Below are 55,052 nucleotides of genomic sequence, written 5' to 3'. Positions count from 1 at the left end.
ACCACATCACCAACCTGCGCCATATCTTCTCGATCGAGCCGCTGGTCATCTCGGAACAGCTTTACCAGTCGATGACGCCCGAACAGCAGCAGGCCGTGACCGCCGCGGGCGCGGACGCCACCCAGTTCTCGGCGCAGTTCCTGCGGGACGAGGAAGCGAAAATCCGTGAGGATCTCGTCGCCCGCGGGATGGAAATCTCGGATCCGGCCGATGGCGAGAAGGAGTTCATGGACCTGGCCATGACCACCGTCTGGCCCAAGTTCTACGACAGCGTCGGCGGCAAGGAACAGGTCGACCAGGCGCTGACCGCCCTGGGCCGCGAACCGGCCCCGTAAGGCCCCCGCAGCGGCGGGCGCCCGCGGGCGCCCGTCTTTTCCCCGGTTTCAACCCGCACCCTTTCGGAGGCAGGATCATGGCGGCCATCTGGCGTCACCTGGACGTGCTCGAAAGCTATATCTGCCGCACCCTGCTGGCGGTTTTCGTGACGCTGCTGTTCGCGCAGATCGTGGCCCGGCAGGTGTTCGGCACCTCGATCACCTGGATCGAGGAGTTCTCGGTCATCCTGTTCGTCTGGTTCGCCTATTTCGGGGCCAGCTATGCCGCGCGAATGGGCGCGCACAACCGGGTGACGTTCCACATCAAGATGATGCCGCGCCAGACCGGCCGGATCGTCGAGGCGTTGGGCGACCTGTTCTGGGTCATCTTCAACGTCATCTTCATCTATTACGCGATCAAATATGTCGGCTCGCTCAAGCCCTTCGTGAAGGCGCAGACGCTGGGCTGGCAGATGAAATGGGTCATGGCGCCGCTGCCGATCGCATTCGCGCTGATGACCTTCCGCATCCTGCAGGTGAACTACATGAAGCTCGTGCTGGGCGTCGATCCGCGTGACCCCGACGAAGTCGACATCGAGTTGGAACTGGCCGAGCAGCAAGCGCCGAACGCGGGGAAACGCTGATGGAAAACGTGCTTATTCCCGTCCTGTTCGGCTCGCTGGCCGGGCTGCTGGCGATCGGGGCGCCGATCTCGGTGGCGCTTGGCGTCTCGGCCTTGGCCGCGATGTGGTATCTGGGCGACAACCCGATCAAGATGGTCCAGATCGCCTGGTCCTCGGTCGGCTCGTTCCCGCTGATGGCGCTGCCCAGCTTCATCCTGGCCGGCGCGCTGATGGAGGCCGCGGGGATTTCGCGCCGCCTCATCAACGTCGCGGAAAGCCTGGCCGGCCCCTTCACCGGCGGCATCTCGGCCGCCACGATCCTGGCCTGCGTGTTCTTCGGCGCGATCTCGGGGTCCGGCCCCGCGACCACCGCCGCCGTCGGCATGCTGATGATCCCGGCGATGGCGCGGGCGGGCTATGACCGGTCCTATGCCGCCGCCGTCACCGCGTCGGCGGGGGGCTTGGGCATCGTCATCCCGCCGTCGATCCCGATGGTCATCTTCGGGATCTCGGCGATGGGGCTTGCCGCCCCCCCCGAGGCGATCGAGCAGTTCGGCCAGTTCCAGACCGTCTCGATCTCCAAGCTGTTCATCGCGGGTTTCGTGCCGGGCTTTCTGATGGCCGGGTCGCTGCTGGTCGCGAACTATATCCGCGCCAAGCGCCTGGGCTATCACGGCGGGGCCGAGCCGCTGTCGCTGTCCAAGATCGGCACCGCGCTCTACCGCGGCTTCTGGTCGATCCTGGCGCCGCTGGTCATCCTGGGCGGCATCTACGGCGGGTTCTTCACCCCGACCGAGGCCGCGATCGTGGCGATCTTCTATACGCTGCTGATCGGCATCGTGGTCTATCGCGAGATCAACCTGAAGGAAATCGTCGTGGCGCTGGAGGCGACGACCTGGCTGACCGGCCGCGTCCTTCTGGTGCTGTTCACCGCGACGCTGTTCGGCCGCATCCTGGTTGAAAACCAGATCCCCGCGCAGCTGGCCGACGGGATGCTGTCCTTTACCCAGAACAAGGCCGCGATCTGGGCGATCATGATCGGGTTCCTGCTGATCGTCGGCATGTTCATGGAAACGCTGGCCGCGATCATGATCCTGGTGCCGGTGATGCTGCCCGTCGCCTACAGCGTGGGCATCGATCCGATCCACTTCGGGATCGTCATGATCTGCTCGCTGTCGGTGGGCTTCGTGACGCCGCCGTTGGGCGAGAACCTGTTCATCTCGTCGGGGATCTCGAAGATCGACATCGAGAAGATCGCCTATCGCGCGCTGCCCTTCATTGTCGCGCTGGTCGCAGCCATCGCCGTGATCGCCGCCGTCCCCGAGCTGTCGCTGTGGCTGCCACGCGCGATGGGCTATTGACCGGAGGTTTCGATGATCGAGATCAGACCCATCAAGACGCTGCTTTATGCGACCGACCTGTCCGAAGGAGCGATCTACGCCCTGCGCTATGCCGTGCGGATGGCCGAAGCCTTGGACGCCAGGGTGCATGTGCTGCACGCCCTGCGCCCGCTGTCCGAGGACGCGCGCATCACGCTGCGGGCCTATGTCACCGACGCGGGCATGCTGGAGGACGCGGTGGGCAGCCGGCTGAAGGCCGCGCGCGACGTGATGGCGGAACGCCAGCGCGCCTTCTGGGAGGAGGCCGACCCGGCCAAGGCCGCCCGCCGCGAGCGCATCGCCGGCGTCGAGATCATCGAGGGCCAGCCGGCCGACGTGATCCTGCAGCGCTCGGTCAGCCTGGGCGCCGACATGATCCTGATGGGCAGCCACGAGCATGGCTTCTCGCACACCTTCCTGGGGACCGTGGCCAAGCGCGTGATGCGCCGCTCGCGCATCCCGACCCTCATCATTCCCTATCCCGAAGCTTCCGAAAGGCCCGCCCGATGACCAAGACGCTGACCGCCGACGACCTCAAGGCCACCTTCGACGCCTTCAACCGCCACGACATCGACGGCGTGATGACCCATTTCGCCGATGACTGCGTGTTCTACACCGTCGCCGGCGACAACGAGTTCGGCAACAAGGTCGAGGGCCGCGACGCCATCGCCCGCGCCTTCACCGGCGTCTGGACCGCGATGCCCGACGTGCAATGGGCCGACCACGAGCATTTCATGTCCCAGGACGGCAGCCGCGGCGTCAGCCAGTGGACCTTCCGCGCCACCAACCCCGACGGCACCCGGACCGAGGTGCAGGGCGTCGACCTGTTCCGCATCAAGGACGGCCGCATCGTCGAAAAGCAGGCCATCCGCAAGCAGCGTCCGCCCGTCGCCGCCGCCCCCGCCGCCGCCGCGGCCGACGCCAGCTGAAGGGGCCGGGACCATGCTGCAGACACCCAGGCGCGGCACCAGCGGATATGATCCGCTGTATGACCCGATGACCGCAAAGACCCTGGGCCGGGGCAGCGACTATGCCCCGACCTACTGGATCGGCACGGCCGGCGCGCCGCCCGCCGACGACGGCCCCGTGACCGGCGATTTCGACGTGGAATGCGCGGTGATCGGCTCGGGCTATACCGGGCTGAACTGCGCCATGGCGCTGACCCGCGACCTTGGCGTCGAAACCGTCGTGCTGGAAGCGCACGGCACCGCCTATGGCTGTTCCACCCGCAACGGCGGGCAGGCGCAGTTTTCCGCCGGCCGGCTCAAGCGCAGCCAGTGGATCGAGCGCTGGGGCCTGGACGTGGCCCGCGGCCTGCACGGCGAGATGCTGGAGGGCTTCGACTATTGGCGCGCCCAGATCCGCGACCACGCCATCGACTGCGACCCCCAGGACGGCGGCCATTACTATATCGCGCACAAGGCCTCGGTCGTGCCGGGGCTGGAGACCGAGGCGGCGCTGTTGCGCGACAAGTTCGGCTATGGCGCCCGGATGATGAGCCGGGCCGAGGTGCACGAGCAGGTCGTCCGCGACCAGGAGGCCCAGGGCGCGATGTATGAGCCCGACGGCGTCGGCGTCCACGCGGCCAAGCTGGCCTTCGGCTATGCCCGCGTGGCGCGCGAGAATGGCGCCCGCATCCATGTCGACAGCCCAGTGGACGGCTGGGAATACCGCGGCGGCGTGCATCACCTGCGCACGCCCGGCGGCACGGTGCGGGCGAAAAAGGTCGCCGTGGCGACCGCCGGCTATGCGCCGCGCGGCCTGCACGCGCGGCTGCGCGACCGGCTGATGCCGATCATGTCGAACAGCATCGTGACGCGGGTTCTGACCGGGCCCGAGCTGGCCGAGGTCGGGGCCAAGGCCCTGTCGCCGCTGACCGACACGCGCACGCTGCGGCATTATTACCGCATGCTGCCCGACAACCGCCTGCAGATCGGCTCGCGCGCCGCCATCACCGGCCGCGACGCCGCCAACCCGCGCCACCTGGCCGGCCTGCGCGAAGGGCTGGCGCGCAAGTTCCCCGCCCTGCGCGGGATCGACCTTGATTATTCCTGGTGGGGCTGGGTCGATGTCAGCCACGACATGATGCCGCGCATCACCGGGCTGAAGGATCTGCCGGGCGCCTTCTATGTCCTTGGATACGGCGGCAACGGCGTCATGTATTCCGCGATGGCGGGCCGCCGCATGGCCCAGCTGGTCGCCGGGGAAAAGGTTCCGGACCTGCCGATCTTCGGCACCGAACTCAAGCACGAGGGCTGGAAGACGCCGTTCCGGCGGCTGGGCCAATGGGGCCTTTACCAGCTTTACCACTATCGCGACGAGCGCCAGTAAGGAGACAGCGCCATGAGAATGACGACCGAAGAGGCCTTCGTCAAAGTCCTGCAGATGCACGGGATCGAACATGCGTTCGGGATCATCGGCAGCGCCATGATGCCGGTCAGCGACCTGTTCCCCAAGGCGGGGATCACCTTCTGGGACTGCGCGCATGAAACCAACGCCGGGCTGATGGCGGACGGGTTCACGCGCTCGACCGGCAAGATGTCGATGGCCATCGCCCAGAACGGGCCCGGCGTGACCGGCTTCGTCACGCCGATCAAGACCGCCTACTGGAACCACACGCCGCTGCTGCTGGTGACGCCGCAGGCGGCCAACCGCACCATCGGCCAGGGCGGCTTCCAGGAAATGGAGCAGATGCGCCTGTTCGCCGACAGCGTGTCGTATCAGGAGGAGGTGCGCGACCCCTCGCGCATCCCCGAGGTGCTGAACCGGGTCATCATGCAGGCCTGGCGCAACTCGGCGCCCGCGCAGATCAACATCCCGCGCGATTTCTGGACCCAGGTCATCGACGTGGACCTGCCGCAGGTGGTCCGCTTCGAGCGCCCCGCGGGCGGCGAGGAGGCGGTGAAGGAAGCCGCCAAGCTGCTGTCGGAGGCGAAGAACCCGGTCATCCTGTCGGGCGCGGGCGTGGTGCTGGCGGGGGCGATCCCCGATCTGGCCAAGCTGGCCGAGCGGCTGGATGCGCCGGTCGCCTCGAACTATCAGCACAACGACAGCTTCCCCGGCTCGCACCCGCTGGCCGTCGGGCCGCTGGGCTATAACGGGTCCAAGGCCGCGATGGAGCTGATCCGCGACGCCGATGTGGTGCTGGCGCTGGGGACGCGCCTCAACCCGTTCTCGACCCTGCCGGGTTACGGCATCGACTATTGGCCGAAAGACGCCAAGATCATCCAGGTCGATATCAACCCCGACCGCATCGGCCTGACCAAAAGGGTCACGGTGGGGATCGAGGGCGACGCCGGCAAGGTCGCGCGCGGCATCCTTGCGCAGCTTGCCCCCGGCGCGGGCGACGAGGGGCGGCAGGCGCGCCGCGACCGCATCGCCCAGACCAAGTCCCGCTGGGCGCAGGAACTGTCGAGCCTGGACCACGAGCAGGACGACCCCGGCACCGAATGGAACGCCGAGGCGCGGACCCGCGACGCCGAGTTGATGTCGCCCCGCCAGGCCTGGCGCGCGATCATGCAGGCGGTGCCGCAGGACGCCATCGTCAGTTCCGACATCGGCAACAACTGCGCCATCGGCAACGCCTATCCGACCTTCGAGGCGGGGCGGAAATACCTGGCGCCGGGGCTGTTCGGGCCGTGCGGCTATGGCTTCCCGGCGATCCTGGGCGCCAAGATCGGCAACCCCGACACCCCGGTGATCGGCTTTGCGGGCGACGGCGCGTTCGGGATTTCCATGAACGAGATGACCGCCTGCGGCCGCGACGACTGGCCGGCGATCACGATGGTGATCTTCCGCAACTATCAGTGGGGGGCGGAAAAGCGGAACACGACGCTGTGGTATGACAACAACTTCGTCGGCACCGAACTTGACCGCGACACCAGCTATGCGGGCATCGCCAGGGCCTGCGGGGTCGAGGGCGTGGTGGTGCGCGGCGCGGCCGAGCTGACCGACGCGCTGCACGAGGCCGTCGAGCGGCAGATGAAGGAGGGCAAGACGACCTTCATCGAGGTGCTGCTGAACCAGGAGCTGGGCGAGCCCTTCCGCCGCGACGCGATGAAGAAACCGGTCCCGGTCGCGGGCATCGACCCGGCCGACATGCGCCCGCAACAGGGCGCAGTGGCGGGCGCCGGGGCCTGACCCCGACGCCTGACAGGGCCTGACGGCGCCTGACGGCGCCGGCGGGGCCTGACCGGCCGCCGGGCGCGGGGCCCTCTCCTCCCCCCTCCGCGCCCGGCCTTTTCCTTCCGGCCCCCGCCGGCGGGCCGCGCTTTTCCGGCGCGGCCCGGACGGCGGGGCCTTTTCCAAGGTGTCCCCGATGGCGCTTGCAGCCCTGCTTCCCGGCCGTCCGGCCGATCTCTTTCCCGGCTTTGCCGTCTCGGTCCTGATCGCGGCGACGGCGCAGTTCCTGTCCGAACACTATGGCGCGCCCGCGATGCTGCTGGCGCTGCTGCTGGGTCTGGCGCTGAACTTTCTGGCCGAGGACGGGACCAGGACCGCGCCCGGCATCGCCGTGACCGCGCGCACCGTGCTGCGGCTGGGGGTGGCGCTTCTGGGGGCGCGGATCTCGGTCGACATGCTGGCCATTCTGGGCTGGCCGCTGATCCTGCTGGTGATCGGGGGCGTCATCGCCACGATCCTGTTCGCGCTGGCGGCCACCAGGGTCGTCGGCCGCAGCTGGCGCTTTGCGCTGCTGACCGGGGGGTCGGTGGCGATCTGCGGCGCCTCGGCCGCGATGGCGATCGCGGCGGTGCTGCCGAAACACGACCGGTCCGAACGCGACCTGGTGTTCACGGTGCTGGCGGTGACGGTGCTGTCCACGGTGGCGATGGTCATCTATCCGATGCTGGCGGCGCCCCTGGGGTTCGACGACCGCACCGCCGGGGTGTTTCTGGGCGGCACCATCCATGACGTGGCCCAGGTGGTGGGCGCGGGCTTTTCCATCAGCCCCGAGGCGGGCGAGACGGCGACGCTGGTCAAGCTGATCCGGGTGTCGATGCTGGCCCCGGTGGTGCTGGCCTTTTCGCTGATCATCCGCGCCCGCGGGCTGGCCGACACCGCCGGCGGGGCCAGCCCGCCGCTGCTGCCCGGCTTTGTCGTGGGCTTTCTGGCGCTGGCGGCGCTGAACTCGCTGGGGGTCATCCCCGCGCCCTTGGCCGAGGCGGCGGGCGCAGTCTCGCGCTGGTGCCTTCTGATCTCGATCGCGGCGGTGGGGGTCAAGACCTCGCTGAAGAAGATGCTCGAGGTCGGGGCGGCCGCGATCGCCCTGCTGGTCATCGAAACCGTGTTCCTGGGGGGATGGATCCTCGCGGGGCTGCATCTGCTGGGGTAAGACATGACGCCGCTTGACCGCATCCACCAGGCCGCCCGCGACCGGCAGGCCCATATCATCCTGTCCGAAGGCCGCGACCCCCGCGTGCGCGAGGCCGCCGCCCGGATCGTGGCCGCGGGCCTTGCCCGGATCACCCTGATGGACGGCGAGGCGCCGGGCGCGGCCAGCATCGACAGCGCCGCCGCGCCCGACCTGCGCCCGCTGGCCGAGGCGTGGCACGACCTGCGCAAGGGCCGCGGGCTGACCCCCGAGGCCGCGCTGGAAGAGATGCGCGACCCGATCCGGCAGGCGGCGATGCGGGTGCGGCTGGGGCTGGCCGACGGCACCGTCGGCGGCGCGGTCGCGACCACCGCCGACACGGTGCGCGCGGCGCTGCAGGTGATCGGCCGGGCGCCCGGCGTGCGGACCGTGTCGAGCTTTTTCCTGATGCTGCCCGCCCCGGCGGGTTCGCCGGGCGGGGGTTCGCCGGACGGGCGCGCGCCGGACGGGGACGCTTCGGATGATGGCGGCATGATCTTCAGCGATTGCGGGCTGGTGATCGCCCCCGACGCGGCGGAACTCGCCGACATCGCCATCGCCGCCGCCGGATCCTGCCAGCGCCTGCTGGGCCGGACCCCTCGGGTGGCGCTGCTGTCATTCTCGACCGCCGGATCGGCCGAGCATTCCAGCCTTGCCCGCATCCGCGAGGCGCTTTCCATCGTGCGCGACCGCGCGCCCGGCCTTGAGATCGACGGCGAGATGCAGTTCGACGCCGCCCTCGACCCCGCCATCCGCGCCCGGAAGGCGCCGCAAAGCCCGCTGACCGGGCCGGCCAACGTCTTTGTCTTCCCCGACCTCGCCTCGGGCAATATCGGCTACAAGATCGCCCAGAGGCTTGGCGGCCTGACCGCCATCGGGCCGATCCTCCAAGGCCTCGCCAAACCGGCCAACGACCTTTCCCGGGGCTGCAGCGTCGACGACATCATCGCCGCAACGGCCGTGACCGCCGTCCAGGCGAAAGGCTGAGGATGCACGACGCCCTGGACGCGCAGCCGGCCGATCCGACCGGACGTTCCCCGGGCTGACGGGCGGGCAATAGGCAGGCGCTGTCCGGGGCCGGTCCTGCCGCCCGGTCTGGCAGCGGGTCACGGCACAACCGGATGCCGAGGCCACCATCATCGGGGCACTGGCCTGCCGAAGGCCGGGGGCAGAACCATCAGCTGTTGATGCCAGCGCCGTTTTCTGAATGAATGACCCCCATTCAACTTGCGGGCGAGCAGAGATTAGAGACATGGCAATCTATACAATCAACGCGAACGGCTTTAATTCCTATTATCAGTTCGTTGGCCAGAACGGCGAGGACGATACCGTCATTGTCAACATCGGCACGGGGTTCAGCGGAACCATCACCGTGGACTCTCTTCCGGGGGACGGAGAGATCGACAGCGCGAGCGTCAATCTTCCTCCGGGCTGGTCGCTTCAGGTGGCCAATTTCGTCGAGGACGACGGTGAGGATCCCTCCTTCAAGGACGGATCCTATGAAGTCCTGAACGCGGACGGCCTGTCCGTGGGGACATTGAGCATCCGCGGCAACGACATTCAGGGCGCCCCCTGTTTCGCACAGGGAACCGTCATAGAGACCGCGCGGGGGTTGGTGCCGGTCGAGGATCTTCGGGTTGGCGATCTGGTGGCCACGCGCGACAACGGTTTCCAGCCTGTCCGCTGGATCGGCGAGCGCCATCTTGGCATGCCCGCCCTTCTCTCGCAGCCGCAGTTGAGGCCGATCCGCATTGCCGCCGGCGCCCTGGGCGCGGATGCGCCCGTGTCCGATCTGGTCGTCTCGCCACAGCACCGCATCCTGGTGCGCTCGAAAATAGCGCAGCGTCTGTTCGGTGCGGCCGAGGTGCTGGTCGCGGCCAAGCATCTGCTGGGACTGAAGGGCATCGAAATCGCTGAAGACATGGCCGAGGTCAGATATTTCCACATTCTTTTCGACAGGCACGAAGTCGTTTTTTCAAACGGAGCGGAGACCGAATCCCTTTACACCGGCGCCGAAGCCCTCAAGGCCCTGGGGGAAAGCGTGCGCGCCGAGATCTTCGCCCTGTTTCCCGAACTGGAAGAACAGGACAATTCCCGCGCTGGCGCCCGGCTTCTGCTGAGCGGCCGCCAGGGCCGCAACCTTGCAAGCCGGCACCTGCAGAACGACAGGCTTCTGAGCGCCTGATCCTTCGGAGCCGGGAAACCGATCCATCGCGTGGCGAGGACCGGTGTCCCGGCCTGCTGCCGAAAGGCTGGCATCACCGATGCCAAGGCGGCGGCCTGACCGCCCCGATGATCCGGGGGATGGATCGGCCGGTCGTCACGGGCGCCTTTTTCGCCACGGCCGCCAGCCGAAGACTGGCGCGGCGGCGGGCCGTTGGTCGTCTGCTGCTGCCAGCGGTCCCGGCCTTCCTTCAGGTCGGCCGATATTTCACGCTGCGGCTCAGCACGGCCCCGGTGCGTTGACGCGGACGGGTTCGTCCGGTTCCGCATCGCATCTTTCCCAATGCCCGGGGAACTCCCGTGCCGAACACCCGCGATGGTTCGCCTGGATCAAACGGACAGCCTCCATCATCGTGCCGGTTTGCGCCGATTGCCCCGGTCTGGTGGCCCGGTTGATGGCGGGCTTGCGCTTGCCGCCAGCGTCGCGGGCCGCGAACGGCCCCCGGGCATCGCACGTTGACATAAGGTGATTCAGGGTCTTTGCTTGTCTCCGGGCTTCCCGCCGATCTTCACATGGAAAGGATGTCGCGATGACACAGCCGGCCGATCTTGGGCAGACCGCCCCCCCGCCGTCCGCGTCCGAACGCGAAGTGGATTCCGACCGGCCGTCTACGGACCGGCGCGCGTTTCTCAGGACGACCGGGCTGTCCGCCCTGGGCGCGATGATCGGCATGGCCATCCCGTTCGAACGGAACCTGCAGGCGGGCCTGATCCCCGTGGCGCTGGCGCAGGATTCGGGCGAGGAACTGATGGCGGGCAAGTCCGGCCTGACGCTGCTTGGCGACAGGCCGCTGAACGTCGAGACGCCCGCCCATCTTCTGGACGACGACGTGACCCCGTATGAGCGGATGTTCATCCGCATGAACGGGCTGGTTCCGCAGACGGCGCTGGACATGAACGCCGAGGGCTGGAAGGTCGTCATCGACGGCGAGGTCGAGAGCCCGCTGGAGCTGACCATCGACGAGCTGAAGTCGCGGTTCGAGAACGTCACACGGCGGCTGGTGGTCGAATGCGGCGGCAATGGCCGCGCCTATTTCCAGCCCGGCACCTCGGGCAACCAGTGGACGACGGGGGCGGTCGGCTGCCCCGAATGGACGGGCGTGCGCCTGGCTGACGTGCTGAAGGCCGCGGGGGTGAAAAGCACCGCCGTCTATACCGGCCATTACGGCAACGACGTCCATCTGTCAGGCGACCCCGAGCAGGAGGTGATCTCGCGCGGGGTGCCCATCGAAAAGGCACTGGAGGAGGACGGGATCATCGCCTGGGCGATGAACGGCCAGCCCATCCCCGCGCTGCACGGGTTCCCGCTGCGGGTGGTGATCCCCGGCTATCCCGGCTCGGTCTCGCAGAAGTACCTGACGCGGATCTGGGTGCGCGACCAGGTCCATGACGGCGCCAAGATGACCGGCGATTCCTATCGCCTGCCGGCCTATCCGGTGGCGCCTGGCACCGAGGTGCCCGACAGCGACATGGTCATCATGACGGTGATGCCGGTCAAATCGCTGGTCACCTTCCCGCAGACCGGGGCCTCGGTCCCGGCGGGACAGGAAACCGAGGTGCGCGGCCATGCCTGGGCGGGCGACGGCGACGTGAAATCCGTCCATGTCTCGACCGACTTCGGCCAGACCTGGACCGAGGCCGCGCTTGACCCGGCGCCGAACCGCTTTGCCTGGCAGCGCTGGCGCGCCGGCGTCACCCTGCCCCAAAAGGGCTATTACGAGGTCTGGGCGCGGGCGACCGACATGAACGGCGTCAGCCAGCCGCCGGTCTCGCCGGGGTGGAATCCGCGCGGCTATGGCAACAACATCCAGCACCGCATCGCCCTGATCGCGACCTGACCCCATCCCTGCCCCGGCCGTCCGCGCGGACCGGGGCCGCCCTATTTCCGACGGAGCCTGCCATGCGACGCCTTGCAGCCCTTACTGGCGGTCTGGCCGCCGCAGCCCTGCTGACCGCGACGGCCGCGCCCGCCCAGCAGCCCGCCCCCGATCCGATGGCGGCGCTGCGCGAGGCGCGCCCCTATGACGTGCTGCCCCGGCCCGCCGCCGAGGCCGAGGCCGCCCCCGCGGCCGCAGCGGTGCCCGCCGCCGTGGTTGACCCGATGGCCGCGGCCGCCGCTGACCCGATGGCCGCCGCGATCCACGACCCGATGGCCGCGGCCGCGGGCGCGCAGGGGCCTGCCGCAGGCCCTGCGGCCGTGGCCGGGGGCGGCGCGCCCGACCCCGAACTGGGCAACCTGCCGGCCGGCCACGGCGCCGAAGAGACCTATTACCAGTGCGTCGCCTGCCATTCGACCGCGATCATCCGCCAGCAACGGATCACCGACGCGCGCTGGGACTATCTCTGGCACTGGATGATCGACAAGCAGGGCATGGTCGAACCCGACGCCGAGACCAAAGATCTGATCCTGGGCTATCTCAAGCGGAATTTTTCATCCGAACGCTGACCGGCGCGGGCGGCCGCAAGGCTGTGCCCGACAACCTCCCGCAGACGCGGGTCTCGACCCAGAGCGTCCCGGTTTTCGGCGGGTCGGTGGCGCAATGAGGCGTAGGAAGGGGCTGCGGGCCGCCAGCTTTCGGCGGCGCCCCGCAGGCGCGCGCTGCGGCCGAGATCAGCAGTGGCCAGGCGGAAAGCAGCGCCAGGTTGCCTTTGTCGTCGAAAGGTCGAGCGGTGGCAGGCACCGACAAAGCGCGTATACCCATCCCTGCTACGGAAAAGCGCGAGAGTGAGGAGTGTGTCATGGATGTCGTCGATTTTCGCGAAGCGCCGCAGGCAGTTTCGCGGCGCCGCCTTGCAGATCAGCCGGACCGGGTCGTGGCCGGAGATCCCCAGCATCAGACCGAACTGATGTTCACCAGCCCTGACGGCACGCTGATGGCAGGTAGCTGGACCTCGACACCGGGAAAGTGGCGGGCATTCACCGACAAGGATGAATACTGCCATATCGTTTCCGGCAGATGCGCCCTGATTTCAGAGGACGGAAAACGGTGGGAATTCGGTCCCGGAGCGTCCTTCATGATCCCGGACGGGTTCCGCGGTTACTGGGAAGTCATTGAAACGACGACCAAACATTTTGTCATTCGCCAGCATCAGGCTGACAGTGGCGACCAAGTAGAGTAAGCCGCGTCGCATCGGGGATGGAGGTCACGCCGGCGCGCCAGACCTGATGATCGCGTCCGTCAAGCCGGTGTAACTTGCGCAATGGCCCTTTGACGTCATCGATCAGGTGGCTTGGGTGGTAATCTCGGCTTCCGAAGGACCGATCTTGAGGCCGATGATCTCGCGGACCGTCTGTGTTCACCACCACGACGGTCATGGCCGCGACCGAGATGATGCGGCCTCCCTGGCGGACCTTCAGGCAGGTGGCATCGAGATAGAGCAGCACAAATTTCCGCCGCCTGCGAACCGGGGCCGCGGGCGGGGTGTTGGGTGCTTCGACGGGTTGCGCTGATGAAAGGGTCCGATCAGGTGAAAAGCTTTGTGATCAACCGGCCTGTCTTCATCGGATCCGTCGCGATCATCGGCATCTTCGTTGCGGTCGGGGTCTTTCTTCCCGGCCGGGCCGAGGCGATCTTCGGGGCGGTGCAGGGCTGGATGCTGGCGTGGTTCGGCTGGCTTTTCCTGCTGACGGTGGCGATCTTCCTGGCCTCGGTCGTGTTCTTCGCGGCCAGCCGGTTCGGCAACCTCAAGCTTGGCCCCGACGATTCGACGCCCGATTTCCCGTATCTTTCCTGGTGCGCGATGCTGTTTGCGGCGGGCATGGGCATCGGGCTGATGTATTTCGGCGTGGGCGAGCCGCTGACCCATTACGGTGCCCCGCCCGATGCCCCGCCGCTGACCATCGCCGCGCAGCGGCAGGCGATGACCGTGACCTTCTTTCACTATGGCGTGCATGCCTGGGCGATCTATGCCGTGGTCGGGCTGTCGCTGGCCTATTTCGGCCATCGCTACAACCTGCCGCTGACGATCCGGTCGGGGTTGTATCCGCTGCTCAAGGAACGGATCAACGGCCCCGTCGGCCATGCGGTGGACATCTTCGCCATCTGCGGGACGATGTTCGGGGTGGCGACGTCGATGGGCTTTGGCGTGCTGCAGATCAATGCCGGGCTGACCCATCTGATCGGCATTCCGAACACGCCGGTCGTGCAGCTGACGCTGATCGCCCTGGTCACGGCGGCCGCGACGATTTCGGTCGTGACCGGCGTCGAACGGGGCGTCCGCATCCTCAGCGAGTTGAACCTTGTGCTGGCGATCCTGCTGATGCTGTTCGTGCTGGCGGTCGGGCCGACGGCGCTGCTGCTGCGCGACTTCGTGCAGAACTTCGGCTTTTACCTCGACGGCTTTCTGCTGCGGACCTTCAACATCTATGCCTATGAACCGCGGCCCTGGATCGACGCATGGACGCTGTTCTACTGGTCGTGGTGGATTTCCTGGTCGCCCTTCGTCGGCATGTTCATCGCCCGCATCTCGCGCGGGCGCACGGTGCGCGAGTTCGTGATCGCGGTGCTGTGCGTGCCGGTCGGGTTCACCTTCCTGTGGATGACCGTGTTCGGGAATACGGCGCTGTTTCTGGATACGACGGTGGCGGACGGCGCATTGTCGGCCGCGGTGGCCGCCGACATGTCGGTGGCGCTGTTCCAGTTCCTGGAATACCTGCCGTGGCCCGCGGTCACCTCGACGGTGGCGGTGGTGCTGATCGCGGTGTTCTTCGTGACCTCGGCCGATTCCGGGTCGCTGGTGGTGGACACCATCGCGGCGGGGGGGCGCACCGACACGACCACGGCGCAGCGGGTGTTCTGGTGCTCGCTCGAAGGGGTGGTGGCGGGGGTTCTGCTGGTCGCGGGCGGGCTGGGCGCGCTGCAATCGGCCACAATCGCCACGGCCCTGCCGTTCTCGCTGATCATGCTGGTGCTGATCTGGGCGCTGGCCAAGGGCATGCGGGCCGATGTGGCGCAGCGCGAGGCGGGGATCGTGGCCCGCCACGCCCACCCCGCCGCCGGACCGTCGCTGCAGCGGCGGCTGGCGCTGCTGCTGAACGCGCCGGACGAGGCCGATGCGCGCGCCCATATCGCCGACACCGTCATCCCGGCGCTGCGGGACGTGGCCGCCGCGCTGGAACGGCGCGGCGTCGCGGCTGGCGTCGACAGCGACGCGGAATCCTCGGCATCCCTCAAGATCCCGTCGGCCGCGACGCGCGATTTCATCTATGGCGTGCGGCCCGCGCCCCGGCCGCTGGCGGTCTTCTCCCCGATAGAGGCGGCGGCGCCCGAGATGAGGTTCGAGGCCCGGACGTTCTTCAGCGACGGCAGTCAGGGATATGACGTGATGGCGATGACGCAGGACCAGATCGCCGCCGACGTCCTGGTGCAGTTCGAACGCTATCTCAAGCTGGTGCAGGCCCCCGAGACGTCACTGTTTGTCGCCGCGCCCGAACACGCGCCGGGGCCGTGAGGGTCGGGATCGCGGGCCTGCGGGCAATGCCCGCCGGCGCTCGCACGGCATCGGCACAGGCCCGGTTCGTCGCCCCCGACGAACCGTTCGGCTTGCGGGCGCGTTGCATCGAGCACATGCCCTGAACAGGAAACCCGCCATGAAGATGACATCGGCCCTTGGCCCGGCCTTGCTGCTGCTCGCGGGATGCGCGGGAACCGTGCCGGGGGCGCCCGGCGGCGGCAGGCCGATGGATGAGGTGCCCCGCCAACAGCGCCTGCCGAACGGCGACCGGCAGTATGGCTTTCAGAATGGCTGCATCATCGTTCTGGAACCGCAGCGCGCCGTGGTCAGATCCGAGGGGGCGGCTTGCGCCCTGCACCACCGCGACATCGCGCTGCTTTATGCCTCGGCGGATTGAAGGCCAGCTTCAGGAGGCGGCCTCGATCACGGGCCAGGGTGTGGCGCAAACATGATTGCGCGCACACGGGCGGACACCTCCGACTTGGCCATCGGCTGCTGCGTTGCCGTTCTGGAAACGCCTGAACCGGGAAAGTGCCGGGTTCCGCACCGGCAGGGCAGACCGGTTCTTGCCGGCATGTTCTGCAAACCCCCCCCGGTGCCCCGGAGAGGGGCGCCGGTCATGTCCCCCCTTTCACGGCGACAAGCACGATGCCTGCCGTGGAAAATGCGGCACCTGCCCAGACGAGGGGGCGGGGAATGGGTTCGGTCCTGAAAACCCGGCTGGCCAGCATGATGCTGATCAATGTCTCGGCCGAACCCAACACGGCAACGGTTGCCACGCTGGTGCGCGACAAGGCCAGGAACTGGCCGATCTGGCCCATCGCGATGGCGCTGGCCGCGACGAATTGCCAAGGGCCGGTGTGGCGCAGGACGCCTGTGACAGCCCCGCGCATCTGGCGGCTTGCCGGCGCGGCAAGGACATACCAGGCAAGGCCGGTCAGCGCCCCGATCAGCGCACCCGGGATCGCGGCGGGCATCTGCGCCAGCGCCATTTTCCGCAGGACATAGGAAAAGCCGTAGGCCGCGGCCGAACCGATGCCCCAAGTGGCCCAGCCCGGTCGCGTCACCTGCGGGCCGCCCGGCCCGCCCAGCATCGCCGTTCCGCCCAGGATCAGCGCCATCCCGGTCAGGCCGCCCCAGCCCGGCACCTCGCTCAGCAGCAGGGCCGCGCCGACGGCGGCAAAGACCGGGGTCAGGCGGCGCAACATGCTGGCGCGCACGGCGCCTCCGCGCGCGACCGCGCGGAACATGGCGATGCGCCCCAGCACGGTCGAGAACACGCCCGCCGCCACGAACAGGGCGACGCCCCGCCAGACCGATCCGCCGGGCGCCGCCGTCACCGCGGGCGCGCCGGCCGCCAGCCAGAGGCCCAGCGACAGGACCGCGGTCAGGATGACGGACAGGAACGCGCCATTGTCGCCGCCGCGGCCCTCGGCCGCGCCGCGCGCAATGGCAACACCGCCAAGCGCGTAAAGCGCAGCCGAGGCCAAGGCGATCAACTCGCCCGTCACCGCGCGTCAGACGACCAGGCCAGCGGTGCGGTTCTCGATCAGCCGCACCAGGTTCAGCGCCGTCATCGCCGAGGATTTCGGGTTCTCGGGCAGGGGGCTGTTGGCGATCCTCACCTCCAGCAAGCCAAAGTCGCCGCTGGCGGTTATCTCGTGCCGGTTCAGCGTCGCCGCCGGATCGGCGATCAGCGTGACCCGCGTGCGGTCCGGGCCGATGCCTGCCAATGCGGTGGTCAGCGCGACATTGGCGTTCTGGGGAAAGCGGGTGGCGGCCTCGGCAGCGGTGCCGCTGAAGAACGCGGTCGGTCCGTCCAGGGCGTCAAGCCTGCACATCCGCTCGGCGTCGGTCCCGGCCCAGGCGCGGGCGGGCTTGACGATCCGGTGCTCGACCTCGGCCAGTCCCATGCGCCGGGATGCGGCCAGCGCGTCGATGCCCCCCAGCGCGCCGGGATGAACGATCAGCCGGGCGCCGCTCGACCGGGCAAGCGCGCGCAGTTCGGCCAGCAGCCCCGCGTCGGCAAGCGCCGAGGCTGACGACACGACAAAGTCCAGTCCGGCCGACAGCGCGGCGCGGGCCCACGGACCCACGCTGTCCCGGCCCGCCGCCTCGACGATCAGGTCGGCGTCGCCGGGCACCAGCTCGGACGGGTCCGACATCAGCCGCGCGCCTTCGGGCAGGCCGCCGCGCGCGCGGGCCTTGGCCTTGTCGCGCACGGCCACGGCCACGATCCGGGCATCCGAGCCGCCCTCGGCCAGCAGGCGCGCGACGGCGGTGCCGATCGCGCCCCAGCCGATCAGGACGACCCGCACCCGCGCGCGCGACCCTGCGTTCAAAGCTGCACCCAGCCCTCGGGTGGCGTCTTGCCGGGATGCAGCTCGCCGCATTCGGGGCATTTGCGCGCCTCGATGTTGTCATAGAACGCGGCATAGATGGGCGGCAGGTCGTCGACGATGCTTTCAAGGTCGATCTCGGCCCGGTGGACCAGCGCCTTGCAGCCAAAGCAATACCATTCGATCGCGTCCAGCGCGCCCTCGGGCCGCTCGGGTTCGATCACCAGCCCGATCGAGCCTTCCTGCGGGCGCTGGGGCGAGTGGCGCACATGCGGCGGCAGCAGGAAGATCTCTCCCTCGCGGATCGGGATGTCATAATGCTCGCCGTTGTCCACGACCTTCAGCATCATGTCACCCTTGAGCTGATAGAAGAACTCCTCGACCGGGTCGTCGTGAAAGTCGGCGCGCTGGTTCGGCCCGCCGACGACGGTGACCATCAGCCCGGCCTCTTTCCAGATCTGCTGGTTGCCCACCGGCGGCTTCAACAGATGCTTGTTCTCGTCGATCCACTTCTGGAAGTTGAATGCCCTCAGGCGTCCTTCCTTGATCATGAGACCCTCCTCAGTCCTTGATCGGTTTCGTCCGGGGCCGGGACGCGGCCCGCCGCATGGTCACAGTTGCAGGCCGCAGTCCTGGAACGCGGCGCGCGTCGCCGCCTTCTCGTCCTCGGTCAGTTCCAGCAGCGGCGCGCGCACCCGGCCGCCGGTCTGGCCCAGCAGATCCTGCCAGTATTTCTGATGGGAATGGGGCTTCTCGGCCGGCCGCGTGCCGCGCAGCGCCTGTCGCACAGGCTCCAGGCTGTCGCGCACCCGCCGCGCCTCGTCGGCGTTTCCGGCAAAGGCCAGCTGCGTATAGTCGTGCATGCGCCGGTCCCTGGCCGTCTGGATCAGATAGGGCGGGGACGAACACAGGTAAAGCTGCCAGTCCAGTTCCAGGATGTTGTCCAGCCATTCCTCTTCCGAGGCGGTGCTGACGAGGATGCGGTCGCCCGCCAGCCGGGTCAGTTCCGCATACATCGGGCGCGGCACCGAATACTTGATCGCGACCACCGTTTCCAGGTCGGCCAGTTCGTTGCACAGCTGCGGCGACATCAGATAGCCGCTGTCAGGATGGCTCCACAGCGCCACGCCGATGTCCACCGCGTCGGTGACGATCTTGTAATAGTTCTTCAGCGTCTCGTCCTGCGCCTTGTGGAAATGCAGGACCGGCGCGTGGACCACCACATAGTCGGCGCCGCAGTCCTGCGCGTGGCGCGCCAGTTCGATCACGTTGTCCATGTTCTGGTCGGACACCGACATGATCGTCTGCGCCCGGCCCTTCGCGGCCTTGACCGCCAGCTCGAACGACCGCTTCCGCTCGTCCATCGACATCGAGAAGAACTCGCCCTGCTTGCCCGAGACGAAGAAGCCCGCGATCCCCAGATCGTCGATCCAGTGGTCCATGTTGCCCGCAAAGGCGTCCTCGTCCATGCGGCCCTTGTGGTCAAAGGGCATCAGCGCCGCGGCCCAGATCCCCTTCATGGTCTGCCGGGAATACGCCTTGGCGTCCTTGCGCGAGTATTTCATTCTTCGGTTCCCTTGTTGGCCGGATCGATCCGCATGAAGTGCGAAACGGTCTTGACCGTCATGTAATGGTGCAGCCCCTCGGTCCCGCCTTCGCGGCCATAGCCCGACGACTTGACGCCCCCGAACGGGGTTTCGGGAAGCGACGCTTCCAGCGTGTTGATCGACAGATTGCCGCATTCGACGCCCGCGACCATGCGGTCCACATTGGCCGCGTTGTGGGTAAAGCCATACGCCGCCAGCCCATAGGGGACCGCGTTGGCGCAGGCGATCGCCTCGTCCAGCGATCCGACGGGATTGATGATGGCAAGCGGGCCGAACGGTTCTTCCTGCATCACGCGGGCGTTGTCGGGGACGTTGGCCAGAACCGTCGGCTGGAAGAAATAGCCGCTGTTGCCGATCCGCTCGCCGCCCGTCAGCAGGCGCGCGCCCTTGCCGGTCGCGTCCGCGACCAGTTCGGCCAGCGCCTCGATCCGGCGGCCGTTGGCCAGAGGACCCATCTCGACGCCCTTGTCCATCCCGTTGCCGACCCGGATCTTGCGGGCGTGGTCAGCGAATGTCTGCGCGAACGCGTCGAAGATGCTGTCCTTGACGAAAAAGCGGGTGGGCGAGGTGCAGACCTGGCCCGCGTTGCGCATCTTGCGGTTGGCCGACATGACGGCCGCATCGGTGACGTTGACGTCGTCGCAGACGATGACCGGCGCGTGCCCGCCCAGCTCCATCAGGACCGGCGTCATGTGCTGGGACGCCAGCGTCGTCAGGTGGCGCCCGACCGCGGTCGATCCGGTGAACGCGACCAGCCGCACCTGGTCCTGCGGGATCAGATAGCCGGAAATGTCGGCGGGGTTGCCGAAGACAAGGTTCAGCACGCCCCGCGGCAGGCCCGCGTCATGGAAGGCGCGGGCGATGTGCAGGGCGCCCGCCGGCGTCTCCTCGGCCGCCTTGAGGATGATCGAGCAGCCCGAGGCGATGGCGCCGCCGATCTTGCGGGCCGGCTGGCTCATCGGAAAGTTCCAGGGCGAGAACGCGGCGACCGTCCCGACCGGCTGGTGGATGACGCTGTAGCGGGTGCCCTGCGCGCTGGGGATCACCCGGCCATAGGTCCGCACGGCCTCGCCGGCGTCCCATTCAAAGAACTCGGCGCCGCGGATGACCTCCAGCCGCGCCTCCGGCAACGGCTTGCCGTGTTCCAGCGTGATCGCGGCCGCGATCTCGTCGATGCGTTCGCGCATCAGCCGGGCGGCCGCGATCATCACGTCGGCGCGGTCGCGGGGCGCGGTCCGGCTCCAGACGCGGAAGCCTTCGTCGGCGGCGGCCAGAGCATCGTCCAGATCAGCCCTGGACGCGCAGGGCAGCCGGCCGATTTCCCTTTCGTCGGCAGGACTGAGAACGGCCATGTCGTCGGCCGCCTTGCGCCACTCGCCCGCGATGTAGAGATGAAGATCGGGGTAATGCATCATTCGTTCTCAGTCCTCTTGCTGGTGCGATCCGTCGGCACGGACCTTGGGCCCTGCGGCGTTCCGTCGATGCACCGGTTGACCCAAGTCTTGCCTGTCCGGGGTATTCGTGAAAGTGAATTGTCGGAATTGGGTATTGAACAAACGTCATACCTGCGGCGGACGGCTGACCCCATGCATCATCCCGAAGCGCGGCTTTCCCTGCGCCATCTGCGCCTGATCGATGCCGTCGAACGGGACGGCAGCCTTGCGGCGGCGGCTGTCAGCCTGAACATGACGCAATCCGCGGTGACAAAGGCGCTGCAGGACGCCGAGGCTGCCGCAGGCGTGCCGCTGTTCGCCCGCACCGGCCGGGGCGCGGTTCCCACGCCCTATGGCGCGCTGCTCGTCCGGCATGCGCGTGACGTGATCGCCCGGATGCGCCGCGCCGGGCGCGAGCTGGCGGACCTTAAAAGCGGCACCGGCGGCACGGTCGCGGTCGGCACGCTGCCGTCGGCGGCGGGCGGGCTGGTGCCCGACGCGATCGCGCGCCTGCTGGCGGAGCGGCCGGGGCTGCGCGTGACGATCACCGAAGGGCAGCACGAACGGCTGACCGGCCTGCTGCGCCGGGGCGATCTCGATCTGGTCGTCGGACGGCTTCCGCCCCGGCGTCGGCCCGCCGATCTGGCCGAAACCGTGCTGGCCGCGGACCAGGCGCAACTGGTGGTGCGGGCCGATCATCCGCTGGCCGGGGCGGGCGGCGGCGCGGCGGCGCTGACGCTTGGCGCCTTGCGCGACCGACAATGGATCCTGCCGCCCCCGGACACCACCATGCGCCGACAGATCGACGCAGCCTTCCACGACGCGGGGCTGGACCCGCCCGTGCCCCGCGTCGAATCGCTGTCCTTCCTGTCCAACCGCGCATTGCTGCTGGCCGGGGACTATATCACGGCCTGGCCGCAGCAACTGGCGGCGATCGAGGCGCGGCGCGGGCAGGTCGCCCTGCTGCCCGTCGCATTGCCCGCGACCCAGCGGCCCCTGGGTCTGTGGTGGCGCGCCGATGCGCCCCTGTCCCCGGCGGCGCAGGCGCTGGCGGATGCGCTGCGCAAGGGGGCGCTCAGCCACGACCCGGGCCCACCAGGCTGAGCAGAAGCCGCGCCATCTCGCTTTCCGCATCGGCAAGATCCAGGATCACGTCGAAATGGTTGCGGCCCTCGATGACACGGACCGTCTGGCCCAGGGCGGCGGCGAAGGCATCGGACTGGCGCACAAAGCCCGCCGGCTCGAACCCCGCGCGCACGACGATGGTCTTTGGCGGGCGCGCGGGCAGGTTGGCCAGCGGGCTGAGCGCCGCGACGTCGCCTTGCGACAGCGACAGCCAGTCCTGCGGAAAGCACCGGGAGAGCGGCCCGAGGTCATAAAGCCCGCTGATCGGCATGGCGCCCGCGATGGCATCCCTTGGCAGGCCGGCCTGCGTCCGCCAGCCATCCGCCATCAGCATGCCCACCAGATGCCCGCCGGCCGAGTTGCCGGTGACGACGATCCGTTTGCGATCGATGTTCAGCCGCGGCGCGTTGGTCCACAGCCAGGCAAAGCTGGCCCGGACCTGACGCACGATCTCGGCCAGGGTCACGGCCGGGGACAGGGAATAGTCCGGCACCACGGTCGCGATGCCGCGTTCCGCCAGCATCGGCGCCATGAAGCCCGAATCCCCGCGCGCCAGCATCCGCCAATAGCCGCCGTGGATGAACATCACGGCCGGGCGGGGGGCGCCCTCGGGGTCCGCGCCCCACAGGTCCAGCCGCTCGCCGCTTTGGGGGTCATGGACGTGTTCGGCAGGCGCCAGCCGCGCCAGCGCCGCATCGGTCGCGGCGCGATAATCGGCCATGATGGCGGCAAAGCGCGCCGGCCCGACGGTCGCCTGCGCGCCATAGTCGGCGTCCAGCGCGGCGCGGCCCAGATCCGCGTCAAAGGCCGACATAACGCTGCACCTGCCCGGCGTCGCGGTCCAGGTCCGCCGAGTTGCCCTGCCACACGGTCCGCCCCTTCTCGATGATGACATGCCGGTCGGCCAGCCGCTTCAGCTCGCGGATGTTCTTGTCCACGATCAGGATCGACTGCCGTTCCGACTTGAGCAGGTTCAGGCAGGCCCAGATCTCGGTTCGGATCACCGGCGCCAGCCCCTCGGTCGCCTCGTCCAGGATCAAAAGCCGCGGATTGGTCATCAGCGCGCGGCCGATCGCCAGCATCTGCTGTTCGCCCCCCGACAGCGTCCCCGCCATCTGCCCGTGCCGTTCGCCCAGGCGCGGGAACAGCTCGGTCACGCGCGACAACGTCCAGGGCCGGGGCGCGCCAAGCCGGTTCGCGGCGGTCGCGATGAGGTTCTCGCGCACGGTAAGCGTCGGGAAGATGCGGCGTCCCTCGGGGACCAGCCCCACCCCCCGGCGCGCGACCTGCTCGGGCGCGCAGGCGGTGATGTCGCTGCCGGCAAAGGTCGTCCGGCCGGCGCGCGCGCGAAGCTGTCCCATGACGGTGCGGATGGTCGTCGTCTTGCCCATCCCGTTGCGGCCCATCAGCGTCACCACCTGCCCCTCCTCAAGGGCAAGGTTGATGTCGAACAGCACCGGGGTCGTGCCATAGCCCGCCTGCAGTCGCTCGATCCTCAGCATCAGATGTCCTCCTCGCCCAGATAGGCGCGGCGCACCTCGGGGTTGTCGCGGATTTCCGCGACGGTGCCGGTCGCGATCACGCGGCCATAGACCAGCACGCTGATCCGGTCGGCCAGGTTGAACACGGCGTCCATGTCGTGTTCGACCAGCAGCATCGGAACCTCGGCCCGCAGCGCCGACAGGGTGCGGATCATCTCGGTGCTTTCCGCCTGGCCCAGACCCGCCATCGGTTCGTCCAGCAACAGGACGGCCGGCTTCATGGCGCGCGCGATGACCAGTTCCAGCTGCTTGCGATAGCCGTGCGACAGGTCCGCGACCCGTGCCTTGGCGATGCCGTCCAGCCTGGCGGCGGCCAGCCGCTCGGCCGCCTCGCGCGACAGGTCCGCGCGCGATCCCGGCCCGTCGAATATCTGCCAGATGCGCCCATTGCGGACATGCAGCGCGACCAGCAGGTTCTGCGTCACGGTCGCGTCGTCGATCAGCCGCACGATCTGGAACGTGCGCCCGATCCCCCGCGCCGCGCGCGCCGCCGCATCCATCGCGTCGATGGATTCGCCGCGCAGCCGCACGGACCCGGCGTCAGGTCGCAGCGTGCCGCAAATCTGGGCGATCAGCGTCGATTTTCCTGCGCCGTTCGGGCCGATCAGAGCGTGGATCTCGCCCGCGCGCAGGTCCAGGTCAACGTTGTCGGTGGCCAGCAAGCCCGCGAAACGCTTGACCAGCCCGCGCACGGTCAGGATTGCATCGCCCGCCATCACAGCCGCCCCCCCGTCAGGCGGCGGATCAGCGCGACCAGCCCGCCATGCGTGTTCAGGACCACCAGCAGCAGCACGATGCCCAGAACCAGCGGCCAGTTCTCGGTCCAGGCGCCGAACACGTCTTCCAGCACCAGGATCACCAGCGCACCCAGGAACGGCCCCCACAGCGTGCCGACGCCGCCCAGGATCAGCATGATCATCAGCAGGCCCGACGTGTTCCAGTTCAGCGTATCGGGGCTGGCAAAGCGCAGCAGATTGGCCAGAAGCCCGCCTGCAAGCCCCGTTCCGATCCCCGACAGGATGAACGCCACAAGCCGGTGGCGCGTCGGGGCAAGCCCCAGCGCCGCCATGCGGTCCGGGCTTTGGCGCACCCCGTCCAGCACCGCCGCGAAGGACGAGCGCATGAACATCCAGTAAAGCCAGAACCCCGCGACCGAGATCGTCAGGCAGAGATAGTAGAAATTGGTCCGGTTGCGCAGGTTCAGGCCAAAGAACGCGTTGGCGCCCGACATCATCAGCCCGTCGTCGCCGCCATAGGCCGAAAGCGAGGTGAAGAAGAAATAGACCATCTGCCCGAAGGCCAGGGTGATCATGATGAACTGGATGCCCCCGGTGCGCAGCGACAGCGCCCCGATGATGGCCGCCGCAACGCCCGCGGACAGCATCGCCGCCAGCAGGCACAGGATCAGGCTGTTGGTGCCGGGGATGAACCCCAGGAACGGGGTGCCCCAGTCGGCGTGGTTCGACAGCATCGCCACGACATAGGCGCCGATGCCGAAAAAGGCGGCGTGGCCAAAGCTGACAAGGCCGCCGAACCCCAGCGCGATATTCAGGCTGGCGACCGCGATCGCATAGATGAGGACGCGCGAACCAAGGCTGATCAGCGAGTTCATCCCGACCGCGTCGGCCGCGAAGGGCAGGGCGATCAGCCCCGCCAGCAGAACCGCGCCGAACACGACCGTCGGCAGCCGCAGGCCCTGGCGGGCCTCGTCCGCGGGCGAGGGATGGGCAAGATCGGTCATTTCCTATCCTTTCGCCGGGAAGAAACCCTGCGGGCGCGCCATCAGGACCAGCGCCATCATCAGGTAGATCCCCATCGAGGCGAGGCCGGCACCCAGCGTGTCGGCGGCCGAGGATTCCATGATCCCGCGCAGCATCCCCGGCGCATAGGCGCGCAGCAGCGTGTCAAGCACGCCCAGCACCAGCGCGGCGACGAACGCGCCCCGGATCGAGCCGACGCCGCCGACCACCACCACCACGAAGGTGGGCAGGATGATGCGGTCGCCCATGCCGGCCTGAACCGAATAGATCGGTCCGGCAAGATAGCCCGCCAGTCCCGCCAGCACGGCCCCCAGCCCGAAGACAAGCGTATAGATCAGCTTGATGCGGATGCCCAAGGCGCGCACCATTTCGCGGTCAGCTTCCCCCGCGCGGATCAGCATCCCGATCCGGCTGCGGTTGATCAGCAGGTAAAGGCCGGCCGCGACAGCAATCCCCACGCCGATGATCGCCAAGCGATAGACGGGATAGATCAGCCCGGGCAGCAGCTCGACCGACGCGGAAAGCAGCTGGGGCGGCGCGGCCATCAGGGGCTGGCGGCCAAAGACGATCGTGGCCAGCTGGTTGAAGATCAGCACCAGCGCGAATGTGGCAAGCACCTGTTCCAGGTGGTCGCGGGCATACAGCCGCCGGATGACCAGGAACTCGACCAGCAGGCCGATCACGGCGCTTCCCGCCAGCCCGGCCGGAAGGCCGATCCAGAACGAGCCGGTGACGCCCGCGACCCACGTCCCGATGAACGCGCCCGCCATATAGAACGCGCCGTGCGCCAGGTTGATGATGCCCATGATCCCGAAGATCAGGGTCAGGCCGGCGGCCAGCAGGAACAGCATGAAGCCATACTGGACGCCGTTCAGCATCTGCTCGAAGAGCAGGGTCATCGGGTGGTCCTTTCGATGCCGGATGGGCCAGCGCGGCGCATCCGGCCGGTTGTGATCACATGCTGCACTCGGCGGCGTGGACGTCCCCGCGGGCCTCAGCAATCTTGTCGCCTGCCGCAACGACCGGCACGCCGTCCGCGCCCTTGACGACCTCGGCGGCATACCAGTCCTGAACCGGGTGCTGGTTCGGACCCCAGGCAAAGTTGCCCGAGGGGCTTTCGATCCTGGCGTTGCGGATGCCTTCGCGCAGGGCATCGATGTCGGACACATCGCCGCCCGTCGCCTTCAGGCCTTCGGCCATGATCAGCGCCGTCTGATAGCCCTGCACGGCGTAAGAGGTCAGCGGGCGTTCGGGATATTTCTCTTTCCAGGCGGCGACCATCGCCTTGTTGGCGGGGTTGTCGAGGTTCTCGGCCCAGTGCAGCGCGACCTTGGTGCCGACCGCCTGATCGCCCAGCGCCTTCAGGATGACCGCGTCGGACGCGGGTTCGGGCAGGACCATCGGGATGCTGGTCAGCCCGGCCTGGTTGTATTGCTTGATAAAGGCGATGCCCGCCTCGCCGGGATGGAACTGATAGACGACCTCGGGGTTCGCCGCGCGGATTTGCGCGATCACGGCCGAGAAATCCGTTTGGCCGAGGGGCGTGTAGACCTCGCCCAGGATCTCGCCCTTGAACTCGCGCTTGAAGCCGGTCAGCCCGTCCTTGCCGGCCTGATAGTTGTTGGCCGCGAGGAATGCGGTCTTGTAGCCTTGGTTCTGCGCCAGCAGGCCCGGCATCTCGTGCAGGGTGTCGTTCTGCCAGCTGGCGACGAAATAGTTCTCGCTGCAGCCCTTGCCGGCAAGCGTCGAGGGGCCGGCGTTGGCGCTGATATAGATCGCGTCCGAGCCGGTGATTTCCGGCACGACCGCGCCCGCGACGTTCGAGAACACGATGCCGGTCAGCAGCTTGATTTCTTCGTCGTTCAGCATGCGGTCGGCGATCTGGCGGCCCTGGCCCGGGTCCAGCTTGTCGTCCTGGACCTCCAGTTCGACGGGAATCCCGCCCAGCGTGCCGTCCTTCATCGCCAGCTCGAAGCCGTCGCGGATGTCGGCGCCCAGATAGCCCGCCGGACCGCTGAGCGTGGTGATCATGCCGATCTTGACGTCGGCCGCCGAGGCCGCGCCCGCGGGAATGGCAAGGGCCAGCGCCATCGCCGTGGTGTTGAACAGACGCATCGTTCCGAACCTCCTGTTGCGGCGCCGCCTTGGCGATGGCGCCTGTTCTTGAATCGCGCCAACGCTGCCACCGGACGGGGGCGAAATATAGTGGACAGACGCGCATCAATTCATAATCTCGGCCTATGAATGACACGGCGTTCCCGACCCTGCGGCAGATGGAGGTCTTTCGGGCCATCGCCGTCAGCCACAGCTTCTCGGTTGCGGCCGAACGCCTGGGGGTCAGCCAGCCGTCGCTGTCCGCCTTGGTCCGCAAGATGGAGGCGGCGCTGCAGCTTGAGCTGTTCCACCGCACCACCCGCCGGGTCGAGCTGACCGAGGCAGGGCAGCTGTTTCTTGACCGCGCGGCCCCGTGCCTTGCCGCCGCCGCCGCGCTTCGCGAGGACATGAACGGCTTTCGGGTCTGGCAGAGCGGCGTGGTCCGGGTCGCCGCGCCGCCGCTGCTCGCCTCGGCCGTGCTGCCGCGGGTGATCCGCGAGTTCGCGGTCGCCGCGCCGGGGGTGCAGCTGGAAATCAGCGACGCGGGGACCGCGGACATCATCGAGACGGTCCGTTCCGGCCACGCCAGCTTTGGCATCGGCACCTTTCCCGACGACCTGCCCGACCTGTCATCGACGGTCATCATGCGTGACGAGGCGATGCTGTTCTGCCACCGCGACCACCCCGCGGCCGCCCATCGCGAACTGGGATGGGCCGATATCGTCACGCTTCCCCAGATCACCCTTGGGCAGGATTCGGGCCTGCGCACGATGGTGGAACGCGGCTTTGCCCAGGCTGGTCATCCGTTGCAGCCTGCCTTCCAGGTGAACCAGATTTCGACCGTCCTGGGGATGGTCGCCCAGAACGTGGGGGTGGCGGTGTTGCCGGCCTATGCCCGCGCGCTGATCGGCCACGGGCCGCTGGTCGGCGTCCGGCTGCTGGCCCCGGTGATCGTGCGCAACATCTCGCTGCTGCATGTCTCGGGCCGGCGGATGCCGCCAGCGGTGCAGACATTTGCCGACATCATCCGGCGCACGATCCACGAGCGCCCTTCACAGGATCAGTGCGAGTAGGGGCATCAGGGCCGCGATCACCATGCCCTGAAATCGGGAACATGCCCGGCCGGGCCGGCTGCGCCCTTCCGCGTGCCCAACCCGGCGGGCAATGGCCGGCGCTGCCCGGCAGCGGGCGACGGGGCGCTGAAAGGCGGCGGCCGCGCCGTCCTATTCCATGTGAACGGGCGCGGCCGCCGCTTGCGGGCGGCGCAGCAGCAGGGCCAGCGGAACGGCGCAGATCGTCACGATCATCATCAGCTTGAAATCGTCGATATAGGAAATCATCAGCGCCTGCTGGTTCACCAGCGCGTCCACCTGCGCCAGCGCCCCCACGTCGCCCTGCGCGGCCGCCGGCGACAGCGCGTGCAGCGCCGGGTTGAAGGGGCTGGCCGCCGCGCCCAGTTCGGCGTGGTTGATCTGCATGTTGCGGGTCAGCATCACGGTCACGACCGAAATGCCGATGGACGAGCCGATGTTGCGCACCAGGCTGAACAGGCTGGTCGCATCGGCGCGGAACCGCGCATCCAGCGTCGCAAAGGCCACGGTGGACAGCGGCACGAAGACAAGACCCAGCCCCATGCCCTGTATCACCCCCGAATGGATGATCGGCCCGCTGTCCATCTGCGGGGTAAAGCCGGTCATCATGTCCAGCGACAGGATCGTCAGCCCCAGCCCCGCGACCACCAGCAGCCGCGCATCGACGATGCGCACCAGCCGCCCGACCAGGATCATCGACAGCATCGTGCCCACGCCGCGCGGCGCCATCACCAGCCCGGTGGTGATCGTGGGATAGCCATAGATCCCCGACAGCATCGGCGGCAGCAGCGCAAGGCTGGCCAGCAGGATGACCCCGATCACGAAGATGAAGACGAGGCCGGTCAGGAAGTTGCGGTCGGCAAAGATGCGGGGGTCGATGAAAGGCTCGCGCGCGGTCGCCAGATGGACGCCAAAGACCCAGAAGCCCGTGACCGTCAGAAAGCCATAGACCCAGATCTCGGCGGCGGCGAACCATTCGACCTCGGCGCCCCGGTCCAGCATCAGCTGCAGCGCGCCGATGGCGATGGTCAGCATGGCAAAGCCGAAGAAGTCGAAGCGGCGCGGCCGCATCGGGGTTTTCGGCAGGAACGCCAGGCAGCCCAGCAGCGCGAGGATGCCGACCGGCAGGTTGATGAAGAAGACCCAGCGCCAGTCAAGGCTTTCGGTCAGCCAGCCGCCCAGCGTGGGGCCGATGATCGGGCCGACCATGATGCCCGCGCCCCACATGGCCATCGCCTGTCCGTGGCGTTCCCTGGGGTTGATGTCCAGCAGAAAGGTCTGCGACAGCGGCACGATGGCCGCCCCGAACAGCCCCTGCAGGATGCGGAAGCCGACCATCGAGGTCAGGCTCCACGCCATGCCGCAGGCCATCGACGCCACCACGAAGCCCACGACCGAGGTGATGAACAGCTGCTTGCGGCCGAAACGGTCGGACAGCCAGCCGGTCATCGGCGTCATGATCGCCGCCGCCACGATATAGGACGTCAGCACCCAGTTGATCGTGTCGCGCGAGGCGCCAAGATCGCCCGTCATCGAGGGCAGCGCCACGTTGGCGATGGTGGTGTCCAGCACCTGCATGATCGTGGCCAGCATCACCGACAGGGTGATCAGCCCGCGATGCGGCACGGCCTCGGGCGCAAGGGGGGCGCTCATCGGCCGCGCCTTAGCCGCCGAACGGCATGTGGGGCAGGCTGCGCGTGACGCCGGTGTCCACCGTGACCGAGGCGCTGACCCCCGAAACCAGCGGCGCGGCCTCGGCTGCCTCAAGGCGCAGGCGGACGGGGACGCGCTGGGTCACCTTGACCCAGTTGCCGGTCGCGTTCTGCGCGGGCAGCAGCGAGAACTCGGCCCCCGTGCCCGCGCCCACCGCCTCGACCGTCGCGGCAAAGCTTTGGCCCGGCGCCATGTCGAACTCGACCTCGGCCCGCTGGCCAGGGGCGATATGGGCAAGCTGGGTTTCCTTGAAGTTGGCGTCGATCCACAGGTCGCCGGTCTCGACCAGCGAGAACAAGGGCGCGCCCGCGCCGACGAACTGGCCCGGCCGGAACGACGCCGCCTTGTAGATCACGCCGTCGGCGGGCGCGCGGACCGTGGCCAGCCCGAGGGTGTAGGCCGCCTTGTCCCGCGCGGCCAGCGCCGCCTGCACGGAAGGATGGCTGTCGGTCGGCGCATCCGCATCGCCGCCCAGCGCGGCCAGCGCGCTGGCCGTCGCCCGCTGCAGCGTGGTCAGCTGCTCTTGCGCGGCGCGCAGGGCGTGCTTGGCTTCGTCCAGGGTTGCCGTGGTGGCGACGCCGCGTTCGGCCAGCGCCGCCTGCCGGTCAAGCTCGGTCTGGCGAAAGGCCACGTCGCTGCGCGCCACCTCTTCCTGCGCGAGGGATTGGCGCCAGGCGGCCTTCATCTGCTCGACCCCCAGCCGGGCGCCGGCCAGCGCCGCGTCGGCCTCGGACACCGCCAGCCGCGCAGGCTCGGGGTCAAGGCTGAACAGGACGTCGCCTTCGCGCACCACCTGATTGTCGGCCACGTTCGATTGGACCACCCGGCCCGAGATGTCGCTGGCGATGGCAACCGTCGCCACATGCAGATAGGCGTTCTCGGTCGCCTCATAGCGCCCGCCCGACAGCCAGACCCAGCCGCCCCCGGCCAGAAGCAGGACGGGAACGGCAAGCATCAGCAGGATGCGCCGGCCCTTCCGCCGGGGCCTGGCCGGGTCAGGCGTCGGCGTGACCGGCGGGGCAGGGGCATCCGTCGGGGTCGGGGTCGGGGCGATGGTCCGGGTGGGGGCGGTCATGGGGCGGTCTCGCAGGCTGGGGCCGCGCAGTCCTGGGACTGGGGCGGACCGGACAGGTTGGAAACGATGGTGGACAGCGCCGCGATCAGCACTTGGCGGTCGGTGGGCGAAACGCCGGCCAGCGCCTCGTCGAAGACGATTTCGGCCGTGCCGCGCAGCTCCTCGAAGGCGCGGGTCGCCTTGCGGGTCGGAACGACCAGATTGACGCGCCGGTCCAAAGGGTCTTTCTCGCGCGTCACCCAGCCGCCCTCGACCATCCGGTCGACAAGGCGCGAAACGCTGATCGGCTCGATCTCGAGCAGTTCGGCCAGCCGGACCTGCGGCGCCTTGCCTTCGCGGACAAGCCGGATCAGCAGCCGCCACTGCGCCGAGGGAAGCCCCAGATCCTTGCTGCGGGCCTCGAACCTCCGGCGCAAAAGCCGGGCCGCGTCATGCAGCAAAAGCCCCAGGTTGTTCACCGCGACCGATTCCATGAGGCAGGCATATGGTAAGCATGGCTTACTGTTCAAGAGCGTTGCGGAGAGGCCCGCAACTCCCTCGGGTCAGCCGGTATCGCCCCTTCAGCGGGAACCGTCCGGTCCCCCCGCAGCGGCAAGGCCGCTGCCCGCCGCGTGGCCGTCCGCAAGCGGCTGCGGGGCGGCGCCGTCCCCGATGACCCGCATCGCCGCCTGCCGGAACAAAAGCTGGGCGTTGGTTTCGGGCAGGCTGGCGCGGGTCATCAGCCCGACCGGCCCCTCGGTCAGCGAGGTGCCGAACGGCAGGCGGATCAGCCGCCCGTCGGCGATCTCGCGCGCCACGACGCCGGTCGAGATGAACCAGACCGCGTCGCTCTGCCTTGTATAGACGCGCCCGAACGCGCCCGACACCGTCTCGATCCGGCGGGGCGGGCGGCGCAGGCCGTGGGCGATCAGCAACCGTTCGACGAACGGATGGATCGCCGCCGCCTCGGTCGGATAGATGACCGGAAAGTCGGCGATCCGGCGCAGGTCGGGGTCGTCCAGGATCGGGTGGCCGGGCCGGACGACGACGGCCACATCCTCGAGATACAGCTGGGTAAAGCTCAGCCCCTGCATCGTCTCGGGCGCGCCCAGCCGGCCGATCACCACATCCAGATCGCCCGAGCGCAGCAGCGCCGTCAGATGCCCGTGCCCGCCGTCCGCGATGCTCAGCCGCAGATGGGGCGCGGCGCGCTGCAGCTCGGCCACGACATCGGGCATCAGCCGCGCCGCGACCGACGGCAGTGCGCCGACGCGCATCGACATCTCGGCCGTGCCGCCCTGCGCCGACAGCCCGGCCAGCCCGTGCGACAGCGCGGCCAGTCCGTTCAGCGCATGGCCGTGGAAGAACTCGCCCTGCGGCGTCAGCGACACGCCGCGCCCGCTGCGGTTCAGCAGGCGCGCGCCCACGATCTCTTCCAGTTCGGCCATCGTGCGGGAAATGGCGGGCTGGGTCAGATACAGCACCTCGGCCGCCCGCTTGAGGCTGCCCTGGCGGACGATCTCGACAAAGGACTGGACGTGCCTGAGGCGGATCCTGCGGTCCAGCACTTACCAATTCCGGTAATCGTTGCCCATGATTTCTCATTTTGTCCGGGGCGCGGTTCAGGTCAAGATCAAACGCGGGAGGATTGCCGTCATGCGCACACAGGTCGCCATCATCGGCGGCGGGCCGTCGGGCCTGCTGCTGGGCCAGCTTCTGCACCGCCACGGGATCGAGGCGGTGGTGCTGGAACGCAAGACGCGCGACTATGTGCTGGGCCGCATCCGGGCGGGCGTGCTGGAAACCGGCCTCGTCCATCTGATGGAGGAGGCGGGCGTCGCCGACCGCCTGCACCGCGAGGGGTTCGTCCACGACGGCACCCGCATCGCCTGGGACGGCGGCACGTTCCACATCGACTTCAAGGCGCTGACCGGGACGCCGGTGGTGGTCTATGGCCAGACCGAGGTGACGCGCGACCTTTACGACGCGCGCGCGGCGGCGGGCGCCCGCACCATCTTCGAGGTCGATGACGTGGTGATCCACGACGCGGACACCGACCGGCCGCATGTGACCTATGCCCGCGCCGGGCAAAGCCACCGCATCGACTGCGATTTCGTCGCGGGCTGCGACGGCTTTCACGGCGTCAGCCGCCAGACCATCCCGCTGGACGTGCGCCGCGAATACGAAAAGACCTATCCCTTCGGCTGGCTGGGCATCCTGTCGGAAACCCCGCCGGTGGACGACGAGCTGATCTACGCCAACTCGGGCCGCGGTTTCGCGCTGTGTTCGATGCGCAACGCCAATCTGTCGCGCTATTACATCCAGTGCGCGCTGTCGGATCACACCAGCGACTGGACCGACACGGCATTCTGGGACGAACTGCGCCGCCGCCTGCCGGGCGATGTGGCCGACCGTCTTGTCACCGGCCCGTCGATCGAGAAATCCATCGCGCCGCTGCGGTCCTTCGTGACCGAGCCGATGCGCTGGGGCCGGCTGTTCCTGTGCGGCGACGCCGCCCATATCGTGCCGCCGACCGGCGCCAAGGGGCTGAACACCGCCGCCAGCGACGTGCAGTATCTGTATCAGGGGCTGGTGCGGTATTACCGGGACAACGACAGCGAGGGCATCGACCGCTATTCCGAAAAGGCGCTGCTGCGCATCTGGAAGGCGGAACGGTTCAGCTGGTGGTTCAGCGGCTTGCTGCACCGCTATCCGCACATGTCGCCCTTTGATTTGAAGATGCAGCAGGCCGACATCTCGTTTTTGCGCGACAACGAGGCGCAGCAGCGCGCCTTTGCCGAAAACTATGTGGGGCTGCCTTACTGATGCGCGCGACCAGGGCAGACCGGGCGGACCTGCGCGTGGCGCCCACGGTGGCGTTCACGAACCCGTCCCTGCGGGCGTGGCAGCGGCCCTGCGCGGCAACGCCCGGCCATGATGCCGTCACCCCCGACCGTTCGATGAAGGAGACCGGCCATGCCTGACCGTTTCGACACCGGGATGCAGGTGCGCCGCAGCGTTCTGGGCGACGCCCATGTCGACCGCGCCGACGCGCAGGCCACCGAGTTCGACCGGCCGTTCCAGGATCTGATCACCCACGCCGCCTGGGGCACGGTCTGGGCCTCGGACGGGATCAGCCGGCGCGAACGATCCATGCTGACGCTGGCGCTGCTGGCGGCGATGGGCAACTGGGAGGAAATCCCCATGCACATCCGCGCCACCGCCCGCACCGGCGCAAGTCCCCGCGACGTGCTTGAGGCGTTCCAGCATGTCGCCATCTATTGCGGCGTTCCCAAGGCGAACCACGCCCTGAAGATCGCCAAGCAGACCTATGCCGAGATGCACGAGGAGGAGAGCCGATGATCCCCGCCGAATATTACCAGCGCGACCGGCGCATCCACCCGCCCGCGCTGACCCCGGACTACAAGACCTCGGTCGCGCGCAGCCCGCGGTTCAGCCTGATCAGCCTGCAGGGGTCGGCGTCGGAAACGACCGGGCCGACCTTTGGCCACGGCGACATCAGCCCGATCGACAACGACCTGATCAAGAACTATGCGCGGGACGGCGATCCGGTGGGCGAACGCATCATCGTCCACGGCCGGGTGCTGGACGAGAACGCGCGACCGGTGCCGAACACGCTGGTCGAGGTGTGGCAGGCGAACGCGGGCGGCCGCTATCGCCACAAGAAGGACAGCTATCTGGCGCCCATCGACCCGAACTTCGGCGGCTGCGGGCGGACGCTGACGGACGAGGACGGGCATTATTTCTTCCGCACGGTCAAGCCGGGCGCCTATCCGTGGCGGAACTGGGTCAACAACTGGCGGCCCGCGCATATCCACGTGTCGGTTTTCGGCCATGCCTTCTGCCAGCGGCTCATCACCCAGCTTTACTTCGAGGGCGACCCCCTGATCCCGATCTGCCCCATCGTCCACACCGTCCCGGACCCCGATGCCATCGACCGGCTGACCGCCAAGCTGGACATGAACGCCACGGTGCCGCTGGACAGCATCGCCTATCGCTTTGACATCGTGCTGCGCGGCCGCCGCTCGACGCTGTTCGAGAACCGGCTGGAGGGGAACTGATGAGCAACGTCGATGCACGGGCGAATGCCCCGCAGTATCTGAAGGAAACCTCGTCGCAGACGGCCGGGCCGTATGTCCACATCGGGCTGGCCCCCGGCGCGGCGGGCTTCACGATCTTCGACCGCGAACTCGGCTGGGACATCGCCGGGCCGAATGCGAAGGGAGAGCGCATCCGCGTCGAGGGCGTGGTGATCGACGGCACCGGCAGCCCGGTCAAGGACGTGCTGATCGAAATCTGGCAGGCCAATGCCGACGGCCTCTATGCCCGCCCCGACGCCGCCCGCCCGGTCGAGGACGGCTTTCGCGGCTGGGGCCGCGTCATCACCGATTTCGAGACCGGGGAATGGGGCTTCGATACCGTCAAGCCCGGCCCGGTGAACGCGCGGCGCAAGATGCAGTCGGGCGTCCACCAGCGGGTCAGGGAAACCCACCCCGACTGGCTGGGCCGCGAGGACGAGGCGCATGCGCCGATGGCGCCGCACCTGAACCTGTGGATCGTCGCCCGCGGCATCAACATCGGCCTGAACACCCGCATGTATTTCGAGGATGAGGCGCAGGCCAACGCCGCCGACCCGGTGCTGAACCTGATCGAATGGGAACGCCGCCGCGCCACGCTGATCGCCAGCCGCAGCGAACGCGACGGCAAGCCGGTCTATCGGTTCGAAATCCGTCTTCAGGGTGAAGACGAAACCGTCTTTTTCGACATCTGAGCGCCATGACCGCACAACCCTGCATCATCTGCGTCGCCATCACCGGCAGCCTGCCGACCAAGGCCGACAACCCCGCCGTTCCGATCACCGTCGCCGAACAGGTCGAATCGACGCATGAGGCGTTCGAGGCGGGCGCCACCATCGCCCACTGCCACGTCCGCGACGGCGAGGGGAAACCCTCGTCCGATCCCGACCGCTTTGCCGCGCTGAAGGAAGGGCTGGAAAAGCACTGCCCCGGCATGATCGTGCAGCTTTCGACCGGCGGGCGGTCGGGCGCCGGACAGGCGCGCGGCGGCATGCTGCCCCTGCGCCCCGACATGGCGTCGCTGTCGGTCGGGTCCAACAACTTTCCGACCCGCGTCTATGAGAACCCGCCCGATCTGGTGGACTGGCTGGCGTCAGAGATGCGCGAGCATGGCGTCAAGCCCGAGATCGAGGCCTTCGACCTGTCCCATATCCTGCAGGCGAAGAAGATGGCCGACGACGGGCGGCTTGCGGGCACCCCCTACGTCCAGTTCGTGATGGGCGTGAAGAACGCGATGCCCGCCGACCGGGATGTGTTCGACTATTACATCCACACCGTCCGGCGGCTGTTCGGGGACGACGCGCCCTGGTGCGCCGCCGGGATCGGGCCGAACCAGATCGTGCTGAACGAATGGGCGATCTCGTCGGGCGGCCACGCCCGCACGGGGCTGGAGGATAACGTGCGGCTGGACCGGGACACGCTGGCGCCGTCGAACGCGGCGCTGGTGAGCCGCGCAGTCGAGCTGTGCGCGAAGCATGAGCGTCCGGTGGCGGACTGGCGGCAGGCGCGCCAGATCCTCGGGCTGCGGATGCCGGCGTGATGCAGGCAGGCGGCATCCTCGGGCGGCTTTACGGCGACGACGGGATGGCGGCGATCCTGTCGGACCGCGCCGCCATCGCCGCCATGCTGCGGGCCGAGGTGGCGCTGGCCCGCGCGCAGGCCGGTCTGGGCGTGATCCCGGCCGATGCCGCGACCGCCATTTCCGCCGCCGCCGATACCCTCGACCTCGATCCGGCGGCGCTGGCGGGGGAGGTGGCCACGGCGGGCATCACCGCGCAGCCCGTCATCGCGGCGCTGAAGGCGGCGGCGGGCGACGCCGGCGGCTTTGCCCATTACGGCGCCACCTCGCAGGACATCGTGGACACGGGGCTGGCGCTGCAACTGGCGCAGGCGCTGGACCTGCTGGCCGCGCGGCTGTCGGCGCTGGACGACGCGCTGGGCCGCAAGGCCGCCGACCATGCCGATCTGCCGATCCCGGCGCGCACCCGCCACCAGATCGCCGCGCCCACCACGCTGGGGGCAAAGATCGCCGTCTGGCGCGGGATGCTGGACCGCAACCGCGAACGGCTGGACCAGCTGCGCCCGCGCGTGCTGCTGGTGTCGCTGCACGGCGCGGCGGGGACCGAGGCGGCCTTCGCGGGTCACGGCCCGGCCCTTGGCGCGGCGATGGCCGGGACGCTGGGGTTGGGCCAGCCCGACGGCCCGTGGCATGCGGCCCGCGACGGCATGGCGGAACTGGCGGGCTGGCTGTCGCTGGTCAGCGGCGCTGCGGGGAAGATGGGTCTTGATCTGGTCCAGTTGGGCCAGACCGAAATCGCCGAGGTTTCGGCCGGTGCCGCCGGCGGGTCATCGACCATGCCGCAAAAGGCCAACCCTGTCGCGGCCGAGGCGCTGGTCACACTCGCCCGGCTGAACGCGGGCGATCTGGCCGGGATGCATCAGGCGCTGATCCACGCCCAGGAACGCGACGGCATCGCGCTGGGGCTGGAATGGAACATTCTGCCCGCCATGCTGGAACGGACCGCCGCTGCGCTGCGGATCGCGAGCGGGCTGGCCGAAAGCCTTGCCCCGCAGCCCCGCCGCATCGACGCGACCTTTGCCGCCGACCGGGGCCGGATGGGGGCCGAGGCGGCGGGCTTTCTGCTGGCCGAAACGATGCCCCGGCCGGCGGCGCTGCGCGTTGTGGCCGAGGCGCTGGCGCTGGTGCGGGCGGACGCGGCCCCCACGCTGGCCGATGCGCTGGCAAGGCTGCGGCCGGACCGCGACTGGCACGGGGCGCTGGCCCCCGGCAAACTGACCGGCGCCGCGCCCGAACAGGCCCGCGCCCACGGAACACTGAAATCCAAACGGGAGGATACACCATGAAGACTTTCGCACTGTCGGCCCTCGCCACGCTGATGCTGTCGGGCGCGGCCTTTGCCGCCGATGTGACGCTGCGCGTCCACCACTTCCTGTCGGCCGACGCGCCGATCCAGACCGAGGTGCTGATCCCTTGGGAAAAGGCCGTCGAAGAGCAGTCGGGCGGCCGCATCGACGTGCAGATCTTCCCGTCGATGCAGCTTGGCGGCAAGCCGCCGCAGCTGTTCGACCAGGCCCGCGACGGGATCGTGGACATCTCGTGGACGCTGCTCGGCTATACGCCCGGCCGGTTCCCGGTGGCCGAGGTGTTCGAGCTGCCGTTCATGTCGGGCACGGCCGCCCAGACCACCGCCGCCCTGCAGGACTTTCAGGGCAAGTATCTGGCCGACGAGATGGCGCAGGTCAAACCGCTGATGCTGCACGCGCCCGCCGGCTACAAGTTCCACATGCGCACCGGCCCGATCACCTCGCTTGAGGATCTGGGGGGCAAGAAGATCCGCGCCCCGTCCCGCGCCATGACCGACGCGCTGAACGCGCTGGGCGCGACGGCGGTGGGCATGCCGGTGCCCGAGGTGGCGCAGGCGCTGACCACCGGCGTCATCGACGGCGCGCAGATCCCGTGGGAGGTCGTGGGTTCCCTGCGCGTCGAGGAAATCACCAACGCCCACACCGAGATCGGGGTCGAGAATGGCGGCATGTCCACCGCCGTCATGGCGCTGGTGATGAACCGCGCCAAATACGACGCCCTGCCCGACGACCTGAAAAAGGTCATCGACGACAACAGCGGGGCCACGCTTGCCGCGATGGCGGGCGAGGCGTTCGACCGCGTCGAGGGCACCGAGCGGCAGAAGTTCCTTGATGCCGGGGCGCAGATCAACGTGATCCCGGCCGATCAGGTCGGTGAATGGCGCACGCGCGTGCAGCCGGTCGTCGATGCCTGGGTCAAGGCGATGAACGACAAGGGCCTGGACGGGCAGGCGATGCTGGACGACGCGCGCGCCATGCTGGCCGCCGCCGGCGCGCAGTGACCGGGCGCGAGGCGGGGGCGATGGCCGGGGCCGATCTGCTGACCGAACATCCGCTGCCGGTTCCGGTGCCGGGGTGGCTGGTCACGCTGTGCCGGGGGTTCGCGGCCGTCGGCGGGGCGGCGTTGCTGGCGATGATGTTCATGACGGTGGCCAGCGTCACGCTGCGCACCGTCATGGGCGCGCCGATCCCCGGCGATTTCGAGATGGTCGAGATCCTGTCGGCCATCACCGTCTTCTGCTTTCTGCCCTGGTGCCAGGTCGTGGGCGGCAACGTTCTGGTGGATTTCTTCACCATGAAATCGGGGCCGCGCACGAACCACCTGCTCGAGGCCGTGGGCGACCTGGTCTATCTGGCGGTCGCGGTGCTGCTGACCTGGCGGCTGTGGCATGGCGCGGCCGAGTTCCGCAGCTATGGCGAAAGCTCGATGGTGCTGCGCATCCCGACCTGGTGGAGCTTTGTCATCATCATGCCGGCGATGGCGCTGCTGGTCGTGACCACGTTTTACACCCTGCGGGGGCATCTGAGAAAGGCGCGCGCATGACCGGGATTGCCGCCGGGCTGACGGGTTTCGCGGTGCTGCTGGCACTGATGGCGATCCGCATCCCCATCGCCGTCGCCATGCTGGCGACCGGCATCGCGGGATACGGGCTGGTCAGCGGCTGGATGCCGCTGATGGCCTTCCTGAAGACCAACACCTACTATCAGTTCTCGACCTATTCGCTGTCGGTGATCCCGCTGTTCGTGCTGATGGGCGAGTTCGCCACCCATGCCGGGATGAGCCGGGCGCTGTATCGCGCGGCGGCGGCGTTCATGGGCCATCTGCGCGGCGGGCTGGCGATGGCGTCCATCGGGGGCTGCGCGGCTTTCGGGGCGATCTGCGGGTCGTCGCTGGCGACGGCGGCGACGATGGGGCAGGTCGCCCTGCCGGAAATGCGGCGCTACAACTACTCGGGCGCGCTGGCGACGGGGTCGCTGGCGGCCGGGGGCACGCTGGGCATCCTGATCCCGCCATCGGTCATCCTGGTGCTTTACGCGCTGATGACGGAACAGAGCATCGCCAAGATGTTCGTCGCCGCCATGATCCCCGGCATCATCGCCGCCCTGGGCTATATGCTGGCGGTCGCGGTCTATGTGCGGCTGCGCCCCGAGGCGGGGCCGGCCGGGCCCGCCGCCACCCGGGCCGAGCGGATCGCCGCGATCAAGGAGACCTGGTCGATCATCCTGATCTTCGGCGTGGTCATCGTCGGCATGTATCGCGGCTGGTTCACGCCGACCGAGGGCGCGGCCGTCGGCGCCTTCGGCACCTTCGTGCTGGCCGTCCTGCACGGCGGGCTGCGGCTGCAGGGGCTGGTGGATTGCCTGCTGGGGACGGCCAAGACCTCGGCCATGATCTTCCTGATCATGCTGGGGGCCGAGATGTTCAACGCCTTCCTGTCGGCGACGCAGACGCCGATGCTGGCGTCGCAGATGATCGTCGAGGCCGGGCTGTCGCCGATGATGGTGCTGGCGGCGATCCTGCTGCTGTATCTGGCGATGGGGTGCGTCATGGATTCGATGTCCATGCTGCTGCTGACGATCCCGATCTTTTACCCGATCATCGCCGGTCTGGATTTCGGCATGAGCCGCGAGGACACGCTGATCTGGTTCGGCATCCTTGCCGTGGTCGTGGTCGAGGTCGGGCTGATCACCCCGCCGGTGGGCATGAACGTCTTTGTCATCAACGGCATGGCCCGCGACGTGCCGATGTGGGAAAGCTTCAAGGGGGTCATGCCGTTTCTGATCTCGGACCTGCTGCGGATCGTGCTGCTTGTCGCCTTTCCGGCGGTGACGCTGTGGCTGGTCCGGGCGTTTGGCTGACGGGACGCGGATCGAACGACGAAGGCCGCCGCACCCGCGAGAGTGCGGCGGCCTTGTCGTGTGGGTGGCAGCGGAGGGCGGCGCTCTGCCGTCGCCTGCCGCACGGAACGGCGGCGCCGGGCCGGCGTCCGCGTCCACCTGGCCCGGTGTGCCGACGCTGGTCGCCAGAAGGGACGCTGAGGCCGATGCTCCGGGTTTGCGTTCCGCTGTGCAACGGATGGTGCGGATTCGGGCGGAGGACGGAGATGGGGGGGACCGCGGCCCGGACCTCGCCCTGACGTTTCCCGGCGTTCAACCGATGATGCGGACGGGGACGCGAGCGCGGATGACGGGGGCGCGGTGGGACCACGGCCCGGACTCCGCCGCCCGGACCCCCGTCGGGCGGCGCTTAGCGCACCCGTGCAAGCGCCTCGGCCAGCAGGCGGCGCAGCGCGGCGTCGGTCTTGAACCCGGCATGCGCGGTCAGGGTGGCATTGGGCAGGGACAGCAGCCGGTCGCCTTGCGGCAGCGGTTCCTCGTCAAAGACGTCCAGCGCGGCGTGGCCGATGCGGCCGTCCGCCAGCGCCGCGACCAGCGCCCGCGTGTCGATGACCCCGGCGCGGGCCGTGTTGACGATCACGGCGTCCCGCCGCATCCGCCCCAGCGCGGCGGCGTCGATCAGCCCGGCGGTTTCCGGCGACAACGCCAGATGCAGGCTGACCACATCGGCGGCTTCCAGCAGTTCATCGAACGGCACCAACGGACACGGCGCATCGCCAAGGGGCGAGCGGTTCCAGCCGATCACCCGGAACCCCAGGGCTGCGGCCAGCCCGGCGGTGGCGCGGCCGATCCCGCCCATGCCGACGACGCCGAAGGTCAGCTCCTGGAACTCGCGCCCGGCCAGCGGTTCCCAGTGCCCCGCCCGGATGCTGCGGTCCATCGACGCGATCTGGCGCAGCGCGCCCAGCGCCAGCGCGATGGCGTGCTGGCCGACGGCCTGGTCGCCATAGCCGCGGATCGTCTCGACCGCGACGCCGCGCGCGTCCGCCGCCGCCATGTCGATATAGGATGACGCGCCGGTGCCCAGAAAGATGATCCGCCGCAACAGGGGCGCGGCGTCCAGATCGCCCGCGGTCATGTAGGTGTGCCCGTTCCAGACGATTCCGGCATCCGCGATCAGTTCGCGCAGCCTGGCCGGATCGGGGTCGCCCTCATGGACGACCATTCCGGCGGGGCGACCCAGATCCTGCAGCAGCCGGACGCTGTGCGGCGTCGCATCCAGATAGACAAGCTTGCCCATGCTCACTCCATCGGGTGGATGACGCGGTGCAGGAAGTCCTGGGTCCGGGGATGCCGGGGGTTGCGCAGCACCTCTTGCGGCGGCCCTTGTTCCACGATGGCGCCGCCTTCCAGGAACAGGACGCGGTCGGCGACGGCGCGGGCGAACTCCATCTCGTGCGTCACGACGACCATCGTCATGCCTTCGGCGGCGACGTCGCGCATCACGGCCAGCACCTCGCCCACCAGCTCGGGGTCCAGCGCCGAGGTCGGCTCGTCGAACAGGATCGCGCGGGGCCGCATCGCCAGCGCGCGGGCGATGGCCACGCGCTGCTGCTGGCCGCCCGACAGCTTGCCCGGATAGACGTCCAGCTTGGTCCCCAGCCCCACCTTGTCCAGCAGGGCCGCGGCCTCGTCGCGCGCCTGCGCGCGGGGGGTCTTCTTGACGAAGACCGGCCCCTCCATGACGTTTTCCAGCGCGGTCCGGTGCGGGAACAGGTTGAACCGCTGGAACACCATCGACACCTGCGTGCGGATGTCGGTGATGGAACGGTCGGCGGGATCGACCCTGGCGCCCTCGATCAGGATCGCGCCGCGCTGATAGGTTTCCAGCCCGTTGATGCAGCGCAGGATGGTGGATTTGCCCGAGCCGGACGGGCCGATGATGCAGACCACCTCGCCCTTCTGCACCTCGAACGAGACGCCCTTGATGACCTCCAGCGTGCCGAAGGATTTGTGGATGTCCTGGACCTGGATCATGCCTGCGAATACCTTTTCTCAAGGTGCCGGGTGAGGAAGGTCAGCGGCAGGCTGAGCGCGAGATAGATCACCGCCACCAGCGTGAAGACCGTCATGTTGTCGAAGGTCGAGGCCGCGATCAGCTGCCCCTGCCGCGTCAGTTCGGCGACCGTGATGGTCGAGACCAGCGACGAATCCTTGAGGATCATGATGATCGTGTTGCCGAAGGGCGGCAGCACGATGCGGATGGCCTGCGGCAGGATCACGCGCCGCATGACCAGCGCGTCGGTCATGCCGATCGAATGGGCGGCCTCGATCTGGCCCTTGTCGATGGCCTCGATCCCGGCGCGGAAGTTTTCCGCCTGATAGGCCGAATAGGCGATGCCCAGCCCGATGATCCCGGCCTGCATGGCGGTCAGGTTGATCCCGATCTCGGGCATGACGAAATAGATGTAGAACAGCTGCACGATGATCGGGATGCCGCGGATGATCGTGACGAACCCGCGGCTGATCGCGACCAGCACCGGGTTGCGGGTCCAGGCCATGACCGCCCAGACGAACCCCAGGGCCGTGCTGAGGATGACCGAGAAGAAGGTGACGACCAGCGTCAGCCACACCCCCTGCAACAGCAGCGGCAGATAATCGGCGGCGCGTTCCCAGAATCCCATCGGCGAATGTCCCGTTCAGTGCGCGGTCAGGCGGGGCGGCGACGATCCGCCGCCCCGGCGGGTGTTATTCGATGCCCCATTCGGCGATGATCTCGTCCAGCTTGCCGCTTTCCTTGATCTTGGCGATGCCCGCGTTCATCCGCGCCAGCAGCTCGGGTTCGTTCTGGCGCACGGCGATGGCGACGTTGCCGACGATGGTGCTTTTGTATTCCGGCACCAGCCGCACGTCGGCCGCGCCCTGCGTCAGCTGATAGGCGACGATGGGGCGGTCGCCGAAGCCCGCGTCGATCCGGCCCAGCGACACGTCGCGCATGATGTCGGCGATGGTGTCATAGACCCTGACCTCGCGCAGCTTGCCGCTGGCCTGCAGCGGCCCGACATAGGCGGTGCCGACCTGCGCGCCGACGACCTTGCCTTCCAGATCGTCCAGCGAGGCATAGGCGGTGGTGTCGTCCTTGGCGACGAACAGCCCCTCGCCATAGGAATAGACCGGGTCGGTGAAGGCGACGACCTTGGCGCGTTCCTCGGTCGCATACATGGCGGCGGCGATCACGTCGATCTTGCCCGAGGTCAGCGACGGGATCAGCGCGCTCCACTGCGTCGCCTCGACGACGGGGGTAAAGCCTTCCTGCTCGCCGATGGCGTTGATGATGTCGACCATCACCCCGTCGATCTGGTTGGTCTTGACGTCCAGGAAGGTGAACGGCACCCCCGATGGCGTCGAGCCGACCTTGAAACTGTCCTGCGCCAGGGCTTGCCCCGAAAGGGCAACGCTGGCCGCCAGCGCCAGCACGGCACCGCGCATCGTCCGAGTCATCTTGTTCATTCCTACCCTCCCAAGCGGTGGCGGGATTAATCGCCATTGAAACTTCGTCCCGGTTGTTTCAGTCTGACGAAACAAGCACCGGGTTGTCAACGCATGTTCCCGACCACCAGCCTTTCCCCCCCCGACCTGCCGGCCGAGGCCGCCGATCGCGACGACCTGGGCGCGCGGCTGCGGCTGCGGCGCAAGGTCCGCGGCCTGTCGCTGAAAGAGGTCGCGCGCCGGGCCGACGTGTCCATCGGGCTGGTCAGCCAGGTCGAACGCGGGCTGACCATGCCGTCGGTCCGGTCGCTGGGGGCGATCTGCGGCGCGCTGGAAATGCCGGTCGGCTGGCTGTTCGACACGGCCGATGCGGGCGGGGCCGACGACCTTGTGGTGCGGCGGCATCAGCGGCGGGTGCTGGACCTTGGCGCCAAGGGCATGGTCAAGGAGCTGATGACGCCCGACAGCTGCCCCGGCATCCAGATGATGCGGCTGGTGATCCGGCCCGGCGGCTCGACCGGCGACACGCCCTATAACCACCCGACCGGTTCGAAATGCGGCACCGTGCTGTCGGGCCGGCTGATGCTTGAGGTGGACGGCGAGGTCCGCCGCCTGAACACCGGGGACAGCTTCGCCTTCGAGGCGACGCGGATGATCCGGTTCTGGTGCGAGGGCAGCGAGGCCGCCGAAGTCTTGTGGATCGTGACACCCGCCGTCTACTGAAAGGGACGCCAGAGATGATCGAGAACGAAGAGGACGTGATCGCCAACTCGCTGTGGACGGCGACGGCGAATCCCGCGCCCGACTGCCCGCCGCTGCGGGGCCGCGCGGATTGCGACGTGGCGGTGATCGGGGCGGGCTATACGGGCCTCTCCGCCGCGCTGCATCTGGCCGAGCGCGGGCAGCGCGTCATCGTTCTGGACACCCACTCGCCCGGATGGGGGGCGTCGGGGCGGAACGGCGGGCAGGTCAACCCCGGCCTCAAGGAAGACCCCGACACCATCGAGGCGCAGTTCGGCCCCCGCGTCGGCGGCCGGATGGTCGCCCTGTCGGGGGGCGCGGGGCAGTTCGTCTTTGATCTGGTGGCGCGGCTGGGGATCGACTGCGACGCCCGCCAGACCGGCTGGATCCAGCCGGTCCACAACGACGCGGCCGACGCGGTGGTCCGTCGCCGGGTCGAACAGTGGACCCGGCGCGGCGCGCCGCTGCGGATGCTGGACCGGGACACGACGGCGGCGCTGCTGGGAACGGACCTGTATCGCGGGGCGATGATCGACGAACGCGGCGGCAATCTGCATCCGCTGAATTATGCGCTGGGGCTGGCCCATGCGGCGATCCGGGCGGGCGCGACCGTCCACGGCGGCAGCCGCGTGACCGCGCACGAGACGCAGGGGGCGGGGCACCTGCTGCGCACCCCGGCCGGCGAGGTGCGGGCGCGCAAGGTGCTGGTCTGCACGAACGGCTATACCTCGGCCGTCGTGCCGCCGATGGAGCGCACCGTGGTGCCGATCCGCTCGGTCCAGGTCGCGACCGGCATCCTGCCGCCCGAGATCGCCGGGCGCATCCTGCCGCAGGGCCATTCGGCCTCGGACGCGCGCCGGCTGCTGGTGTATTTCCGCAAGGACGCGGCGGGACGGTTCGTCATGGGCGGGCGCGGCAACTATTCGGCCGGGGCCACCAGCCGCCAGATGCAGGTGCTGCGCGACGCCTCGGTCAAGCTGTATCCCGAACTGCGGGACATTCCCTGGCGCTATGCCTGGGGCGGCTATGTCGCCATGACGGCGGACCACTATCCGCACCTCAGCCTGGTCGCGCCGGGCGTGATGGCGGCGATGGGCTATAACGGGCGCGGCGTCGCGGTCGCCTCGGCGATGGGCAAGGTTCTGGCCGACTGGGCAACCGACACGCCCGCGGACGAACTGGACTATCCCGTGACGCCGCCGCGCCCGATCCCGTTCCACTTCATGCGAAAGCCCGCGGTGATCGCGACCGTGGCGTGGTCGCGTCTGCAGGATCGTCTGGGGCGCTAGGGAAGGCAGGCGGGCGGCGGCAAGGGCGGGCGGCGGAAACGCTTGGCAGAAGGTCTCCCGCCCCGCTCAGATCGCGGTCGAGGGTCGCTGCCGAAAGCGCCCGAACCTGCCCCAGCGAAAGGCCGACAGATCGTGCCGCGGCGCCCGCCCCATCGCCAGGTCGGCCAGCGGTCCGGCGACGCCGGGACCGATGCCGAAGCCGTGGCCGCTCATCCCCGTGGCGACGATCAGGCCGGGGATCGGCGCATGGTCGATCACCGGCAGCGAATCCGGGGTGACGTCGATCATGCCCGCCCATGTCCGACCGATCGGCGGCAGGCCGATGTCGGGGAAGGCGTCGGCGAAACATCGCCTGATCCCGTCCAGCGCGCGCCGGTCGGGTTGCGGGTCGAGGATGCGGCAGGTCTCGAACGGGGTGGCGGACGAAAGGCGCCAGCGCCGCGGGGTGCGCCATGCGTCGGGGAAGCCCTTGGGCGCGGCCATGCGGAACCGGGTGCTGGCGGGGTCGGCCAGGAACTGCGGCAGGAACGGCAGCAGGTGCCGGAAGGCGGCCGGTCCGATGTGAAACTCGTGCCGCGACCAGGGGGTCAGCGTATAGCCGCCGTCGCCGCGCCTGCGGATGGCGAAACGGTCGTCGGCGGCAGCACCCGGCAGCAGCTCGGGCAGCGGCCCGGTGACGCTGACGCTGGAGGTCACGGCAAGCTGCGGCAGGGACAGCCCATGCGCACGCAGGAACAGCGCCGACCATGCGCCTGCGGCGAGGATGACGCGGGTGCAGCGCACCGGCCCGGCCTCGGTCTCGACCCCGGCGACCTGTCCCGCCGACAGGTGCAGGCCGCGCACCGCGCACCCCTCGCGGATCGTGACGCCATCGGCCGCGGCGGCGCGGGCCAGCGCGGGGACGGCGGCCAGCGGCTCGGCCTGCCCGTCGGACGGCGTGTGCAGCGCACCGATCCAGCCGGCGGCGTTCGGCAGCATCGTTTCCGTCTGCCGGCGCGACAGCAGCACCGTGTCGACGCCGTGGGGCCGGGCGCCGTCCAGCCAGCGTTGATAGGCGGCAAGCTGCGCCTCGGTCCGCGCCAGATAGGTGATGCCGGTCTGCCGGAACCCCGCCGCCTGACGCAGCCCCGGCGGCAGGTCGCGCCACAGCCGCAACGCGTCGATCATCATCGGCAGCTCGGCCAGATCGCGGCCCTGCTGGCGCACCCAGCCCCAGTTGCGGCCCGACTGCTCGCCCGCCATGCGGCCCTTTTCGCATAACAACACCCGCTGGCTTTCGCGCGCCAGCGCCCAGGCCGCCATCAGCCCGATGATGCCGCCGCCGATGACTGTGACGTCCACCGCGTCGGGCAGGGGGCCGTGGTGTTCGCGGGGCGCGGCCAGCGTGATCGGAAAGCCGGTCATCGGAACCTGCCGATGCCGTAGGGGGCGGGGTCCACGCGCGGCGGCCGGCCTGCGACGGCGTCGGCGACCATCAGCGCCGTGATCGCCGCCAGCGTGAGGCCCAGATGGCCGTGGCCGAAGGCGTGGACCACCCGCGCCCCCTGCGGCGAGACCCCGATCACCGGCAGCGAATCGGGGGTTGACGGCCTGAACCCCATCCATTCGCTGGCCACCGGCTGACCCCTCAGCCCCGGCACCGCGCGTTGCGCCGCCGGCACCAGCGCCCGGATGCGGCGGAAATCGGGCGGTGCGGTCAGCCCGGCCAGTTCGTCGCCGCTGACCAGCCGCAAGCCGCCCCGCATCGGCGACAGCACCATCCCCAGGGCGGGCAGCCCGACCGGACGCCGCAGCAGCCCGGCGGTCTGCGGGCCGAAGCCGATGTGATAGCCGCGCTCGGTATCCAGGCTCACGCGGTCGCCCAACTGCCGGGCCAGCCTGGCCGACCACGCCCCCGCCGCGATCACCAGCCGGTCGAAGTCCTGTGGCCCGTCGTCGGCATGGACCGTCACGCCATCCGGGCGGCGGGCGACGCCGCGCACCCGCTGGCGCAGATGCCGCGCGCCGCGCGCGCAGGCCGCATCGGCATGGGACTGCGCCAGCCCGCGCGGATCGCGCACGAAACCGCTTTCCGGCTGGTGCAGCCCGATCGGCGCCAGATCGGGGTTCAGGCCCGGCTCCAGCGCCATCACCCCGTCCCGGTCCAGCACCTGATAACGGACGCCGCAGCGGTCCATCAGGGCGCGGTCGGGGGCGGTGGCCGCGAACTCGGCGTCGGACGCATAGACCTTCAGCCAGCCCTCGTCGGTGATCATGCCGGCCGCATTCGCCAGCGCGGCCAGATGCCGGTGCGCGGCAAGGCTGGCGTCCACCAGCGGCCACAGCGCGGCGGCAATCCGCGCGACCTCGGCCGGGCGGCCCGCGCGGATGAACCGCCACAGCCAAGGCAGCGCGCGGGACGCATGGCGCAGCCGCAGCACGGCGGGGCCGTTGCGGTCCAGCACGTAAGCAGGCAGCGCCCGCAGCACCTGCGGCGTCGCGGTCGGCACCACCGCCCCGGTCACGATCCCGCCCGCGTTCCCCGACGAGGTGCCCGCGCCCGGCGGATCGGGGTCATAGATCGTGACCCGGTGCCCGTCCGCCGCCAGCGCCAGCGCGCAGGCCGACCCGACAAGGCCCGCGCCGATCACGGCGATGTCCTGCGGCGCGGCGGGGTTCATCATCGGGATCAGTGCTGCAGGATCTTGCCGAGGAAATCGCGCGTCCGTGCGTGGGCCGGTGCGGTGAAAAACATTTCCGGCGGCGCGGTCTCCACGATGGCGCCGCGGTCCATGAAGATCACCCGGTCGGCGACCTTGCGGGCGAACCCCATCTCGTGCGTCACCACCATCATCGTCATCCCCTCGCGCGCAAGGCTGACCATCACGTCCAGCACCTCGTTGATCATCTCGGGGTCCAGCGCGCTGGTCGGCTCGTCGAACAGCATGATCTTGGGCTGCATGCACAGCGACCGCGCGATCGCCACGCGCTGCTGCTGGCCGCCCGAAAGCTGGTGCGGATAGCTGCCCATCTTGTCGCCGAGGCCGACCTTTTCCAGCAGCGCCCGGCCCCTTTCCTCGGCCTGCGCGCGGCCCAGCCGCCGCACATGGATCGGCGCCAGCGTCACGTTTTCCAGCGCCGTCTTGTGGGGATAAAGGTTGAAGCTCTGGAAGACGAAGCCGACCTCCATCCGCAGCGCGCGCAACGCCTTGCGGTTGGCCAGATCGGCGCCATCGACGATCAGCCTGCCGGACTGGAACGGCTCCAGCCCGTTGATGCAGCGGATCAGCGTGCTTTTCCCCGACCCCGACGGGCCGCAGACCACCACGACCTCGCCCTTGGCCACGGTCAGGCTGATGTCCTGCAGGACATGCAGCGGGCCGAACCATTTGTTGACGCCAGAGAAATCGATCATGCGTGCGGGTGTCCCAAAGTCACAGGAAGGCGGCCTGGCTGCGGCGTTCCAACCGGCGCGACAGCCAGATCAGCGGATAGCAGATGATGAAATAGCCGATCCCGATGATGCCGAAGACCAGCAACCCGTTCGGCACCGACTGCACGATCAGCCAGCCCGCGCGTGTCAGGTCCAGCAGCCCGATGGCCGAGACGACGGACGAATCCTTGATCAGCAGCACGAACTGGCCGACCAGCGAGGGCGTTATGATGCGCACCGCCTGCGGCATCACCACCAGCCGCATCTGCTGGGCGCGGGTCATGCCCGACGCCAGCGCGGCCTCGCGCTGGCCGGCGGGCACCGCCTTCAGCCCCGCCGCGACGATCTCGCCGATGAAACACGCGGCCATGTTCGACAGCGCGACGACGCCCGCGGCAAATGCCGAAAGCTCGATCCCGATCACCGGCAGGATGAAGAAGACGATGAACACCTGCACCAGGAACGGCGTCGCGCGGAACAGGTCGATGTAAAGGCCAAGGGCCCGCGACAGCCAGCGGTTGCGGCCGGCGCGGATGATGCCGAAGGCAAAGCCGATGGCCACGCCGATCACCAGCGACAGCAGCGACAGGCCGATGGTCATCCCCAGACCCTTCAGCAGGACCGGCCAGTAACCCAGGACGCGTTCGAGATAGAACCAGAACATCCGCCTATCCCCGCCCCGGAATGCTGTTGCGGACCTGCCATGCCCCGGCGGCCGATTTCAGCGCGTAATACAGCACCAGATACCCCAGCGCCGTGGCCACCAGCCCCTCGACCGGCATGAAGCGGTCGATGGCGATGCGCTGGCCCGCCCGCGTCAGTTCCACCACCGAGATCAGCGACAACAGCGAGCTGTCCTTGACCAGCACGATGGTCTGGCCGATCACCGGCGACACCGTGGTGCGCAGCGCCTGCGGCAGCACGATCAGCCGCATCCGTTGCAGGTAACTCAGCCCCGTGCTCATCCCCGCCTCGACCTGGCCGCGGGGGATCGACAGGATGCCCGACCGGATGATCTCGGCCATGTAGGCGCCCGAGTTCAGCGACAGCGCGATGATGCCGATCATCATTTCGGGCAGCACGACCCCCAGCCGGGGCAGCCCGAAGTAGAGGAAATACAGCTGCGCCAGCAGCGGCGTCGCGCGGATCGCATCGACATAGACCACCGCGGGCGCGCGCAGCCAGCGCAGCGGCTGGATGGTCAGCGCGCAGGCGATGACCCCCAGCACCATCGCCCCGGCAAAGCTGGCGGCGGACAGAAACAGCGTCGCAAGGAAGCCCTGCCAGATCTCCGGCAGGTATTCCATCATCACGCGCGTGTTCAGTCCGCCCAGCATGTCTCACCGTCGGTTGCCGAAAGGGGCGGCACCGCGGCGGGCCGCGATGCCGCGTCAGGGTCAGTGGTCGGCCTTCCAGGCGTCCGAGTTGACCCAGTAATCCAGGTTCGCCTCAAGCCGCCCGTCCAGCGCCACGGTGTCGATGAACAGGTTGCCCCAGGTCAGCAGGTCCATCGAGTCGTAGCGCACGGCATAGGCCAGCGGCTCCTTGGACAGCATCTCGTCGAAGATGGTGAAGGTGCCCTCGGGATAGGCCGCCGCCTGCGCCTTGACGGCCGAGTTGTCGTTCAGCCCGCAGCTTGCCTGACCCGAGGCGACCGCGTCCAGGATCAGCGTGCCGCCGCCCTTGAAGGACTTGATCTCGGCCTCGGGGAACACGGAGGGCGCCAGCTTTTCGCCGGTCGATCCCAGCAGGACCGCGACCGTTGCGCCGGGCTTCCTGCAATCCTCGACCGAGGCGATGTCGCCGCCCTGCTTGGCGAAGGCGACGGCGCCGACATACATGAACGGCTTGGTGAAGGCGACCTTGGTCGCGCGGGCCAGCGTCGGCGTCATGTCGGCGGCCAGCATGTCGGCCTTGCCCGACATCAGCGCGGGCAGCAGCCCGTCCCAGTCAAAGTCGAGATAGACGACCTTCACGCCCATCTCCTCGGCCATCAGCGTGGTCAGCTCGATGGCGCTGCCGCTGCGCTGGCCGTTCTTGTCCATGAACGAGAACGGGGGGCCCTGCGTCTGCACCGCCACCCGCAATTCGCCGCGCGCCAGAATGTCGTCCAGCGTTCCCGCCGCCGCCGGCGCGGCCACCGCCGCCGTGCCCGCCAGTATCGCGGCACATGCGAGCGCATTGAGGCTTGTCATCTTTCCTTCTCCCCTGTTGCGAGGGTCGGAGACGCTCCGCCCTCGTGTTTCCCTGCGGGCCGGTCCCGGCCGCCCCTGCCACGGGGCGGCGGGTCCGCGGCCTCTTCCCAGACGCCTTTCGGGACGCCCAGCCAGCGGTTGTGCGACTTCATCACCACGAAAGTCTCGCTGCCCCGGATCGCGCCGGGTTCGGCAAGGCCGGGCAAAAGCTCGCTGGTGACGCGGTAAAGATCCTCCATGTCGCCCTCGATCAGGACTTCGGCGATGATGTCATAGCGCCCGGTCACGATGCTGACCGAGGTCACAAAGGGCAACCGCGCCATCCGCCGCGCGATCTCGTTCAGCGTGCCCTGGCCGTTCGCGTGGATGCCGATGATGGCGCTGATCAGTTCCGGGCGTTCCGAGACGTTCAGCACGCCGACGATCTTCAGCAGGTTGCGTTCCACCAGCGACTTCAGCCGGGCGCGCACGGTGGGCGGGCTGATCTGCAGCCGGGTCGCCAGTTCGTTGACCGAGGCGCCCCCGTTCTCGGCCAGCAGCCGCGACAGCCTGCGGTCAAGCTTGTCGAACACCTCCCGCATGGTCTTGCCCAGTTGCCAGCCGACACGGCGATCTTTCTGGGGGATGATCTGGCCTGTCAAGACTTTCCGATGGGAAAGTCCGGGCAATGGATTTCGCGCGGGCGGGGCAAGGTCTTCATGGCCGCCGGGACGGTCGCGCGCCCCCGCCCAAGGCGGCGGCGGGTCGCCCGGAAGGGAAGGCGGGGTCATCCTGCGTGCCACACCAGCGGCGACCCCTCGGCGGCAGGTCTGCCGTCGTCCTGCCCGCCTTTCTGCGCCATCGGCGACCCCGCGGCGGCAGGTCTGCCGACGTCCTTCACGCCCTTGGCCGCTATCGCTCCACCGGCCCGACAAGCGGCAGGATCACGTCGATCCGGCAGCCGGCCGGCACGTCGCGGACGACGGCCTGTCCGCCGTGGGCCTCGGCCACGTCCCTGACGATGGCCAGGCCGAGGCCGGACCCGTCGGGGCCCGCGTCCGAGACGCGGAAGAACCGGTCAAAGACCCGCTCGCGCACCTCGGGGGGGATCCCCGGCCCGCTGTCGGCGATGATCATCGCGACCTGCGCGGGGCCATAATCCAGCCGGACCGACAGGCTGCCATCGTCGGCGATGCCGTATTTGACCGCGTTGTCCAGCAGGTTCTGGATCATCTCGTCCAGCATCACCGGGTCGCCCAGCACCGGCGCCGGCTGGCCCGCCCGGTCGAACGACACCGTCACCCCGCGCGGCAGCAGAACCTCGGCCAGACGGGTGGTCTGCTGGCGGGCCAGCCGGTCCAGATCGACGGGGCGGAAATCGGCCCGCAGCGCGCCTTCCTTGATGCGTTCCATCGACAGCAGCTGGTTGGTCAGCCGCCCCAGCTGGCGGACGGTCGCGGTCATTTCGGCGACGCGCGGCCGGACGTCGGTGGACGCGGGCGCCAGCAGTGCCGCCTCGGCCTGCGACTGCAGCGCGGCCACGGGGTTGCGGATCTGGTGGGCGGCATCGGCGATAAAGCTGTCGCGCAGCGCGAACCCCGCCGAAAGCCGCGCGAACAGCGAATTGGCGGTCGCCACGATGCTGGTCAGTTCCGGGGGCACCCAGCGCCGGATGGGCTGCAGATCGTCGGCCGACCGTCGGCCGATGGCGTCGCGGACGTCGTGCAGCGGCTTCAGCCCGACCTGGATGCCGAACCACAGCAACAGCCCGGCGGCCGCGACCACGGACGTCAGCAGGACCGCCGATTCCTGCCCGAAGCGGCGGGCCATCGCCTCGCGCTGCCGGACGGTCTGCCAGACGGTCACGGTGGTCCAGCCGTCGAACTGCGGGTCCGAGATGAACTCGCGCAGGACGACCACGCGGACCGGGCGGCCATCGGCGACGCTGTCGTAAAAGACGGGAACCCCGCCCGGCACCTCGGCCCCCGGCGGCAGGGCGGGGGTCGAGGAATAGCCGGTGACGAACCCGCCGCCCGGCGCGCTGACCCGGTAATAGACCGGATCGCCCAGGGCGCGCGTCAGCTTGTCCAGCAGCGCCTCGGTCAACAGGTCGCCCTCGCTGCCGATGACGTCGCGCGAGATGGTATAGGCCACCGTCAGCAGGGTGTTGTCGTAAAGCTGCGCCACCATGCGATCGGCCTGCACGTGGCGCAGCGCGCCCGCGGCGGCGGCCACCAGCACCAGCGGCACCATCAGGATCAGGAAGATCCGCGCGCGCAGCGACAGGCGCATCAGACGCCAGAGCTGTGCATCAGATAGCCAAGCCCGCGCGCCGTCCTGATGGTCACGCCATGCCCGTCGATCCTGCGCCGCAGGCGCGACACCACCAGCTCGACCGCATTCGGCTCGACCACGGTGCCGGTGCCGTAAAGCGCGTCGGCGATCTGGGACTTGGACAAAAGCCGCCCCTTGTGGTCCAGCAACAGCTCGAACAGCGCAAGTTCGCGCCGCGGAAGGTCCAGCGGCTCGCCGCGCAAGCGGACCTGGCGCTGGCCGCGGTCATAGACCAGATCGCCCAGCTGTTCGGAATCCGGCAGCATGGCCGGCCGCCGCCGCGACAGGGCGCGCAGCCGGGCCAGCAGCTCCTCCATCTCGAACGGCTTGACCAGATAGTCGTCCGCACCGGCGTTCAGGCCGGCCACGCGGTCCGACACCTTGTCGCGCGCGCTCAGGACGAGGACCGGATTGGTGTTGCCGCGGCTGCGCAGGGCGCGGATCAGCTCGATCCCCGTCATCTGCGGCAGGTTCACATCGACGATGGCCAGGTCGAAATCCGAGGTGCGCAGAAAGTCGTCGCCCGACTGGCCGTCGTGCAGGCAGTCCACGGCATGGCCCTGGTCGATCAGCGCGTTGCTGATGCCCTGGGCCAGCGGCAGATTGTCCTCGACAAGAACGACGCGCATGGCGGCATGATGGTCCGGGTTGACAGGTTTCGGACAGGAAGACGCCCTATCAAGCGAGTAGGA

The 55,052-nt window shown here is 68.9% G+C and carries 57 protein-coding genes and 1 pseudogene (1 of these 58 only partly in view); 29 read left to right on the top strand and 29 right to left on the bottom strand.

Annotated elements, in window-relative coordinates; genetic code table 11:
* From EPA64_RS06545 to EPA64_RS06480, 13 genes are all read left to right on the top strand, one after another.
* Window positions 1-335 carry the final stretch of a TRAP transporter substrate-binding protein gene (locus tag EPA64_RS06545; RefSeq protein ID WP_134725508.1) on the top strand. The gene continues 673 nt to the left of window position 1, outside the view, so only the last 335 of its 1,008 coding nucleotides appear in the window; the start codon falls outside the window, past its left edge; the stop codon is at window positions 333-335.
* 77 nt (window positions 336-412) lie between these two features.
* Window positions 413-958: a TRAP transporter small permease gene (locus EPA64_RS06540; protein ID WP_134725430.1), complete on the top strand. Its 546-nt coding sequence runs from the start codon at window positions 413-415 to the stop codon at window positions 956-958.
* Entirely contained in the window at window positions 958-2,298 is a 1,341-nt protein-coding gene (locus EPA64_RS06535) for a TRAP transporter large permease (protein WP_134725429.1), read from the top strand. The genes EPA64_RS06540 and EPA64_RS06535 overlap by 1 nt, the downstream gene beginning before the upstream one ends.
* A gap of 12 nt (window positions 2,299-2,310) precedes the next feature.
* The gene (locus tag EPA64_RS06530; RefSeq protein ID WP_246026643.1) at window positions 2,311-2,826 is read left to right on the top strand and encodes a universal stress protein; all 516 of its coding nucleotides are present in this window, start codon (window positions 2,311-2,313) and stop codon (window positions 2,824-2,826) included.
* On the top strand, window positions 2,823-3,245 hold the full coding sequence (locus EPA64_RS06525) for a nuclear transport factor 2 family protein (RefSeq protein ID WP_134725427.1): 423 nt from the start codon (window positions 2,823-2,825) through the stop codon (window positions 3,243-3,245). The genes EPA64_RS06530 and EPA64_RS06525 overlap by 4 nt, the downstream gene beginning before the upstream one ends.
* Before the next feature lie 13 nt (window positions 3,246-3,258).
* The gene (locus EPA64_RS06520; RefSeq protein ID WP_134725426.1) at window positions 3,259-4,647 is read left to right on the top strand and encodes an NAD(P)/FAD-dependent oxidoreductase; all 1,389 of its coding nucleotides are present in this window, start codon (window positions 3,259-3,261) and stop codon (window positions 4,645-4,647) included.
* Window positions 4,648-4,659: 12 nt separating this feature from the next.
* Entirely contained in the window at window positions 4,660-6,456 is a 1,797-nt protein-coding gene (gene xsc, locus EPA64_RS06515) for a sulfoacetaldehyde acetyltransferase (protein WP_134725424.1), read from the top strand.
* A 178-nt stretch (window positions 6,457-6,634) separates the two neighbouring features.
* On the top strand, window positions 6,635-7,648 hold the full coding sequence (locus EPA64_RS06510; RefSeq protein ID WP_134725422.1) for a YeiH family protein: 1,014 nt from the start codon (window positions 6,635-6,637) through the stop codon (window positions 7,646-7,648).
* Window positions 7,649-7,651: 3 nt separating this feature from the next.
* On the top strand, window positions 7,652-8,653 hold the full coding sequence (pta, locus tag EPA64_RS06505) for a phosphate acetyltransferase (RefSeq protein ID WP_134725421.1): 1,002 nt from the start codon (window positions 7,652-7,654) through the stop codon (window positions 8,651-8,653).
* Window positions 8,654-8,918: 265 nt separating this feature from the next.
* Window positions 8,919-9,851, top strand: a complete 933-nt coding sequence (locus EPA64_RS06500) for a Hint domain-containing protein (protein ID WP_134725420.1) — start codon at window positions 8,919-8,921, stop codon at window positions 9,849-9,851.
* A gap of 568 nt (window positions 9,852-10,419) precedes the next feature.
* Window positions 10,420-11,727, top strand: a complete 1,308-nt coding sequence (locus EPA64_RS06495; RefSeq protein WP_134725419.1) for a sulfite oxidase — start codon at window positions 10,420-10,422, stop codon at window positions 11,725-11,727.
* 62 nt (window positions 11,728-11,789) lie between these two features.
* Window positions 11,790-12,335: a hypothetical protein gene (locus EPA64_RS16670; protein WP_246026642.1), complete on the top strand. Its 546-nt coding sequence runs from the start codon at window positions 11,790-11,792 to the stop codon at window positions 12,333-12,335.
* A 293-nt stretch (window positions 12,336-12,628) separates the two neighbouring features.
* Entirely contained in the window at window positions 12,629-13,009 is a 381-nt protein-coding gene (locus EPA64_RS06480; RefSeq protein ID WP_134725416.1) for a cupin domain-containing protein, read from the top strand.
* A 123-nt stretch (window positions 13,010-13,132) separates the two neighbouring features.
* Here EPA64_RS06480 and EPA64_RS06475 read toward each other — a convergent pair.
* Window positions 13,133-13,268: pseudogene (locus EPA64_RS06475) on the bottom strand (transposase); the annotation flags it as partial.
* A gap of 71 nt (window positions 13,269-13,339) precedes the next feature.
* On the opposite strand from EPA64_RS06475, the gene EPA64_RS06470 reads away from it, so the two are divergent.
* Together EPA64_RS06470 and EPA64_RS16260 are read left to right on the top strand one after the other, a co-directional pair.
* A complete protein-coding gene (locus EPA64_RS06470; protein WP_167626601.1) occupies window positions 13,340-15,340 on the top strand; it encodes a BCCT family transporter in 2,001 nt (666 codons plus the stop codon).
* A 139-nt stretch (window positions 15,341-15,479) separates the two neighbouring features.
* Window positions 15,480-15,740 (top strand): hypothetical protein, encoded by a 261-nt coding sequence (locus EPA64_RS16260; protein ID WP_167626589.1) that lies wholly within the window; start codon window positions 15,480-15,482, stop codon window positions 15,738-15,740.
* A gap of 220 nt (window positions 15,741-15,960) precedes the next feature.
* Here EPA64_RS16260 and EPA64_RS06460 read toward each other — a convergent pair whose 3' ends face one another.
* Genes EPA64_RS06460 through EPA64_RS06440 form a run of 5 tightly spaced genes read right to left on the bottom strand, consistent with a single transcriptional unit; the run spans window position 15,961 to window position 20,704 of the window.
* Complete coding sequence (locus EPA64_RS06460) at window positions 15,961-16,854, bottom strand: DMT family transporter (protein WP_134725414.1); 894 nt, start codon at window positions 16,852-16,854, stop codon at window positions 15,961-15,963.
* A 6-nt stretch (window positions 16,855-16,860) separates the two neighbouring features.
* Window positions 16,861-17,661, bottom strand: coding sequence for an aspartate dehydrogenase (locus tag EPA64_RS06455; RefSeq protein WP_246026641.1), 801 nt, complete (start codon window positions 17,659-17,661; stop codon window positions 16,861-16,863).
* 20 nt (window positions 17,662-17,681) lie between these two features.
* On the bottom strand, window positions 17,682-18,233 hold the full coding sequence (locus tag EPA64_RS06450) for a 3-hydroxyanthranilate 3,4-dioxygenase (RefSeq protein WP_134725412.1): 552 nt from the start codon (window positions 18,231-18,233) through the stop codon (window positions 17,682-17,684).
* A 60-nt stretch (window positions 18,234-18,293) separates the two neighbouring features.
* Window positions 18,294-19,247: a dihydrodipicolinate synthase family protein gene (locus tag EPA64_RS06445; RefSeq protein ID WP_134725410.1), complete on the bottom strand. Its 954-nt coding sequence runs from the start codon at window positions 19,245-19,247 to the stop codon at window positions 18,294-18,296.
* On the bottom strand, window positions 19,244-20,704 hold the full coding sequence (locus tag EPA64_RS06440) for an NAD-dependent succinate-semialdehyde dehydrogenase (RefSeq protein WP_181953504.1): 1,461 nt from the start codon (window positions 20,702-20,704) through the stop codon (window positions 19,244-19,246). The genes EPA64_RS06445 and EPA64_RS06440 overlap by 4 nt, the downstream gene beginning before the upstream one ends.
* A gap of 171 nt (window positions 20,705-20,875) precedes the next feature.
* Here EPA64_RS06440 and EPA64_RS06435 point away from each other — a divergent pair, with 171 nt between their 5' ends.
* Complete coding sequence (locus EPA64_RS06435; RefSeq protein WP_134725408.1) at window positions 20,876-21,826, top strand: LysR substrate-binding domain-containing protein; 951 nt, start codon at window positions 20,876-20,878, stop codon at window positions 21,824-21,826.
* Here EPA64_RS06435 and EPA64_RS06430 read toward each other — a convergent pair.
* Genes EPA64_RS06430 through EPA64_RS06405 form a run of 6 tightly spaced genes read right to left on the bottom strand, consistent with a single transcriptional unit; the run spans window position 21,798 to window position 27,263 of the window.
* Window positions 21,798-22,661: an alpha/beta hydrolase gene (locus EPA64_RS06430; RefSeq protein WP_134725406.1), complete on the bottom strand. Its 864-nt coding sequence runs from the start codon at window positions 22,659-22,661 to the stop codon at window positions 21,798-21,800. The two genes, EPA64_RS06435 and EPA64_RS06430, sit on opposite strands and share 29 nt — an antisense overlap.
* Entirely contained in the window at window positions 22,648-23,349 is a 702-nt protein-coding gene (locus EPA64_RS06425; protein WP_134725404.1) for an ABC transporter ATP-binding protein, read from the bottom strand. The genes EPA64_RS06430 and EPA64_RS06425 overlap by 14 nt, the downstream gene beginning before the upstream one ends.
* Window positions 23,349-24,104, bottom strand: coding sequence for an ABC transporter ATP-binding protein (locus EPA64_RS06420; protein ID WP_134725403.1), 756 nt, complete (start codon window positions 24,102-24,104; stop codon window positions 23,349-23,351). The genes EPA64_RS06425 and EPA64_RS06420 overlap by 1 nt, the downstream gene beginning before the upstream one ends.
* Window positions 24,104-25,129, bottom strand: a complete 1,026-nt coding sequence (locus tag EPA64_RS06415) for a branched-chain amino acid ABC transporter permease (protein ID WP_134725401.1) — start codon at window positions 25,127-25,129, stop codon at window positions 24,104-24,106. Before EPA64_RS06415 ends, EPA64_RS06420 begins: the two co-directional genes overlap by 1 nt.
* A 3-nt stretch (window positions 25,130-25,132) precedes the next feature.
* Window positions 25,133-26,047, bottom strand: a complete 915-nt coding sequence (locus EPA64_RS06410) for a branched-chain amino acid ABC transporter permease (RefSeq protein ID WP_134725399.1) — start codon at window positions 26,045-26,047, stop codon at window positions 25,133-25,135.
* 55 nt (window positions 26,048-26,102) lie between these two features.
* The gene (locus EPA64_RS06405) at window positions 26,103-27,263 is read right to left on the bottom strand and encodes an ABC transporter substrate-binding protein (RefSeq protein WP_134725398.1); all 1,161 of its coding nucleotides are present in this window, start codon (window positions 27,261-27,263) and stop codon (window positions 26,103-26,105) included.
* 125 nt (window positions 27,264-27,388) lie between these two features.
* On the opposite strand from EPA64_RS06405, the gene EPA64_RS06400 reads away from it, so the two are divergent.
* Window positions 27,389-28,315 carry a LysR family transcriptional regulator gene (locus EPA64_RS06400; RefSeq protein WP_134725397.1) on the top strand — a complete coding sequence of 309 codons (927 nt, stop codon included), beginning with the start codon at window positions 27,389-27,391 and terminating at the stop codon, window positions 28,313-28,315.
* 150 nt (window positions 28,316-28,465) lie between these two features.
* Here EPA64_RS06400 and EPA64_RS06395 read toward each other — a convergent pair whose 3' ends face one another.
* From EPA64_RS06395 to pcaQ, 4 genes are all read right to left on the bottom strand, one after another.
* A complete protein-coding gene (locus tag EPA64_RS06395) occupies window positions 28,466-29,986 on the bottom strand; it encodes a DHA2 family efflux MFS transporter permease subunit (RefSeq protein WP_134725395.1) in 1,521 nt (506 codons plus the stop codon).
* A 10-nt stretch (window positions 29,987-29,996) separates the two neighbouring features.
* A complete protein-coding gene (locus tag EPA64_RS06390) occupies window positions 29,997-31,121 on the bottom strand; it encodes an HlyD family secretion protein (protein WP_134725393.1) in 1,125 nt (374 codons plus the stop codon).
* On the bottom strand, window positions 31,118-31,594 hold the full coding sequence (locus EPA64_RS06385) for a MarR family winged helix-turn-helix transcriptional regulator (protein ID WP_134725392.1): 477 nt from the start codon (window positions 31,592-31,594) through the stop codon (window positions 31,118-31,120). The genes EPA64_RS06390 and EPA64_RS06385 overlap by 4 nt, the downstream gene beginning before the upstream one ends.
* Window positions 31,595-31,681: 87 nt before the next feature.
* Window positions 31,682-32,668 (bottom strand): pca operon transcription factor PcaQ, encoded by a 987-nt coding sequence (gene pcaQ, locus EPA64_RS06380; RefSeq protein WP_167626600.1) that lies wholly within the window; start codon window positions 32,666-32,668, stop codon window positions 31,682-31,684.
* An 88-nt stretch (window positions 32,669-32,756) separates the two neighbouring features.
* Between pcaQ and pobA the strand changes: the two genes are divergently transcribed.
* Genes pobA through EPA64_RS06335 form a run of 10 tightly spaced genes read left to right on the top strand, consistent with a single transcriptional unit; the run spans window position 32,757 to window position 40,942 of the window.
* Window positions 32,757-33,926, top strand: coding sequence for a 4-hydroxybenzoate 3-monooxygenase (gene pobA / locus EPA64_RS06375; protein WP_134725391.1), 1,170 nt, complete (start codon window positions 32,757-32,759; stop codon window positions 33,924-33,926).
* Entirely contained in the window at window positions 33,926-34,084 is a 159-nt protein-coding gene (locus EPA64_RS16255; protein ID WP_167626599.1) for a hypothetical protein, read from the top strand. Before pobA ends, EPA64_RS16255 begins: the two co-directional genes overlap by 1 nt.
* On the top strand, window positions 34,077-34,463 hold the full coding sequence (gene pcaC / locus EPA64_RS06370) for a 4-carboxymuconolactone decarboxylase (RefSeq protein ID WP_134725390.1): 387 nt from the start codon (window positions 34,077-34,079) through the stop codon (window positions 34,461-34,463). Before EPA64_RS16255 ends, pcaC begins: the two co-directional genes overlap by 8 nt.
* The gene (pcaH, locus tag EPA64_RS06365; protein ID WP_134725389.1) at window positions 34,460-35,182 is read left to right on the top strand and encodes a protocatechuate 3,4-dioxygenase subunit beta; all 723 of its coding nucleotides are present in this window, start codon (window positions 34,460-34,462) and stop codon (window positions 35,180-35,182) included. The genes pcaC and pcaH overlap by 4 nt, the downstream gene beginning before the upstream one ends.
* Window positions 35,182-35,892, top strand: a complete 711-nt coding sequence (locus EPA64_RS06360) for a protocatechuate 3,4-dioxygenase subunit alpha (RefSeq protein ID WP_134725388.1) — start codon at window positions 35,182-35,184, stop codon at window positions 35,890-35,892. The genes pcaH and EPA64_RS06360 overlap by 1 nt, the downstream gene beginning before the upstream one ends.
* A gap of 5 nt (window positions 35,893-35,897) precedes the next feature.
* On the top strand, window positions 35,898-36,737 hold the full coding sequence (locus EPA64_RS06355) for a 3-oxoadipate:acetyl-CoA acetyltransferase (RefSeq protein WP_134725387.1): 840 nt from the start codon (window positions 35,898-35,900) through the stop codon (window positions 36,735-36,737).
* Window positions 36,737-38,062: a lyase family protein gene (locus EPA64_RS06350; protein ID WP_246026651.1), complete on the top strand. Its 1,326-nt coding sequence runs from the start codon at window positions 36,737-36,739 to the stop codon at window positions 38,060-38,062. Before EPA64_RS06355 ends, EPA64_RS06350 begins: the two co-directional genes overlap by 1 nt.
* Window positions 38,059-39,084 carry a TRAP transporter substrate-binding protein gene (locus tag EPA64_RS06345; RefSeq protein WP_134725385.1) on the top strand — a complete coding sequence of 342 codons (1,026 nt, stop codon included), beginning with the start codon at window positions 38,059-38,061 and terminating at the stop codon, window positions 39,082-39,084. The genes EPA64_RS06350 and EPA64_RS06345 overlap by 4 nt, the downstream gene beginning before the upstream one ends.
* A 20-nt stretch (window positions 39,085-39,104) precedes the next feature.
* Entirely contained in the window at window positions 39,105-39,626 is a 522-nt protein-coding gene (locus EPA64_RS06340; protein WP_134725384.1) for a TRAP transporter small permease, read from the top strand.
* Window positions 39,623-40,942 (top strand): TRAP transporter large permease, encoded by a 1,320-nt coding sequence (locus EPA64_RS06335; protein WP_134725383.1) that lies wholly within the window; start codon window positions 39,623-39,625, stop codon window positions 40,940-40,942. Before EPA64_RS06340 ends, EPA64_RS06335 begins: the two co-directional genes overlap by 4 nt.
* A gap of 388 nt (window positions 40,943-41,330) precedes the next feature.
* On the opposite strand, the gene EPA64_RS06330 is transcribed toward EPA64_RS06335, so the two are convergent.
* The 4 genes from EPA64_RS06330 to EPA64_RS06315 form a co-directional block, all read right to left on the bottom strand.
* A complete protein-coding gene (locus tag EPA64_RS06330) occupies window positions 41,331-42,221 on the bottom strand; it encodes a 2-hydroxyacid dehydrogenase (protein ID WP_134725382.1) in 891 nt (296 codons plus the stop codon).
* Between the two features lie 2 nt (window positions 42,222-42,223).
* On the bottom strand, window positions 42,224-42,958 hold the full coding sequence (locus EPA64_RS06325; protein ID WP_134725381.1) for an amino acid ABC transporter ATP-binding protein: 735 nt from the start codon (window positions 42,956-42,958) through the stop codon (window positions 42,224-42,226).
* A complete protein-coding gene (locus tag EPA64_RS06320; RefSeq protein ID WP_134725380.1) occupies window positions 42,955-43,605 on the bottom strand; it encodes an amino acid ABC transporter permease in 651 nt (216 codons plus the stop codon). The genes EPA64_RS06325 and EPA64_RS06320 overlap by 4 nt, the downstream gene beginning before the upstream one ends.
* A 64-nt stretch (window positions 43,606-43,669) precedes the next feature.
* Complete coding sequence (locus EPA64_RS06315; RefSeq protein ID WP_134725379.1) at window positions 43,670-44,431, bottom strand: ABC transporter substrate-binding protein; 762 nt, start codon at window positions 44,429-44,431, stop codon at window positions 43,670-43,672.
* Between the two features lie 93 nt (window positions 44,432-44,524).
* On the opposite strand from EPA64_RS06315, the gene EPA64_RS06310 reads away from it, so the two are divergent.
* Window positions 44,525-45,133, top strand: a complete 609-nt coding sequence (locus EPA64_RS06310; protein ID WP_134725378.1) for a helix-turn-helix domain-containing protein — start codon at window positions 44,525-44,527, stop codon at window positions 45,131-45,133.
* A gap of 14 nt (window positions 45,134-45,147) precedes the next feature.
* Window positions 45,148-46,440 carry an NAD(P)/FAD-dependent oxidoreductase gene (locus EPA64_RS06305; RefSeq protein WP_134725377.1) on the top strand — a complete coding sequence of 431 codons (1,293 nt, stop codon included), beginning with the start codon at window positions 45,148-45,150 and terminating at the stop codon, window positions 46,438-46,440.
* Between the two features lie 66 nt (window positions 46,441-46,506).
* Here the strand turns inward: EPA64_RS06305 and EPA64_RS06300 are convergent, their stop codons facing one another.
* From EPA64_RS06300 to EPA64_RS06260, 9 genes are all read right to left on the bottom strand, one after another.
* The gene (locus EPA64_RS06300) at window positions 46,507-47,844 is read right to left on the bottom strand and encodes an NAD(P)/FAD-dependent oxidoreductase (RefSeq protein ID WP_134725376.1); all 1,338 of its coding nucleotides are present in this window, start codon (window positions 47,842-47,844) and stop codon (window positions 46,507-46,509) included.
* Complete coding sequence (locus tag EPA64_RS06295; RefSeq protein ID WP_134725375.1) at window positions 47,841-49,103, bottom strand: NAD(P)/FAD-dependent oxidoreductase; 1,263 nt, start codon at window positions 49,101-49,103, stop codon at window positions 47,841-47,843. The genes EPA64_RS06300 and EPA64_RS06295 overlap by 4 nt, the downstream gene beginning before the upstream one ends.
* A gap of 5 nt (window positions 49,104-49,108) precedes the next feature.
* Window positions 49,109-49,834, bottom strand: coding sequence for an amino acid ABC transporter ATP-binding protein (locus tag EPA64_RS06290; protein WP_134725374.1), 726 nt, complete (start codon window positions 49,832-49,834; stop codon window positions 49,109-49,111).
* Window positions 49,835-49,853: 19 nt separating this feature from the next.
* Window positions 49,854-50,516 (bottom strand): amino acid ABC transporter permease, encoded by a 663-nt coding sequence (locus tag EPA64_RS06285; protein WP_134725373.1) that lies wholly within the window; start codon window positions 50,514-50,516, stop codon window positions 49,854-49,856.
* A 4-nt stretch (window positions 50,517-50,520) separates the two neighbouring features.
* Window positions 50,521-51,189, bottom strand: a complete 669-nt coding sequence (locus EPA64_RS06280) for an amino acid ABC transporter permease (protein ID WP_134725372.1) — start codon at window positions 51,187-51,189, stop codon at window positions 50,521-50,523.
* A gap of 60 nt (window positions 51,190-51,249) precedes the next feature.
* Window positions 51,250-52,047, bottom strand: coding sequence for an ABC transporter substrate-binding protein (locus EPA64_RS06275; RefSeq protein ID WP_134725371.1), 798 nt, complete (start codon window positions 52,045-52,047; stop codon window positions 51,250-51,252).
* A complete protein-coding gene (locus EPA64_RS06270) occupies window positions 52,044-52,688 on the bottom strand; it encodes an Lrp/AsnC family transcriptional regulator (protein ID WP_220443712.1) in 645 nt (214 codons plus the stop codon). Before EPA64_RS06270 ends, EPA64_RS06275 begins: the two co-directional genes overlap by 4 nt.
* A 250-nt stretch (window positions 52,689-52,938) precedes the next feature.
* A complete protein-coding gene (locus EPA64_RS06265) occupies window positions 52,939-54,318 on the bottom strand; it encodes a sensor histidine kinase (RefSeq protein WP_246026640.1) in 1,380 nt (459 codons plus the stop codon).
* Window positions 54,318-54,989 (bottom strand): response regulator transcription factor, encoded by a 672-nt coding sequence (locus tag EPA64_RS06260; protein ID WP_134725369.1) that lies wholly within the window; start codon window positions 54,987-54,989, stop codon window positions 54,318-54,320. The genes EPA64_RS06265 and EPA64_RS06260 overlap by 1 nt, the downstream gene beginning before the upstream one ends.
* Between the last annotated feature and the right edge of the window lie 63 nt (window positions 54,990-55,052).

This window comes from Paracoccus luteus, from assembly GCF_004522155.1.
GTDB classification, from domain to species: Bacteria; Pseudomonadota; Alphaproteobacteria; order Rhodobacterales; family Rhodobacteraceae; genus Paracoccus; species Paracoccus luteus.
The sequence above is the reverse complement of the archived record's forward strand: the minus strand, read 5'-3'. Positions and strand labels throughout refer to the sequence as shown.

Excerpts from the sequence above, each read along its gene's own strand:
- EPA64_RS06540 (WP_134725430.1), top strand. The coding sequence starts at position 413 with ATGGCGGCCATCTGGCGTCACCTGGACGTGCTCGAAAGCTATATCTGC.
- EPA64_RS06535 (WP_134725429.1), top strand. The coding sequence starts at position 958 with ATGGAAAACGTGCTTATTCCCGTCCTGTTCGGCTCGCTGGCCGGGCTG.
- EPA64_RS06530 (WP_246026643.1), top strand. The coding sequence starts at position 2,311 with ATGATCGAGATCAGACCCATCAAGACGCTGCTTTATGCGACCGACCTG.
- EPA64_RS06525 (WP_134725427.1), top strand. The coding sequence starts at position 2,823 with ATGACCAAGACGCTGACCGCCGACGACCTCAAGGCCACCTTCGACGCC.
- EPA64_RS06520 (WP_134725426.1), top strand. The coding sequence starts at position 3,259 with ATGCTGCAGACACCCAGGCGCGGCACCAGCGGATATGATCCGCTGTAT.
- xsc (WP_134725424.1), top strand. The coding sequence starts at position 4,660 with ATGAGAATGACGACCGAAGAGGCCTTCGTCAAAGTCCTGCAGATGCAC.
- EPA64_RS06510 (WP_134725422.1), top strand. The coding sequence starts at position 6,635 with ATGGCGCTTGCAGCCCTGCTTCCCGGCCGTCCGGCCGATCTCTTTCCC.
- pta (WP_134725421.1), top strand. The coding sequence starts at position 7,652 with ATGACGCCGCTTGACCGCATCCACCAGGCCGCCCGCGACCGGCAGGCC.
- EPA64_RS06500 (WP_134725420.1), top strand. The coding sequence starts at position 8,919 with ATGGCAATCTATACAATCAACGCGAACGGCTTTAATTCCTATTATCAG.
- EPA64_RS06495 (WP_134725419.1), top strand. The coding sequence starts at position 10,420 with ATGACACAGCCGGCCGATCTTGGGCAGACCGCCCCCCCGCCGTCCGCG.
- EPA64_RS16670 (WP_246026642.1), top strand. The coding sequence starts at position 11,790 with ATGCGACGCCTTGCAGCCCTTACTGGCGGTCTGGCCGCCGCAGCCCTG.
- EPA64_RS06480 (WP_134725416.1), top strand. The coding sequence starts at position 12,629 with ATGGATGTCGTCGATTTTCGCGAAGCGCCGCAGGCAGTTTCGCGGCGC.
- EPA64_RS06470 (WP_167626601.1), top strand. The coding sequence starts at position 13,340 with ATGAAAGGGTCCGATCAGGTGAAAAGCTTTGTGATCAACCGGCCTGTC.
- EPA64_RS16260 (WP_167626589.1), top strand. The coding sequence starts at position 15,480 with ATGAAGATGACATCGGCCCTTGGCCCGGCCTTGCTGCTGCTCGCGGGA.
- EPA64_RS06450 (WP_134725412.1), bottom strand. The coding sequence starts at position 18,233 with ATGATCAAGGAAGGACGCCTGAGGGCATTCAACTTCCAGAAGTGGATC.
- EPA64_RS06445 (WP_134725410.1), bottom strand. The coding sequence starts at position 19,247 with ATGAAATACTCGCGCAAGGACGCCAAGGCGTATTCCCGGCAGACCATG.
- EPA64_RS06440 (WP_181953504.1), bottom strand. The coding sequence starts at position 20,704 with ATGATGCATTACCCCGATCTTCATCTCTACATCGCGGGCGAGTGGCGC.
- EPA64_RS06435 (WP_134725408.1), top strand. The coding sequence starts at position 20,876 with ATGCATCATCCCGAAGCGCGGCTTTCCCTGCGCCATCTGCGCCTGATC.
- EPA64_RS06430 (WP_134725406.1), bottom strand. The coding sequence starts at position 22,661 with ATGTCGGCCTTTGACGCGGATCTGGGCCGCGCCGCGCTGGACGCCGAC.
- EPA64_RS06425 (WP_134725404.1), bottom strand. The coding sequence starts at position 23,349 with ATGCTGAGGATCGAGCGACTGCAGGCGGGCTATGGCACGACCCCGGTG.
- EPA64_RS06420 (WP_134725403.1), bottom strand. The coding sequence starts at position 24,104 with ATGGCGGGCGATGCAATCCTGACCGTGCGCGGGCTGGTCAAGCGTTTC.
- EPA64_RS06415 (WP_134725401.1), bottom strand. The coding sequence starts at position 25,129 with ATGACCGATCTTGCCCATCCCTCGCCCGCGGACGAGGCCCGCCAGGGC.
- EPA64_RS06410 (WP_134725399.1), bottom strand. The coding sequence starts at position 26,047 with ATGACCCTGCTCTTCGAGCAGATGCTGAACGGCGTCCAGTATGGCTTC.
- EPA64_RS06405 (WP_134725398.1), bottom strand. The coding sequence starts at position 27,263 with ATGCGTCTGTTCAACACCACGGCGATGGCGCTGGCCCTTGCCATTCCC.
- EPA64_RS06400 (WP_134725397.1), top strand. The coding sequence starts at position 27,389 with ATGAATGACACGGCGTTCCCGACCCTGCGGCAGATGGAGGTCTTTCGG.
- EPA64_RS06395 (WP_134725395.1), bottom strand. The coding sequence starts at position 29,986 with ATGAGCGCCCCCCTTGCGCCCGAGGCCGTGCCGCATCGCGGGCTGATC.
- EPA64_RS06390 (WP_134725393.1), bottom strand. The coding sequence starts at position 31,121 with ATGACCGCCCCCACCCGGACCATCGCCCCGACCCCGACCCCGACGGAT.
- EPA64_RS06385 (WP_134725392.1), bottom strand. The coding sequence starts at position 31,594 with ATGGAATCGGTCGCGGTGAACAACCTGGGGCTTTTGCTGCATGACGCG.
- pobA (WP_134725391.1), top strand. The coding sequence starts at position 32,757 with ATGCGCACACAGGTCGCCATCATCGGCGGCGGGCCGTCGGGCCTGCTG.
- EPA64_RS16255 (WP_167626599.1), top strand. The coding sequence starts at position 33,926 with ATGCGCGCGACCAGGGCAGACCGGGCGGACCTGCGCGTGGCGCCCACG.
- pcaC (WP_134725390.1), top strand. The coding sequence starts at position 34,077 with ATGCCTGACCGTTTCGACACCGGGATGCAGGTGCGCCGCAGCGTTCTG.
- pcaH (WP_134725389.1), top strand. The coding sequence starts at position 34,460 with ATGATCCCCGCCGAATATTACCAGCGCGACCGGCGCATCCACCCGCCC.
- EPA64_RS06360 (WP_134725388.1), top strand. The coding sequence starts at position 35,182 with ATGAGCAACGTCGATGCACGGGCGAATGCCCCGCAGTATCTGAAGGAA.
- EPA64_RS06355 (WP_134725387.1), top strand. The coding sequence starts at position 35,898 with ATGACCGCACAACCCTGCATCATCTGCGTCGCCATCACCGGCAGCCTG.
- EPA64_RS06350 (WP_246026651.1), top strand. The coding sequence starts at position 36,737 with ATGCAGGCAGGCGGCATCCTCGGGCGGCTTTACGGCGACGACGGGATG.
- EPA64_RS06345 (WP_134725385.1), top strand. The coding sequence starts at position 38,059 with ATGAAGACTTTCGCACTGTCGGCCCTCGCCACGCTGATGCTGTCGGGC.
- EPA64_RS06340 (WP_134725384.1), top strand. The coding sequence starts at position 39,105 with ATGGCCGGGGCCGATCTGCTGACCGAACATCCGCTGCCGGTTCCGGTG.
- EPA64_RS06335 (WP_134725383.1), top strand. The coding sequence starts at position 39,623 with ATGACCGGGATTGCCGCCGGGCTGACGGGTTTCGCGGTGCTGCTGGCA.
- EPA64_RS06330 (WP_134725382.1), bottom strand. The coding sequence starts at position 42,221 with ATGGGCAAGCTTGTCTATCTGGATGCGACGCCGCACAGCGTCCGGCTG.
- EPA64_RS06325 (WP_134725381.1), bottom strand. The coding sequence starts at position 42,958 with ATGATCCAGGTCCAGGACATCCACAAATCCTTCGGCACGCTGGAGGTC.
- EPA64_RS06320 (WP_134725380.1), bottom strand. The coding sequence starts at position 43,605 with ATGGGATTCTGGGAACGCGCCGCCGATTATCTGCCGCTGCTGTTGCAG.
- EPA64_RS06315 (WP_134725379.1), bottom strand. The coding sequence starts at position 44,431 with ATGAACAAGATGACTCGGACGATGCGCGGTGCCGTGCTGGCGCTGGCG.
- EPA64_RS06310 (WP_134725378.1), top strand. The coding sequence starts at position 44,525 with ATGTTCCCGACCACCAGCCTTTCCCCCCCCGACCTGCCGGCCGAGGCC.
- EPA64_RS06305 (WP_134725377.1), top strand. The coding sequence starts at position 45,148 with ATGATCGAGAACGAAGAGGACGTGATCGCCAACTCGCTGTGGACGGCG.
- EPA64_RS06300 (WP_134725376.1), bottom strand. The coding sequence starts at position 47,844 with ATGACCGGCTTTCCGATCACGCTGGCCGCGCCCCGCGAACACCACGGC.
- EPA64_RS06295 (WP_134725375.1), bottom strand. The coding sequence starts at position 49,103 with ATGATGAACCCCGCCGCGCCGCAGGACATCGCCGTGATCGGCGCGGGC.
- EPA64_RS06290 (WP_134725374.1), bottom strand. The coding sequence starts at position 49,834 with ATGATCGATTTCTCTGGCGTCAACAAATGGTTCGGCCCGCTGCATGTC.
- EPA64_RS06285 (WP_134725373.1), bottom strand. The coding sequence starts at position 50,516 with ATGTTCTGGTTCTATCTCGAACGCGTCCTGGGTTACTGGCCGGTCCTG.
- EPA64_RS06280 (WP_134725372.1), bottom strand. The coding sequence starts at position 51,189 with ATGCTGGGCGGACTGAACACGCGCGTGATGATGGAATACCTGCCGGAG.
- EPA64_RS06275 (WP_134725371.1), bottom strand. The coding sequence starts at position 52,047 with ATGACAAGCCTCAATGCGCTCGCATGTGCCGCGATACTGGCGGGCACG.
- EPA64_RS06265 (WP_246026640.1), bottom strand. The coding sequence starts at position 54,318 with ATGCGCCTGTCGCTGCGCGCGCGGATCTTCCTGATCCTGATGGTGCCG.
- EPA64_RS06260 (WP_134725369.1), bottom strand. The coding sequence starts at position 54,989 with ATGCGCGTCGTTCTTGTCGAGGACAATCTGCCGCTGGCCCAGGGCATC.